The organism is Agromyces sp. NPDC058126 (assembly GCF_042884595.1).
Taxonomy (GTDB): Bacteria; Actinomycetota; Actinomycetes; order Actinomycetales; family Microbacteriaceae; genus Agromyces.
The window spans coordinates 1-53,285 of record NZ_JBHVTS010000005.1 but is presented as its reverse complement, the minus strand read 5'-3'; the positions used below and the strand labels follow the sequence as shown (position 1 = coordinate 53,285).

At 72.5% G+C, this 53,285-nt stretch carries 60 protein-coding genes, 1 tRNA gene and 1 pseudogene (1 of these 62 running past the window's edge); 21 read left to right on the top strand and 41 right to left on the bottom strand.

Annotated elements, in window-relative coordinates:
• From ACFVTR_RS15160 to rsmI, 8 genes are all read right to left on the bottom strand, one after another.
• Positions 1-1,561: the 5' portion of an ABC-F family ATP-binding cassette domain-containing protein gene (locus ACFVTR_RS15160; RefSeq protein WP_387038610.1), read on the bottom strand. Its footprint begins 317 nt before the window's first position; the window shows 1,561 of its 1,878 coding nt (coding positions 1-1,561); the start codon lies at positions 1,559-1,561; its stop codon lies off the left edge, out of view.
• Positions 1,562-1,611: 50 nt separating this feature from the next.
• Positions 1,612-2,544 (bottom strand): 4-(cytidine 5'-diphospho)-2-C-methyl-D-erythritol kinase, encoded by a 933-nt coding sequence (locus tag ACFVTR_RS15155; RefSeq protein WP_387038608.1) that lies wholly within the window; start codon positions 2,542-2,544, stop codon positions 1,612-1,614.
• A gap of 38 nt (positions 2,545-2,582) precedes the next feature.
• On the bottom strand, positions 2,583-3,131 hold the full coding sequence (locus tag ACFVTR_RS15150) for a DUF4287 domain-containing protein (protein ID WP_387038606.1): 549 nt from the start codon (positions 3,129-3,131) through the stop codon (positions 2,583-2,585).
• Positions 3,132-3,147: 16 nt separating this feature from the next.
• Positions 3,148-4,044 carry a 16S rRNA (adenine(1518)-N(6)/adenine(1519)-N(6))-dimethyltransferase RsmA gene (gene rsmA, locus ACFVTR_RS15145; RefSeq protein WP_387038603.1) on the bottom strand — a complete coding sequence of 299 codons (897 nt, stop codon included), beginning with the start codon at positions 4,042-4,044 and terminating at the stop codon, positions 3,148-3,150.
• Positions 4,041-4,934: a TatD family hydrolase gene (locus ACFVTR_RS15140; RefSeq protein WP_387038602.1), complete on the bottom strand. Its 894-nt coding sequence runs from the start codon at positions 4,932-4,934 to the stop codon at positions 4,041-4,043. Before ACFVTR_RS15140 ends, rsmA begins: the two co-directional genes overlap by 4 nt.
• A gap of 3 nt (positions 4,935-4,937) precedes the next feature.
• On the bottom strand, positions 4,938-6,497 hold the full coding sequence (gene metG / locus ACFVTR_RS15135) for a methionine--tRNA ligase (protein WP_387038600.1): 1,560 nt from the start codon (positions 6,495-6,497) through the stop codon (positions 4,938-4,940).
• A 54-nt stretch (positions 6,498-6,551) separates the two neighbouring features.
• Entirely contained in the window at positions 6,552-7,688 is a 1,137-nt protein-coding gene (locus tag ACFVTR_RS15130) for an NADP-dependent oxidoreductase (RefSeq protein WP_387038598.1), read from the bottom strand.
• 124 nt (positions 7,689-7,812) lie between these two features.
• The gene (gene rsmI, locus ACFVTR_RS15125) at positions 7,813-8,643 is read right to left on the bottom strand and encodes a 16S rRNA (cytidine(1402)-2'-O)-methyltransferase (protein WP_387038597.1); all 831 of its coding nucleotides are present in this window, start codon (positions 8,641-8,643) and stop codon (positions 7,813-7,815) included.
• A gap of 29 nt (positions 8,644-8,672) precedes the next feature.
• Here rsmI and ACFVTR_RS15120 point away from each other — a divergent pair, with 29 nt between their 5' ends.
• Positions 8,673-10,238: a dolichyl-phosphate-mannose--protein mannosyltransferase gene (locus tag ACFVTR_RS15120; protein WP_387038596.1), complete on the top strand. Its 1,566-nt coding sequence runs from the start codon at positions 8,673-8,675 to the stop codon at positions 10,236-10,238.
• A gap of 7 nt (positions 10,239-10,245) precedes the next feature.
• Here ACFVTR_RS15120 and ACFVTR_RS15115 read toward each other — a convergent pair whose 3' ends face one another.
• Entirely contained in the window at positions 10,246-10,914 is a 669-nt protein-coding gene (locus ACFVTR_RS15115; RefSeq protein ID WP_387038594.1) for a TetR/AcrR family transcriptional regulator, read from the bottom strand.
• 89 nt (positions 10,915-11,003) lie between these two features.
• Between ACFVTR_RS15115 and ACFVTR_RS15110 the strand changes: the two genes are divergently transcribed.
• Both ACFVTR_RS15110 and ACFVTR_RS15105 read left to right on the top strand, forming a co-directional pair.
• Positions 11,004-12,047, top strand: a complete 1,044-nt coding sequence (locus ACFVTR_RS15110; protein WP_387038593.1) for an NAD(P)-dependent alcohol dehydrogenase — start codon at positions 11,004-11,006, stop codon at positions 12,045-12,047.
• 2 nt (positions 12,048-12,049) lie between these two features.
• Positions 12,050-12,427 carry a hypothetical protein gene (locus tag ACFVTR_RS15105; RefSeq protein ID WP_387038591.1) on the top strand — a complete coding sequence of 126 codons (378 nt, stop codon included), beginning with the start codon at positions 12,050-12,052 and terminating at the stop codon, positions 12,425-12,427.
• 90 nt (positions 12,428-12,517) lie between these two features.
• On the opposite strand, the gene ACFVTR_RS15100 is transcribed toward ACFVTR_RS15105, so the two are convergent.
• The 6 genes from ACFVTR_RS15100 to ACFVTR_RS15075 all read right to left on the bottom strand — a co-directional run bounded on the left by ACFVTR_RS15100 (position 12,518) and on the right by ACFVTR_RS15075 (position 16,076).
• Positions 12,518-13,546: an NAD(P)-dependent alcohol dehydrogenase gene (locus ACFVTR_RS15100; RefSeq protein ID WP_387038589.1), complete on the bottom strand. Its 1,029-nt coding sequence runs from the start codon at positions 13,544-13,546 to the stop codon at positions 12,518-12,520.
• Positions 13,543-13,767 carry a helix-turn-helix transcriptional regulator gene (locus ACFVTR_RS15095; protein WP_387038587.1) on the bottom strand — a complete coding sequence of 75 codons (225 nt, stop codon included), beginning with the start codon at positions 13,765-13,767 and terminating at the stop codon, positions 13,543-13,545. Before ACFVTR_RS15095 ends, ACFVTR_RS15100 begins: the two co-directional genes overlap by 4 nt.
• A complete protein-coding gene (locus ACFVTR_RS15090) occupies positions 13,761-14,192 on the bottom strand; it encodes a hypothetical protein (RefSeq protein WP_387038585.1) in 432 nt (143 codons plus the stop codon). Before ACFVTR_RS15090 ends, ACFVTR_RS15095 begins: the two co-directional genes overlap by 7 nt.
• 92 nt (positions 14,193-14,284) lie before the next feature.
• Positions 14,285-14,614: a DMT family transporter gene (locus tag ACFVTR_RS15085; RefSeq protein WP_387038583.1), complete on the bottom strand. Its 330-nt coding sequence runs from the start codon at positions 14,612-14,614 to the stop codon at positions 14,285-14,287.
• A gap of 101 nt (positions 14,615-14,715) precedes the next feature.
• Positions 14,716-15,012, bottom strand: a complete 297-nt coding sequence (locus ACFVTR_RS15080; RefSeq protein ID WP_387038581.1) for an antibiotic biosynthesis monooxygenase family protein — start codon at positions 15,010-15,012, stop codon at positions 14,716-14,718.
• A complete protein-coding gene (locus ACFVTR_RS15075; protein ID WP_387038579.1) occupies positions 15,009-16,076 on the bottom strand; it encodes an AAA family ATPase in 1,068 nt (355 codons plus the stop codon). Before ACFVTR_RS15075 ends, ACFVTR_RS15080 begins: the two co-directional genes overlap by 4 nt.
• A gap of 203 nt (positions 16,077-16,279) precedes the next feature.
• On the opposite strand from ACFVTR_RS15075, the gene ACFVTR_RS15070 reads away from it, so the two are divergent.
• Positions 16,280-17,575 (top strand): O-acetylhomoserine aminocarboxypropyltransferase/cysteine synthase family protein, encoded by a 1,296-nt coding sequence (locus ACFVTR_RS15070; protein ID WP_387038577.1) that lies wholly within the window; start codon positions 16,280-16,282, stop codon positions 17,573-17,575.
• The gene (locus tag ACFVTR_RS15065) at positions 17,572-18,180 is read left to right on the top strand and encodes a CoA-binding protein (RefSeq protein ID WP_387038574.1); all 609 of its coding nucleotides are present in this window, start codon (positions 17,572-17,574) and stop codon (positions 18,178-18,180) included. The genes ACFVTR_RS15070 and ACFVTR_RS15065 overlap by 4 nt, the downstream gene beginning before the upstream one ends.
• Before the next feature lie 22 nt (positions 18,181-18,202).
• Here the strand turns inward: ACFVTR_RS15065 and ACFVTR_RS15060 are convergent, their stop codons facing one another.
• From ACFVTR_RS15060 to ACFVTR_RS15045, 4 genes are read right to left on the bottom strand one after another with little or no spacing between them, the layout of a single operon-like run.
• On the bottom strand, positions 18,203-19,045 hold the full coding sequence (locus ACFVTR_RS15060; protein WP_387038573.1) for an ABC transporter permease: 843 nt from the start codon (positions 19,043-19,045) through the stop codon (positions 18,203-18,205).
• Positions 19,042-19,983, bottom strand: a complete 942-nt coding sequence (locus ACFVTR_RS15055; RefSeq protein ID WP_387038571.1) for an ABC transporter ATP-binding protein — start codon at positions 19,981-19,983, stop codon at positions 19,042-19,044. Before ACFVTR_RS15055 ends, ACFVTR_RS15060 begins: the two co-directional genes overlap by 4 nt.
• Positions 19,984-19,985: 2 nt before the next feature.
• Positions 19,986-20,495, bottom strand: coding sequence for a Clp protease N-terminal domain-containing protein (locus ACFVTR_RS15050; RefSeq protein WP_387038569.1), 510 nt, complete (start codon positions 20,493-20,495; stop codon positions 19,986-19,988).
• Entirely contained in the window at positions 20,488-20,724 is a 237-nt protein-coding gene (locus tag ACFVTR_RS15045) for a helix-turn-helix domain-containing protein (RefSeq protein ID WP_387038567.1), read from the bottom strand. The genes ACFVTR_RS15050 and ACFVTR_RS15045 overlap by 8 nt, the downstream gene beginning before the upstream one ends.
• A 98-nt stretch (positions 20,725-20,822) precedes the next feature.
• On the opposite strand from ACFVTR_RS15045, the gene ACFVTR_RS15040 reads away from it, so the two are divergent.
• A complete protein-coding gene (locus ACFVTR_RS15040) occupies positions 20,823-21,254 on the top strand; it encodes a GNAT family N-acetyltransferase (RefSeq protein WP_387038566.1) in 432 nt (143 codons plus the stop codon).
• A gap of 3 nt (positions 21,255-21,257) precedes the next feature.
• On the opposite strand, the gene ACFVTR_RS15035 is transcribed toward ACFVTR_RS15040, so the two are convergent.
• Positions 21,258-22,304 (bottom strand): GNAT family N-acetyltransferase, encoded by a 1,047-nt coding sequence (locus tag ACFVTR_RS15035; protein ID WP_387038564.1) that lies wholly within the window; start codon positions 22,302-22,304, stop codon positions 21,258-21,260.
• A gap of 139 nt (positions 22,305-22,443) precedes the next feature.
• On the opposite strand from ACFVTR_RS15035, the gene ACFVTR_RS15030 reads away from it, so the two are divergent.
• The 3 genes from ACFVTR_RS15030 to ACFVTR_RS15020 all read left to right on the top strand — a co-directional run bounded on the left by ACFVTR_RS15030 (position 22,444) and on the right by ACFVTR_RS15020 (position 25,107).
• The gene (locus ACFVTR_RS15030) at positions 22,444-23,838 is read left to right on the top strand and encodes an L-serine ammonia-lyase (RefSeq protein WP_387038561.1); all 1,395 of its coding nucleotides are present in this window, start codon (positions 22,444-22,446) and stop codon (positions 23,836-23,838) included.
• A gap of 64 nt (positions 23,839-23,902) precedes the next feature.
• The gene (locus ACFVTR_RS15025) at positions 23,903-24,100 is read left to right on the top strand and encodes a hypothetical protein (RefSeq protein WP_387038559.1); all 198 of its coding nucleotides are present in this window, start codon (positions 23,903-23,905) and stop codon (positions 24,098-24,100) included.
• A 116-nt stretch (positions 24,101-24,216) separates the two neighbouring features.
• Complete coding sequence (locus ACFVTR_RS15020) at positions 24,217-25,107, top strand: sulfurtransferase (RefSeq protein WP_387038557.1); 891 nt, start codon at positions 24,217-24,219, stop codon at positions 25,105-25,107.
• Positions 25,108-25,168: 61 nt separating this feature from the next.
• Here ACFVTR_RS15020 and ACFVTR_RS15015 read toward each other — a convergent pair whose 3' ends face one another.
• The 3 genes from ACFVTR_RS15015 to ACFVTR_RS15005 form a co-directional block, all read right to left on the bottom strand.
• Complete coding sequence (locus ACFVTR_RS15015) at positions 25,169-25,702, bottom strand: rhodanese-like domain-containing protein (protein WP_387038554.1); 534 nt, start codon at positions 25,700-25,702, stop codon at positions 25,169-25,171.
• A 107-nt stretch (positions 25,703-25,809) separates the two neighbouring features.
• The gene (locus tag ACFVTR_RS15010; RefSeq protein ID WP_387038553.1) at positions 25,810-27,099 is read right to left on the bottom strand and encodes a M18 family aminopeptidase; all 1,290 of its coding nucleotides are present in this window, start codon (positions 27,097-27,099) and stop codon (positions 25,810-25,812) included.
• 64 nt (positions 27,100-27,163) lie between these two features.
• Entirely contained in the window at positions 27,164-28,093 is a 930-nt protein-coding gene (locus ACFVTR_RS15005) for a DnaJ domain-containing protein (protein WP_387038551.1), read from the bottom strand.
• A gap of 109 nt (positions 28,094-28,202) precedes the next feature.
• Here ACFVTR_RS15005 and ACFVTR_RS15000 point away from each other — a divergent pair, with 109 nt between their 5' ends.
• The gene (locus ACFVTR_RS15000; protein WP_376947811.1) at positions 28,203-28,631 is read left to right on the top strand and encodes a DUF1761 domain-containing protein; all 429 of its coding nucleotides are present in this window, start codon (positions 28,203-28,205) and stop codon (positions 28,629-28,631) included.
• A 39-nt stretch (positions 28,632-28,670) separates the two neighbouring features.
• Here the strand turns inward: ACFVTR_RS15000 and ACFVTR_RS14995 are convergent, their stop codons facing one another.
• The gene (locus tag ACFVTR_RS14995; protein ID WP_387038550.1) at positions 28,671-30,236 is read right to left on the bottom strand and encodes a methyltransferase; all 1,566 of its coding nucleotides are present in this window, start codon (positions 30,234-30,236) and stop codon (positions 28,671-28,673) included.
• 8 nt (positions 30,237-30,244) lie between these two features.
• Positions 30,245-30,886: an RBBP9/YdeN family alpha/beta hydrolase gene (locus ACFVTR_RS14990; protein WP_387038549.1), complete on the bottom strand. Its 642-nt coding sequence runs from the start codon at positions 30,884-30,886 to the stop codon at positions 30,245-30,247.
• A 191-nt stretch (positions 30,887-31,077) separates the two neighbouring features.
• Between ACFVTR_RS14990 and ACFVTR_RS14985 the strand changes: the two genes are divergently transcribed.
• On the top strand, positions 31,078-31,416 hold the full coding sequence (locus tag ACFVTR_RS14985; protein ID WP_387038547.1) for a hypothetical protein: 339 nt from the start codon (positions 31,078-31,080) through the stop codon (positions 31,414-31,416).
• A gap of 27 nt (positions 31,417-31,443) precedes the next feature.
• Here ACFVTR_RS14985 and pnuC read toward each other — a convergent pair whose 3' ends face one another.
• The 5 genes from pnuC to ACFVTR_RS14960 all read right to left on the bottom strand — a co-directional run bounded on the left by pnuC (position 31,444) and on the right by ACFVTR_RS14960 (position 35,351).
• The gene (gene pnuC / locus ACFVTR_RS14980; RefSeq protein WP_387038546.1) at positions 31,444-32,115 is read right to left on the bottom strand and encodes a nicotinamide riboside transporter PnuC; all 672 of its coding nucleotides are present in this window, start codon (positions 32,113-32,115) and stop codon (positions 31,444-31,446) included.
• Positions 32,112-32,573, bottom strand: a complete 462-nt coding sequence (locus ACFVTR_RS14975; protein ID WP_387038544.1) for a DUF3054 domain-containing protein — start codon at positions 32,571-32,573, stop codon at positions 32,112-32,114. Before ACFVTR_RS14975 ends, pnuC begins: the two co-directional genes overlap by 4 nt.
• Positions 32,574-32,644: 71 nt before the next feature.
• A complete protein-coding gene (locus tag ACFVTR_RS14970) occupies positions 32,645-33,421 on the bottom strand; it encodes an amino acid ABC transporter ATP-binding protein (protein WP_376947119.1) in 777 nt (258 codons plus the stop codon).
• Positions 33,418-34,419 carry an amino acid ABC transporter permease gene (locus ACFVTR_RS14965; RefSeq protein WP_387039152.1) on the bottom strand — a complete coding sequence of 334 codons (1,002 nt, stop codon included), beginning with the start codon at positions 34,417-34,419 and terminating at the stop codon, positions 33,418-33,420. The genes ACFVTR_RS14970 and ACFVTR_RS14965 overlap by 4 nt, the downstream gene beginning before the upstream one ends.
• Positions 34,420-34,448: 29 nt before the next feature.
• A complete protein-coding gene (locus ACFVTR_RS14960; protein ID WP_387038542.1) occupies positions 34,449-35,351 on the bottom strand; it encodes an ABC transporter substrate-binding protein in 903 nt (300 codons plus the stop codon).
• A 235-nt stretch (positions 35,352-35,586) separates the two neighbouring features.
• Between ACFVTR_RS14960 and ACFVTR_RS14955 the strand changes: the two genes are divergently transcribed.
• The 8 genes from ACFVTR_RS14955 (at position 35,587) to ACFVTR_RS14920 (ending at position 42,830) form a co-directional block, all read left to right on the top strand.
• Positions 35,587-36,795, top strand: coding sequence for an MFS transporter (locus ACFVTR_RS14955; protein ID WP_387038540.1), 1,209 nt, complete (start codon positions 35,587-35,589; stop codon positions 36,793-36,795).
• Between the two features lie 11 nt (positions 36,796-36,806).
• A complete protein-coding gene (locus ACFVTR_RS14950) occupies positions 36,807-37,640 on the top strand; it encodes an aldo/keto reductase (protein WP_387038538.1) in 834 nt (277 codons plus the stop codon).
• A 149-nt stretch (positions 37,641-37,789) separates the two neighbouring features.
• Positions 37,790-38,716 carry a DUF4349 domain-containing protein gene (locus ACFVTR_RS14945; RefSeq protein WP_387038536.1) on the top strand — a complete coding sequence of 309 codons (927 nt, stop codon included), beginning with the start codon at positions 37,790-37,792 and terminating at the stop codon, positions 38,714-38,716.
• A gap of 75 nt (positions 38,717-38,791) precedes the next feature.
• Positions 38,792-39,934: an acyl-CoA dehydrogenase family protein gene (locus ACFVTR_RS14940; protein WP_387039151.1), complete on the top strand. Its 1,143-nt coding sequence runs from the start codon at positions 38,792-38,794 to the stop codon at positions 39,932-39,934.
• 91 nt (positions 39,935-40,025) lie between these two features.
• Positions 40,026-40,172, top strand: coding sequence for a hypothetical protein (locus ACFVTR_RS14935; RefSeq protein WP_157424635.1), 147 nt, complete (start codon positions 40,026-40,028; stop codon positions 40,170-40,172).
• A 10-nt stretch (positions 40,173-40,182) separates the two neighbouring features.
• Complete coding sequence (locus tag ACFVTR_RS14930; RefSeq protein ID WP_387038534.1) at positions 40,183-41,058, top strand: metal-dependent hydrolase; 876 nt, start codon at positions 40,183-40,185, stop codon at positions 41,056-41,058.
• 76 nt (positions 41,059-41,134) lie between these two features.
• On the top strand, positions 41,135-41,629 hold the full coding sequence (locus ACFVTR_RS14925; protein WP_387038532.1) for a cation:proton antiporter regulatory subunit: 495 nt from the start codon (positions 41,135-41,137) through the stop codon (positions 41,627-41,629).
• A gap of 13 nt (positions 41,630-41,642) precedes the next feature.
• Positions 41,643-42,830, top strand: a complete 1,188-nt coding sequence (locus tag ACFVTR_RS14920) for a cation:proton antiporter (RefSeq protein ID WP_376947103.1) — start codon at positions 41,643-41,645, stop codon at positions 42,828-42,830.
• A 13-nt stretch (positions 42,831-42,843) separates the two neighbouring features.
• On the opposite strand, the gene ACFVTR_RS14915 is transcribed toward ACFVTR_RS14920, so the two are convergent.
• Positions 42,844-43,971 (bottom strand): LLM class flavin-dependent oxidoreductase, encoded by a 1,128-nt coding sequence (locus ACFVTR_RS14915; RefSeq protein WP_387038527.1) that lies wholly within the window; start codon positions 43,969-43,971, stop codon positions 42,844-42,846.
• A 191-nt stretch (positions 43,972-44,162) separates the two neighbouring features.
• On the opposite strand from ACFVTR_RS14915, the gene ACFVTR_RS14910 reads away from it, so the two are divergent.
• Complete coding sequence (locus ACFVTR_RS14910; protein WP_387038526.1) at positions 44,163-44,816, top strand: NADPH-dependent F420 reductase; 654 nt, start codon at positions 44,163-44,165, stop codon at positions 44,814-44,816.
• Between the two features lie 43 nt (positions 44,817-44,859).
• Positions 44,860-45,552 (top strand): DNA alkylation repair protein, encoded by a 693-nt coding sequence (locus ACFVTR_RS14905; protein WP_387038524.1) that lies wholly within the window; start codon positions 44,860-44,862, stop codon positions 45,550-45,552.
• 6 nt (positions 45,553-45,558) lie between these two features.
• On the opposite strand, the gene ACFVTR_RS14900 is transcribed toward ACFVTR_RS14905, so the two are convergent.
• The 10 genes and pseudogenes from ACFVTR_RS14900 to ACFVTR_RS14855 form a co-directional block, all read right to left on the bottom strand.
• Entirely contained in the window at positions 45,559-47,052 is a 1,494-nt protein-coding gene (locus ACFVTR_RS14900; protein WP_387038522.1) for an MFS transporter, read from the bottom strand.
• Between the two features lie 28 nt (positions 47,053-47,080).
• Positions 47,081-48,265 (bottom strand): hypothetical protein, encoded by a 1,185-nt coding sequence (locus ACFVTR_RS14895; protein WP_387038520.1) that lies wholly within the window; start codon positions 48,263-48,265, stop codon positions 47,081-47,083.
• Positions 48,238-48,840, bottom strand: coding sequence for a hypothetical protein (locus ACFVTR_RS14890; RefSeq protein ID WP_387038518.1), 603 nt, complete (start codon positions 48,838-48,840; stop codon positions 48,238-48,240). The genes ACFVTR_RS14895 and ACFVTR_RS14890 overlap by 28 nt, the downstream gene beginning before the upstream one ends.
• On the bottom strand, positions 48,837-49,403 hold the full coding sequence (locus tag ACFVTR_RS14885; RefSeq protein WP_387038516.1) for a hypothetical protein: 567 nt from the start codon (positions 49,401-49,403) through the stop codon (positions 48,837-48,839). Before ACFVTR_RS14885 ends, ACFVTR_RS14890 begins: the two co-directional genes overlap by 4 nt.
• Positions 49,404-49,432: 29 nt before the next feature.
• A complete protein-coding gene (locus tag ACFVTR_RS14880; protein ID WP_387038514.1) occupies positions 49,433-50,785 on the bottom strand; it encodes a hypothetical protein in 1,353 nt (450 codons plus the stop codon).
• A 2-nt stretch (positions 50,786-50,787) separates the two neighbouring features.
• Positions 50,788-51,120 (bottom strand): hypothetical protein, encoded by a 333-nt coding sequence (locus ACFVTR_RS14875; protein ID WP_387038512.1) that lies wholly within the window; start codon positions 51,118-51,120, stop codon positions 50,788-50,790.
• A gap of 166 nt (positions 51,121-51,286) precedes the next feature.
• Positions 51,287-51,359 (bottom strand) — tRNA-Ala (locus ACFVTR_RS14870).
• Between the two features lie 62 nt (positions 51,360-51,421).
• Complete coding sequence (locus ACFVTR_RS14865) at positions 51,422-52,423, bottom strand: hypothetical protein (RefSeq protein WP_387038510.1); 1,002 nt, start codon at positions 52,421-52,423, stop codon at positions 51,422-51,424.
• Positions 52,424-52,476: 53 nt separating this feature from the next.
• Positions 52,477-53,139, bottom strand: a complete 663-nt coding sequence (locus tag ACFVTR_RS14860) for a GNAT family N-acetyltransferase (RefSeq protein WP_376947081.1) — start codon at positions 53,137-53,139, stop codon at positions 52,477-52,479.
• Between the two features lie 2 nt (positions 53,140-53,141).
• Positions 53,142-53,285 (bottom strand): annotated as a pseudogene (locus ACFVTR_RS14855) (UTP--glucose-1-phosphate uridylyltransferase); the annotation flags it as partial.

Genomic DNA, 53,285 nt, shown 5'->3' with positions numbered 1-53,285 from the left:
CCGCACCGGCCTGCCGCGCGGCATCCACCCCCGCCCGCAGCTCGAGGTACTGCTCGATGCCGCGCGGGAGGTCGCGCAGGTGCCCGTCGATGATCGCGAGCTGCCGATCGGTGACCCGCTCGATGAGGTACCGGTCGTGCGAGACGACGAGGAGGGTGCCCGGCCACGAGTCGAGGAGGTCCTCGATCGCGGCGAGCATGTCGGTGTCGAGGTCGTTCGTCGGCTCGTCGAGGATGAGCACGTTCGGCTCCTGCAGCAGGATGAGCAGGAGCTGGAGGCGGCGCTTCTGGCCGCCCGAGAGGTTCTTCACCGGGGTCGACAGCTGCGCGCTCGTGAAGCCGAGCCGCTCGAGCAGCTGCCCGGGGGTGAGCTCGACGGCCTTCGAGCCGGCGCCGACCGTGTAGCTCGCCCGCTGCTCGGCGACGACGGCGGACACCCGCTCGTCGGCCCACTCGGCGAGCTCGGCGAGCTCCTGGCTGAGGGTGGCGATGCGCACCGTCTTGCCGCGCTTCACCCGGCCGGAGGTCGGTTCGACCGCGCCCGTGACGAGCCCCAGCAGCGTCGACTTTCCGGCGCCGTTCACCCCGAGGATGCCGGTGCGCTCCCCCGGGGCGATGCGCCACTCGAGTTCGTGCAGCACGGTCTTCGAGCCCGTGGGCGACTCGGCCGACGGGTACTCGACGCTCACGTCGAGGAGGTCGACGACGTCCTTGCCGAGCCGCGACACCGCGAGCTGCGACAGTTCGACCGCGTTGCGCACGGGCGGCTCGTCCTCGATGAGCTGGTTCGCCGCCTCGATGCGGAACTTCGGCTTCGAGGTGCGCGCGGGCGCGCCGCGCCGCAGCCACGCCAGCTCCTTGCGCATGAGGTTCTGCCGCTTCGCCTCGCTCGCGGCCGCCATGCGGTCGCGCTCGACGCGCTGCAGCACGTACGCGGCGTAGCCGCCCTCGAAGGGCTCGACGATGCCGTCGTGCACCTCCCACGTCGCGGTGCACACCTCGTCGAGGAACCACCGGTCGTGGGTCACGACGACGAGCGCGCCCTGGCCCTGCGCCCAGCGGCCCTTCAGATGGCCCGCGAGCCAGGCGATGCCCTCGACGTCGAGGTGGTTCGTCGGCTCGTCGAGGAAGAGCACGTCCCAGTCGCCGATGAGCAGTGCCGCGAGGCCCACCCGTCGGCGCTGCCCGCCGGAGAGGCTGCCGACCTGCGCCTGCCACGGGACATCCGCGAGCAGCCCGCCGATGACGTCGCGCACCTTCGCGTCGCCCGCCCAGACGTGCTCGTCGATGCCGCCGACGACGGCCTCGGCGACGGTCGTGCCCGGGTCGACGACGTCGGCCTGGTCGAGCATGCCGATGCGGATGCCACGACGCTGCGTGACCCGCCCGCCGTCGGGGTCGAGGCGGCCGGCGAGGAGCTTCATGAGGGTCGACTTGCCGTCGCCGTTGCGGCCGACCACGCCGACGCGGTCGCCCTCGTCGATGCCGAGGGTCACCTCGTCGAAGACGGTGCGCGTCGGGAACTCGAGATGCAGGCGCTCAGCGCCGAGGAGGTGTGCCATGACCTGACGAGCCTAGTCGCGCGACCCGTCGGCCGCCGCCGAGGGCCGGCTCAGGACCGCAGCAGCCGCGCCCCGTGCACCGCGCCGTGCACGTGCAGGGCGTTCAGGCGAGCGGCCGACAGGGCGACCTGCAGCTCGATCGCCGAGTCCGCGTCGTCGACGAGGAAGGCGACGGTCGGCCCCGACCCCGAGACGAGGCCGGCGAGCGCGCCGTTCGCCTCGCCGAGCTCGAGGATGCCGCCGAGCCCGGGTGCGAGCCCGAGCGCCGCAGCCTGGAGGTCGTTGTGGAGCGCCGCGGCGAGCATCCGCGCGTCGCCCGCGCGGAGCGCCTGCAGCACCTCGGTGTCGACCGCGGGGGTCGCCTCACCCGGATCGAGCTCGGGGTGCGCCTCGCGGCGGCGGTCGAGTTCGCGGTAGACGCCGGGCGTCGACAGCCCGAACTCGGCGACCGCGAGCACCCAGTGGAACGAGCCGGTCGCGAGCGCGGGGCTCAGCCGGTCGCCGCGACCGGTGCCGATGGCCGTGCCGCCGGTCAGCGCGAACGGCACGTCGGCGCCGAGCTTCGCGGCGAGCGCGTGCAGCTCCTCCTTCGAGAGGCCCGTGCCCCAGAGCGCGTCGCAGGCCACGAGGGTCGCCGCGGCATCCGCGGAGCCCCCGCCCATGCCGCCCGCGATGGGCACGTGCTTCTCGACCTCGAGGCGCACGCCGCCGGGGACCCCGGCCGTGCGGGCGAGCAGCTTCGCCGCCTTGATCGCGAGGTTCGAGCCGTCGGTCGGCAGGGCCGACACGTCGACGCTGCCGCCGAACGTGACGCTGAACTCGTCGTCGGGCCACGCCCGCACGTCTTCGTAGAGCGAGACCGCCTGGTACGCGGTCGCCACGTCGTGATAGCCGTCGGGCTGCACCGCGCCCACGCGCATGAAGAGGTTGATCTTGCCGGGCGCCCGAACATGCACTGCCTCGTCGGCCCAGGCGATCGTCATGCCACCACGCTACCCGACGGCTTCCCGGCCACGACGACTCACCCGACCTCGGCGAGCCATTCGCGCATGCGGGACTTCACTTCGGCGAGGCGTTCGTCGCCCGGCATGCGGCCCCACGTCAGTCCGATCGACGAGCGGCCGCCCGGCCGGTCGCTCGATGAGGCGAGCACGAACTCGCCGCCGTCGAGCGGGAACCTCGCGGTCGGATGCTTCGCCGTGAGGTTGAGGGCGAGCGGGGCCGTGCCGAGCGCCGCCTCGACGACGCCGGCGAGCGCGCGGAGCGCCGCCGTCTTCTCGAGGTCGACCGAACGGGTCACGCTCGCCTCGTAGCTGCCGTCCTGGCGCTGCCCCGGCCGGCGGATGCCCCGCGCCTGCTCGTACGCGACCGTCACGTTCTGCGCCCACCAGGGGTCGACCCCGTGCTCGGCGACGAGCCAGGTCGCGACGGCCTTGTGCGCCCAGCCGTCGCGCTGCGCCCCAGCCTCATCGAGGCGGGCGAACCACGCCTCGCGCGGCTGCCCGGTCGCGGCCTCGACGGCGTCGTCGCCGACCCCGTCGGTGTTCGATCCCACGGTCTCACTCGCCATGCGACCACGCTACCCGTCAGGGGGCGGACGAGGCCTGCGCCGCCCGCGCGATGCGGAGGAAGTCGCCGACGACGAGCTGCTCGCCGCGCGCCTGCGGATCGACGGCCGCGGCCTCGAGCACCGCCGCCGCTGCGGCCGAGCCGCCGCCGAGCACGCCCGAGAGCGACTGGCGCAGCATCTTGCGGCGCTGCTGGAAGGCGGCGTCCACGAGCGCGAACGTCGCGACGCGCTCCGCCTCCGAGCCCGGAGCCTCCGCGCGCTCGAAGCCGACGAGCACCGAGTCGACGTTCGGCACCGGCCAGAACACCATTCGCGAGACCTGCCCCGCGGTGCGCCAGTGCCCGTACCAGGCGGCCTTCACGCTCGGCGCGCCGTAGACCTTCGACCCCGGCTCGGCCGCGAGCCGGTACCCGACCTCGGCCTGCACCATGACGATGCCCGACTGCAGCGAGTCGAAGTACTCGAGCAGGTGCAGCAGCACCGGCACCGAGATGTTGTACGGGAGGTTCGCGACGAGCCTCACCGGTGCGCCCGGAAGCTCGGTGACGCGCATCGCGTCGTCGGTGACGACCGTCAGCGAGGTGCCCGGCTGCATGATGCCCGCAGTGTGGGGCAGCTGCGCGGCGAGCCGCTTGTCGATCTCGACGGCGATGACGTCGGCACCGGCTTCGAGGAGGCCGAGGGTCAGCGAGCCGAGCCCCGGCCCGATCTCGAGCACGGTCTCGCCGCGCTCGACGCCTGCGGTCTGCACGATGCGTCGCACCGTGTTGCCGTCGTGCACGAAGTTCTGGCCGAGCTTCTTCGTCGGCGTCACGCCGAGGAGCTCGGCGAGGTCGCGGATCTCGGCGGGTCCGAGCAGGCGCGGCTGGGCGCCGGGGCCGTCGCTCTCGGCCTCGTGGCGGTGCGCGTTCACGCCCCGTCGCCCCTCGTCGTCGCCCCCTGCACGGGGTCATCCTCCCATGAGCCGTACACGGCGAGCGTGTTCGACGCGAGCTCGGCGCAGAACTCGTCGAGCGGGGCCCCGAGCGTCTCGGCCATGAATCGAACGGTGTGGGGCACGAGGTACGGCGCGTTCGGCCGCCCGCGCAGCGGCACCGGGGTGAGGTACGGTGCGTCGGTCTCGACGAGGATGAGCTCGCGCGGCAGCACCCGGAGGGCCTCGCGGAGGTTCTCCGCGTTCTTGAACGTCACGTTGCCCGCGAGGGAGCAGTACCAGCCCTCGTCGGCGGCGATGCGCGCGAGCTCTTCGCCGCCCGAGAAGCAGTGGAACACGGTGCGCTCGGGCGCGCCGACCCGGCGCAGCGTCGCCACGACCTCGTCGTGCGCGTCGCGGTCGTGGATCTGCATGGCGACGCCGTGCCGCTTCGCGATGTCGATGTGCGACTCGAAGGCGAGGAACTGCGCGGGGCGCCCCTCCTCGTCGGTGCGGAAGAAGTCGAGCCCGGTCTCGCCGACCGCGCGCACGCGCGGCTGCGCGGCGAGCTCGTCGATCACGGCGATCGCGTCGTCGAGCGAACCGGATGCCGCGAGCTCGGGCGCCTCGTTGGGGTGCAGCGCGACCGCCGCGAGCAGCCGCGGCTCGCGCGCGGCGAGCTCGGCCGACCAGCGGCTGGTGGCGACGTCGGTGCCGACCTGCACGGCACCCGCGACCCCGACGGTGGCCGCCCGCTCGAGGTGCTCGTGCACGTCGAGGAGCGTGTCGGGGCGCCCGGGCGGGGCCTCGCCGGAGGGCTCGAGGTGGGTGTGGTTGTCGTAGACCGGGACGGGCAGCGCCTCGGGCAGCGGCGGGTACTCGGGCGTCACCCGCTACTCCGCGACCTCGACGCGCGGGAAGAGCGCCTCGAGGGGTGCGACCCGCTCGCCGAGCTCGGCCTCGTGCGCGCGGTCGATGCGCGCTTGCTGCACGGTGCCGGGCGCACCGAGCGCCGTCCACAGCTTCGCCGCCGCGACGGGCGTGACGGGCGAGAGCAGCACGGCGAGGGTGCCGAGGCCGCGGTAGGCGGTCGCCAGCACCGTCTCGAGCCGCTCGCGGTTGGCCGGGTCCTTCGCGAGCACCCAGGGCTCTTCGGCGGTGAGGTAGCCGTTCAGCGCGTCGACGAGCTCCCACGCGGCGCCGATCGCCTCGTGGATCGCGAGGCGGTCGATCGCCTGCCACGAGGCCTCCGTCGCCCGGCGCTCGACCGAGGCGATCTCGATGTCGGCGGGCTGCAGGGCGCCGGCGGTCGGCACGGCGCCGTCGCAGTAGCGCGTGATCATCGCCACGACGCGCGAGGCGAGGTTGCCGAAGCCGTTCGCGAGCTCGGCCTGGTAGCGGGCCGACAGGTCCTCCCACGAGAACGAGCCGTCCTGGCCGAACGCGATCGCCCGGAGGAAGTAGTAGCGGAACGCGTCGGAGCCGAACGTCGAGGTGATCTGCTCGGGCGCGATGCCCGTGAGCTTCGACTTCGACATCTTCTCGCCGCCGACGAGCAGCCAGCCGTGGCCGAACACGCCCTTCGGCACCTCGAGACCCGCGGCCATCAGCATGGCCGGCCAGATCACGGCGTGGAAGCGGAGGATGTCCTTGCCGACGATGTGCTGCGCCGGCCAGCGGCGGGCGAACTCCTCGTCGTCCTGGCCGTAGCCGACCGCGGTGATGTAGTTGAGCAGCGCGTCGAACCAGACGTAGACGACGTGGGTCTCGTCCCACGGCACCTTGACGCCCCAGTCGAAGGTCGACCGCGAGATCGAGAGGTCGGCCAGGCCCGAGCGCACCCAGCCGAGCACCTCATTGCGGGCGGACTCGGGCTGGACGAAGTCGGGGCGCTCCTCGTAGAGGGCGAGGAGGCGCTCGGCGAACGCCGAGGTGCGGAAGAAGTAGTTCTTCTCGTGCAGCAGTTCGACGGGCTTCGAGTGGATCGCGCAGACGAGCTGCCCCTCGTACTCGCCGGCGCCCGGCACGAGGTCGGACTCCTGCTTGTACTCCTCGCAGCCGACGCAGTAGTAGCCCTCGTACTCGCCCGTGTAGATGTGGCCGTCGTCGTAGAGCTTCTGCAGGAACTTCTGCACGTTCGCCTCGTGGCGCGCGTCGGTCGTGCGGATGAAGTCGTCGTTCGCGATGTCGACGGTCTCGAGCAGCGGGATCCAGGCGTCGGCGACGAGCTTGTCGGCCCACTCCTGCGGGGTGACGCCGTTGGCGGTCGCGGTGCGGAGGATCTTCTGGCCGTGCTCGTCCGTGCCCGTGAGCATCCACGTGTCGTCACCGGCCTGCCGGTGCCAGCGTGCGAGCACGTCGGCGGCGACCTCGGTGTAGGCGTGCCCGATGTGGGGCACGTCGTTGACGTAGAAAATGGGCGTGGTGATGTAGAACGAGGAGGCTTCGGCCATGCGCTCAATCTTATGGGCGCACGGATGCCACCGCGTTCGTGTTACCCGCGCCGGTCAGCCGCGCTGCGCCTCCTCCTCGGCCCGGCGCTCACGGCGCCGACGCCGCACGCTCCCATCGCCGATCGCGGGCGGCACCGCCTCGGCGACCTCCATGTGCTCGTGCGGGGTCGGCACGCCGAGCGTGACGTCCTGCTCCTTGATCGCGGGCTCGCGCACCCGCTGGCCCGGGTACTCGACGACGCGGAAGCCGAGCACGATCTTGCCCGGGGCGTCGCGTCGGTCGAGCGCCCGGTAGGCGTCGGCGACCTCGGCGAGCGGGAACACGTCAGCGATCGGGAGGCGCACGCGCCGGGCGGAGACGAGCGCGGCGACTCGACTGAGTGCGACGACGTCGCCCGCCCCGAGCTCGACGGCCTGACTCGCCTCGACGGCGCTCTGGTCGAGCACGGTGAGGATGCGCGAACGCGGCACCCCGAGCGCGAGCGCGGCGGCGGTCTCGCCGCCGAGGAAGTCGAGGAACGCCGTCACCGGTCGCGCGTGGTCGGTCGCCTCGACGATCGCGGTCGCGCGCTCGGCGAGCCCCGGCCCGTACCCCGTGGGGATCACGCCGAACTGGCGCAGGAAGTCGAAGCGCTCCTCGGCGGTGGTGCCGATGACGGTCGCCCCGCGGATCCTCGCGAACTGGGCGGCGAGGCAGCCGACCCCGCCCGCGGCCGCGGTGACGACGATCGTGTCGTTCGGTCCGAGTGCGAGGCCCTCGACCGCGTTCCACGCGGTCGTGCCGGCGAAGTGGAGCGAACCGGCGACCTCCCAAGAGAGTCCGGGCGGCTTCGGCAGCAGCTGCTGCTCGGGCACGACGACGTGGCTCGCCTGCGCGCCTCGGGCGACGAAGCCCATCACCTCGTCGCCGCGGGCGAATCGGGCGACGCCCGGTCCGGTCGCGATCACGACGCCCGCGAGATCACTGCCCTGACGGGCCGGGAACTCGACGGGCCAGCGGTCGGGGTGCTCGCCGCGCCTGGCGGCGCTGTCGGCGGGGTTCAGCCCCGCGGCGAAGACCTCGACGAGCACCTCGCCCGTCTGTGGTTCGGGCACCGGCACCTCGTCGACCCGCAGCACTTCGGGCCCGCCGTACTCGGCGAATCGGACGGCGTGCGCGCCGCCTCCGTGCGTTCCGCGCGTGGCATCCATCTCGCACCTCCAATGTCGGGCGATGCCCCCATTCTCCCCCCGTTCGGGGGTGAGCGACAGGGGTTGCGCCGAGCAACCCTCGTCGCCGAGGATGCCCGGGCGCGTGCGCGTACCGGCGTCGCGGCTACTCGACGGGCCGCTGGCGGTGCGCGAGCGCCGCCTCGTAGAGGTCGCGCTTGCCGAGTCCGGTCTCGGCGGCGACGAGCGCGGCCGCGTCCTTCAGGCGGGTTCCCGATGCGGCGAGCCCCAGCACGCGCTCGAGCGCGCCCTCGGGGTCGACCGCGGTCTCGCCCGCTCCGCCGACGACGATCACGATCTCGCCGCGCACGCCCGCGGCGGCCCAGTCCGCGAGCTCGCCGAGGGGGCCGCGGCGAACCTCCTCGTGGAGCTTCGTGAGCTCGCGGCACACCGCGGCCGGACGGTCGGCGCCGAACGCCTCGGCGAGCGCCTCCAGACTCGGTGCGAGTCGCGACGGGCCCTCGAAGAAGACGAGCGTGCGCCGGTCGCCCGCGAGCTCGGCGAGCCGGCGCGAGCGTTCGCCGGCCTTGCGCGGGAGGAACCCTTCGAAGGCGAACCGGTCGGTCGGCAGTCCCGACACGGCGAGCGCGGTCACGACCGCGGAGGGACCGGGGATCACCGTCACGAGGACCCCGGCGGCCGCCGCCGCGGCGACGAGCGGGAAGCCCGGGTCGGAGACGGTCGGCATGCCGGCGTCGCTCAGTACGAGGAGGTCGTGCTCGCGGGCGAGCTCGACGAGCTCGTCGGCCTTCTGCCGCTCGTTGTGCTCGTGCAGCGCGATGAGGCGGGGGCGGTTCGCGATGCCGAGCGCGGCGATGAGGCGCTGCGTCACGCGGGTGTCCTCCGAGGCGATCACCGTCGCGGCCTCGAGCGCCTCCCTGAGCCTCGTCGAGGCGTCCCCGAGATTGCCGATGGGCGTCGCCGCGAGGATGATCATGCCCTCAAGTCTGTCCTAGTGTTGGGCGCATGAGTGTCGACGCGTCGGTGGAGCCCACGGGTTCCCGACTCGACGACTGGTGGTCCCGGCAGATGTCGACGCCGGCCCGCCGCCGGCTCTGGTACTGGGGCGGCCCGATCCTCGTCACGCTCATCGCCGCCGTGCTGCGCTTCTGGAACCTCGGGCACCCGCAGCAGATCGTCTTCGACGAGACGTACTACGTGAAGGACGCGTGGACGCTCATCAACAACGGCTACGAGTCGCGGTGGCCCGAGGGCGCCGACACCGACTTCGCCGCGGGCGACACGAATCTCTACCTCGACGAGCCCTCGTACGTGGTGCACCCGCCGCTCGGCAAGTGGATGATCGGGCTCGGCATGGCCGCGTTCGGCGCGGGCGACGCGTTCTGGTGGCGCGCAACCACGGCGCTCGCCGGCACGATCGCCGTGTTCCTGCTCACGCTCGTCGGACGACGGCTGTTCTCCTCGACCGCGCTCGCGGTCACCGCGGGTCTCCTGTTCGCGGTCGACGGCAACGCGATCGTGATGTCGCGGGTCGCGCTCCTCGACAACTGGGTGATGCTCTTCGCCCTGCTCGGCTTCTGGTTCGTGCTGCTCGATCGCGCGCACGCCGAGCGGGCGCTCGACGCCCGTCTCGCCGAGGCGTGGGCGTCCGGCCGCGACCCCCACTACGGACCGGCGCTGTGGGCGCGGCCCTGGGTGATCGCCGCCGGCGCCGCGTTCGGCGCCGCGACCGCCGTCAAGTGGTCGGGGCTGTGGTTCCTCGCGGCGTTCGGCATCTACCTGGTCGTGGTCGACATCCTCGCCCGGCGACGCGCCCGGGTGCCGTTCTGGCTCACCGGCGGGCTGCTGAAGCAGGCGCCGGTGACGTTCGTCCTGCTCGTCCCCGTGGCGGCGGTCGTCTACCTCGCCTCGTGGACGGGCTGGCTGACGACGGACGGGGGTTACTACCGCCACTGGGCCGAGGAGGCCGGCAACGCGGCGACCGGCCTGTTCGCGTGGGTGCCGGGCTCGCTGCAGAGCCTCTGGCACTACCACGTCTCCGCGTACGACTACCACGTGGGCGTGCACAGCGAGCACCCGTGGCAGTCGAACCCGCTGACGTGGCTCCTCATGATCCGGCCGACGAACATGTACTACACCGACGACGCCTCGAGCGGGCTGGTCTCCTCGATCATCGGGGTCGGCAACCCGCTCATCTGGTGGGCGGCCGCCGCGGCATCCCTCTACCTCGTCTACCGCGTCGCGCGGTATCGCGAGTGGCAGGCCGGCGTGATCCTCGTGGGGCTCGCCGCGGGCTACCTGCCGTGGCTCGGCTACCTCGACCGCACCGTGTTCCAGTTCTACTCGATCGCCTTCGAGCCCTACCTCGTGCTCGCGCTCGTGTTCGTGCTCGGGATGATCGCGGGCCGGCCGGGCGACGAGCGGTGGACCCGGACGCGCGGGCTCGCGATCGTGGCGGTGTTCCTCGCGGTCGTGCTGCTCGTCTCGGCGTTCTACTACCCGATCTGGACGGGCGTCCCGATCTCCCCGACGCTGCGCCAGCTGCACTTCTGGCTGCCGAGCTGGGGCTGAGCGCGGCTCACGGGTGCAGCGCGGTTCGACCGGGCTGCGCGGCGAGCCGCACCTCGAGCTGGTCGAGCACGAGGTCGAGTCCGTAGCCGAACTCGTCGCCGAAGTCGTAGTCGTGCCCGAGGACCATCTGCTCGAGCATCTCTGCGAGGTGCGGGTAGTCGTCGGCGGGCAGCTCGAGACCTTCGGCGAAGGCGTCGGCGCCCACGTCGGGGGTGAACGGCAGGTTGAGCTCGGTGAGCACGAAGCCGTAGATGTAGGCGTCGAGCACCGAGTAGGCGTGGGCGGCGAGCGCGAGGTCGAAGCCGTCGCGCCGCAGCACGCCGAGCACGCGGTCGTGGTGCCGCATGACGGCCTGTCCGGGATTCGAGCGCGACTCGAGGAGGCCGAGCGCCCAGGAGTGCTCCTTGAGCACGGTGCGCATGGTGTCGGCGCGCGAGGTCATCGCGGCGCGCCACGGCGTGCCGATCTCGAGCAGCGGGATCTCGTCGAACGCCGCGTCGGCGAGGAGGTCGAGCAGTTCGTCTTTGCCCGAGACGTGGTGGTAGAGCGACATCGCCTCGGCGCCGAGCGCCTTGGCGACGCTGCGCATGCTGACGGCGGCGAGGCCGCCGTCGTCGGCGACCTGCATCGCGGCGGCGATGATGCGCTCGCGGCTGAGCGGGGTGCGCTGGACCATTCCGACTCCGTCCTCGACCGATGCTTGCGTCCTTACGACTGTAAGGCTATCGTGAACGCCACAGGGACTTACAGGTGTAAGGGAGCAGCATGCGTGCAGGAGTGGTCGATCGCTACGGGCCGCCGTCGGTCGTGCGGATCGAGACGGTGCCCGACCCGGTCGCGGGCCGCGGCGAGGCGCTCGTGCGCGTCATGGCGGCGACCGTCAACTCGGGCGACGCGCGCATCCGCGGCGCACGCTTCCCACGCGGCTTCGCATTGCCGGGCAAGCTCGCGCTCGGTCTGACCGGCCCCCGCGCCAGGGTGCTCGGCGTCGTCTTCGCGGGGGTCGTCGAGGCGATCGGTGCGGATGCCACGGGCGGCGCCCCGCATGCGGGCGGCACCGGCGCCGCGGCATCCGGGTTCGCCGTCGGCGACCGCGTCTGCGGCATGACGGGCGCGCGCATGGGCGCGCATGCCGAACTCGTCGCAGTACCCGCCTCGCGGCTCGCGCGCATCCCCGACGGGGTGTCGTTCGACGACGCGGCCGGGGTCCTGTTCGGCGGCGCAACGGCGCTGCACTACCTGCGCGACAAGGCCGAGATGCGGGCGGGCGAGCACGTGCTCGTCGTCGGCGCCTCGGGCGCGGTCGGCACGAACGCCGTGCAACTCGCGAAGCACTTCGGGGCGAGGGTCACGGCCGTCACGAGTGCACGGAATGCCGAACTCGTCACCGCACTCGGCGCCGACCGCGTCGTCGACTACCGCGAGACGCCGCTCGAGTCGCTCGAGTCACGCGGCGAACGCTTCGACGTCGTGTTCGACACGGTGGGCGCGCTGAGCCCGGCGACCGGGCGACCGCTCCTCGCCGGGGGCGGGCGGCTGCTGCTCGCCGTCGCGAGCCTCGGCGAGATCATCACCGCCCGCGGCCCGGTGAAGACGGGCACCTCCCCCGAGCGGGCCGAGGACTTCGCGACCCTGCTCGACCTCGTCGAGCAGGGCGTGCTGCGGGTCGTCATCGACGAGACGATGCCGCTCGACCGCCTCGCCGAGGCGCACGCGCGCGTCGACTCGGGCCGCAAGGTCGGCAACCTCGTGCTGCATCCGCAGGAGGCCGCGGGTGCGGGTGCCGGCTCGGCCGAGGAGGCGGCCTGAGCATGGACCCGACCCGCATCATCCTCGCCGGCGGCTGGATCTCGCTCATGCTCGTCTACCTGCTCGGCGACGTGCTGCGCATCTTCTCGGGCGATGCCGAGCCGGGCAAGATCGCCGACAAGGCGGCCGCGAGCTGGATGTGGTTGCTGGCCGCACTCATCATGCTCGTGCCGATCGTCATGATCACGGTCTCGCTCATGGTGCCGGCGACCCCGCTCAAGTGGATCACGGTCATCGTCTCGGCCGCGCTCGTGGTGTTCAACCTCGCGGGCCTGCCGTACAAGGGCCTCTACGACAACGTGCTCATCGTCGTGAGCTTCGGCTTCAACGCGCTCGTCATCTGGGTGGCGCTCGCCTGGGCCCCGGCCGCCGAGCAGTGAGGCGACGGCTCACCCCTCCGCTTCCTCGGGGTAGCCGAACACCTCGTCGAGGCCGATCCCGAACACCCGCGCGATCCGGAAGGGACGCCGTCAGCCGTCGCTGACGAGCACGACGGCCCCCGCCTTGCGCCCGCCGTCGACGCGCCGGTAGGCCTCCGCGACCTGGTCGAGCGGCAGCACCGAGTCGATCACGGGCCGGAACCGGCGCTCGGCGACGAGCCTGCCGAGGAGCTCGAGGTCCTCGCGCTTCGCCGCGGCCTTCCGGAGCCCGGTGAAGGCGATCGCGGCCCGGCGTCGGCGCAGCAGCGCAGTCGGGCCGGCGAGCAGCAGCACGACGGGGTCGGGCACGGTCGTGAGATAGACGCCCCGAGGGCCGAGCAGGGTCCGCGCCGAGCGGAATCCCCAAGCGCCGACCGCGTCGAACACGACGTCGTAGCCGGCAGCGCCGCTCCGGCCGCGTGCGGCAGCGGTCGGGGCTGCCGCCACCGCCGCGTCCTGCGGGCGACCCGCGGTGCGGTCGATGACGACGTCGGCGCCCAGGGAACGAACGAGCTCGAGATGCGACGTGCTCGTGACGGCGGTCACGCGGGCGCCGAAGGCGTGCGCGAGCTGCACGGCGGAGGACCCGACCGAGCCGGCGGCGCCGACGACGAGCACCTCGTCGCCATCGCCGACCCGGCCGAGGTCACGCAGGAACGGGAGGGCGGTGAGGAATCCGTCGACGATCGCGACCGCCTCGGCGTCATCGAGGCCGGGAGGGGTCGGCGCGACCGCGGCGTCCTCGGCGATCACGACGGACTCGGCGTTCGCTCCGGAGGCGGGCGCGAGCGTGCCGTGCACGCGGTCGCCCACCGCGAAGCGCGTCGCGCCGACGCCGAGCGCGTCGACCACGCCGGCGAAGTCTCCTCCGGGAACCGGATTGCGGGGGCGCCGGAACCCCGCCGCGAGCCTGACCACACGCGGTCGCCCCGACCGCATGGCGGCGTCGGCAGCGCCGACGACCGATGCGGCGACCCGCACCCGGACCTCGCCGGCGCCGGGCTCGGGCGTCGGCACCTCGGCGACACGGGCGACCTCGGGCGGACCGTATCGGTCCACGATGACGGTGCGCATGGTCATTCCCCCTCCTCGGGGTACCCGAACACCTCGTCGAGGCCGACCCCGAACACCCGCGCGATCTGGAACGCCAGTTCGAGCGACGGAGAGTAGCGGCCCTGCTCGATGGCGATGACGGTCTGGCGGGTCACCCCGATGCGCTTCGCGAGCTCGGCCTGGGTCATCTCGCCCTGCCGGAACCGGAGCGCGCGCACCTCGTTCGTGACCCGCGTCGGCTTCACCACGCGGGCACCCCCCTGCGGTAGGCGACGAGCCGTGTGACGCTCGACACGACCGCCGAGAGCACGAAGCACAGGTAGACGGCGTTCGCGATCCAGAACCATTCGGCCTCGAGCATCGCGAGCACGAGTGCGCCCAACGCCCCGGCGACCACGAACCAACTGCCCACCCGCTCGCCCAGGCGGTCGATGTCGCGGTCGCGCACGTCGCCCCTGGTGCTGTCGCTCGGCGCGAAGATCTCGACGACGATGCGCAGCACGATCGCGACGACGATCGCGCCGCCGATGGTCCAGAGCATGGCCGGCACGTAGTCGACGTCGCCGATCGCGACGCCCGCGGCGAGCTGGGGCACGATCAGCGACAGGTACACGGCGTAGCCGACGACGGCGATGACCAGGTACTGCCAGGTGCCCTTCTCCTCGTACGACATGGTCGGACCCCCTTGCCTTGGATGTCAAGAATGCTTGACATCCAGTGTCAACCGAAGCAGACACGATGTCAAGCATTCTTTACATGTTCGAGCTAGTGGCTCGCACCGCCGTCGACGAACTTCAGGCCGACGACGCAGCCGACGAGGCCCATGAGCAGGGCGATCTTCACCCACGAGACATCCGAATCGCCGGTGATCATCGACCAGATGACGGTGAGCGCCGCACCGATACCGACCCAGACCGCGTATGCGGTGCCGATCGAGATGTCGCGCATCGCCCAGGCGAGCCCGCCCATCGAGAGCACGATCGCGACGCCGAAGACGACCGACGGCCAGAGCTTCGTGAAGCCCTCGGACTTGCCGAGCGCGGTGGCCCAGACGGCCTCGAGCACGCCGGACGCGATGAGGATGACCCATGCCATGACTGTTCACTCCTTGAGCCAGTCGTCATGTCCGGGTACTGGGTGCCCTCGTCCGGTGGCCGTCTCTCACGACCTGTGGACAGGCTAGCAAGCGCGCCTGATCAGGCGCTGTGCACGAGGGTGAAGTGCTCGACCACCGGGAACGGCTCGTAGAACCCGTGGAGCAGCGCCCGCCAGCGCTCGTACTCGGGCGAGCCGCGGAACCCCTGCTCGTGCGCCTCGACGCTCTCCCAGTGCACGAGGAGCAGGTACTCGTTCGGCGTCTCGATCGAGCGCGACAGGGTCAGGTCGACGAAGCCCGGCATCGAGGAGATGATCTGCTTCGCCTCGGCGAACACGGTCTCGAACTCCGCCTCGCGGCCGGGCACGACGGGGAGGAGGGCATGCTCGAGGATCATGCGCCCACCGTAGCGTCCGGCGGCTCGACCGCGGGGCGTCCCTCGAGCGGCGCGGCGGACGCGAGGTGGTCGCGCAGCGCCGACTGGATCGCGGGCAGCGCCCGGGCGACCCGGTCCTCGACGTCGCCGTGCACCTCGAGCCAGGGCACGCCGCTCGCGGCGAGCGCGTCGCGGAAGCGCTGCTGCGCAGCGCGGCGCGATCCCCCGCCGTCGCCGGTGCCATCCACGAACGGGATCTCGTCGCCCGCGAGCACGTAGAGCACCGGCCGGTGCGCGGCGGCCCGGGCGACGAGGCGGGGCGCCTCGTGGCCGACATGCCATTCGTGCCGGATCGCCGTCGCGAGCACGTCGGTGTCGCAGACGAGCACCGGCACCGGCACCCGGCGCAGGGCCGTCTGCTCGAGCGCGAGCTGGCGGTCGACGATGAGGTCGAACTCGTCGCTGCGCCACGGCCCAGTCGGACCGCCCTCGCGCGTCGCGGAGTACTCGCGGCCGTACTCGGGCACCCAGTCGGTGCCGAGCGCCTCGGCGAGCGCCGCCGAGAGCGTCGTCGTGCCGGTCGACGCGGCGCCGACCACGACGACGCGCGCCGCGAGGTGCGCGCGGGCGGCCGGGGCGAGCTCATGCCAGAGCCCCCACGGGTCGGCGCGCACCGCGGTGCCCGAGACGGGGTTCAGCACCCGGCCGGGGTCGACCTGCACCCACTCGGCGCCGAGCCGGCCGGCGAGTTCGGCGCCGTACGGGTCGCTCGTGAAGACCGCGTCGACGGGGCCCGCCGCGAGCGTCGCGATGAGGGCGGTGTGCGCCTCCCACGAGGCATCCGAGTCGAAATCGACGGGAGCGTCGTCGACGGCGGCGACGACCCTCGCGGTCGGATGCTCCTCGCGCACCCACTCGGCGCGCGCGTCGAGGGGGATCGTCTCGCCGCTCGAGCCGAGCACCTCGACCGTGACCCGGTCGCAGGCGCGCAGCGCGCTCGTGATCAGGCTGGAGTGCCCGGCGTGCAACGGGTGGAACCTGCCGATGACGAGCCCGTGCGCGAACCGGTCCTCGCGCTCAGACACGCGCGGGTTCCCGTGCTGCGGGCGCCCCGATCGCGGAGCCGAGTGCCCGGGCCCACGGGGCGGAATGCCGATCGATCACCAGAAGAGCCTAGAGAACGCGAAGGCACCATGCGCACCGCGCGCGCGAAGGATCCGCGAACGTGCGTTGCCCCGCGTTACGAATCGCACCGGATCCACCCCGCCGCGCGCGTAGCGTTGCCCGCATGGCAGACCGCGAATACGGCTTCAAGACCCGCGCCATCCACGCGGGCAACATCCCCGACCAGGTGACGGGCGCCCGCGCGCTGCCGATCTACCAGACGAGCGCGTTCGTCTTCGACGACACCGCCGACGCGGCGGCCCGCTTCGCGCTGCAGAAGTACGGCAACATCTACTCGCGCCTCGCGAACCCGACGGTCGCGAGCTTCGAGGAGCGCGTCGCGAGCCTCGAGGGCGGCCTCGGCGCCGTCGCGACCGCGTCGGGCCTCTCGGCGCAGTACATCACCTTCGCCTCGCTCGCGGGCGCCGGCGACCACATCGTCGCCAGCGCGAACCTCTATGGCGGTTCGATCACCCAGCTGGATGTCACGCTCCGCCGCTTCGGCGTCGAGACGACGTTCGTGGCGAGCTCCGACGCGGCCGACTACGCGGCCGCCATCCAGGAGAACACGAAGGCGCTCTTCGTCGAGACCATCGCGAACCCCTCGGGCGAGATCGCCGACCTCGAGGCGCTCGCCGACGTCGCGCACGCGCACGGCATCCCCTTCATCGTCGACTCGACGATCGCGACCCCGTACCTCAACCGACCGATCGAGTGGGGCGCCGACCTCGTGACCCACTCGGCGACGAAGTTCCTCGGCGGCCACGGCACCACTCTCGGCGGCGTCGTCGTCGAGTCGGGCCGCTTCCACTGGCACTCCGAGAAGTTCCCGCTCTTCGGGCAGCCGGTGCCGAGCTACGGCGGCCTCGAGTGGTCGGGCAACTTCGGCGAGTACGCGTTCCTCACGCGCCTCCGCGCCGAGCAGCTGCGCGACATCGGCCCCTCGCTCGCGCCGCACTCCGCGTTCCTGCTCGCACAGGGCGTCGAGACGCTGCCGTACCGCATCCAGGCGCACATCGACAACGCCCGCGCCGTCGCGAACTGGCTCGCCGAGGACCCGCGCATCGAGCGGGTGCTGTGGGCGGGCCTCCCCGACCACCCGCACTTCGAGCGGGCGCAGAAGTACCTGCCGAAGGGGCCGGGCTCGGTGTTCAGCTTCGAGGTGAAGGGCGGGCGCGCCGTCGGCCAGGCGCTGATCGAGAACGTGAACCTCGCCTCGCACCTCGCGAACATCGGCGATGCGAAGACCCTCATCATCCACCCCGCCTCGACGACCCACGCGCAGCTCACCGAGCAGCAGCTCGTCGACGCGGGCGTCGCGCCCGGCGTGGTGCGGCTCTCGGTCGGCATCGAGGACGCCGACGACATCATCTACGATCTCGACCAGGCGCTCAGCGCCGCGACCGGAGGCACGCGATGACCGACACCCTCAGCACGGATGCCGCCGCGGAGAACGCGACCGACTCGCTCGAGACGGTCCGCTTCGCGAACGGCCTCTCCTGCGAGCTGCCCGCCTCCTCGCCCCTCGCGAAGCTCCTGCACTCGCAGCGCACCTGGGTCGGCCCCGACGCGAAGGCGCGCCTGCGCATCCTGAACGCGGCGAAGTCGGTCGCGATCGTCGGCGCCTCGCCGAAGCCGCAGCGCTCGAGCTACTTCGTGGGCACCTACCTGCAGCAGTCGAGCGACTACCGGCTCTACTTCGTGAACCCGATGGAGACGGAGATCCTCGGGCAGCCGGCGTACGCGAGCCTGAAGGACCTCCCCGAGGTGCCCGACATCGTCGTGGTGTTCCGCCGCGGCAGCGACATCCCGAGCGTCATCGACGACGTCGTCGCCGTCGGCGCGAAGACCATCTGGGTGCAGCTCGGCATCTGGAACCAGGAGGCCGCGTACTCGGGCGAGGAGCAGGGTCTGACCGTCGTCATGGACCGCTGCATCAAGGTCGAGCATGCCCGTTTCCACGGCGGGCTCCACCTGCTCGGCTTCGACACGGGCCAGATCACGAGCCGCAAGACGCTGCGCTAGGCGCGACGCGGGCGGGCCCGCCCTATCCGAGGCGCTGCAGGGCCCGCTCGCGACGCGCGGCGACGCGCGATCCCGACTCGCGCCGGGTCATCCGCCGGAGGACGATCGGCGCGAGGACGAGTCCCACGATGCTCCACGCTCCGAGCACCACGGCCGTCTCCACCGGTCGCCACGAGCCGTGGAGCTCGATCGCGGCCGCCGAGTCGGGCAGCAGGGCCGAGCGCATGCCGAGGCCGAGCCAGTACACGGGGAACGCCTGCGCGACCCACTGCAGCCACTCGGGCAACGCGGTGATCGGAGCGAAGATGCCCGAGATCGCGATGAGTCCGAGGACCGGCAGGGAGACGTAGCCTGCACCTCGCGAGGTCGAGACGAACGATCCGACGAAGACGCCGACGGCCTGGGTCGCGACGAGGCCCAACGCCAGGACCCACGTGAAGGTCAGCCACGAACCCGGCCGGCCGGTGTCGAGCCCGTCGACGAAGACGAGCCCCGGGAGGAGGATGATCGCGAGGTAGGCGAGGATCGTCGCCGAGATCTGCACGAGCTTGCCGATCAGGTAGGCGCGGATGCCGTTCGGGGTGACCTTCGCACGCAGCAGGGAGCCGTCCTCACGGTCGGCGGCGAGCTGCTGCACGACGAGCAGCATGCCGAGCGCCACGAACATGCCGAGCGCTCCCGGCAGGATGAAGGTGTCGAGCGTGTAGTCGGGGCCGATCGGAACGTCGCGGAGGAGGAAGACGGCGACGAGCGTGGCCACCGGCCAGAGCAGCTGGCCGACGAGCTCCGCGCCGCTGAACGCGAGCCGGAGCTCGATCATGCCGCGCGCGAACCCCGCGCGGACTCCTGCGATTCCGGTGCTCATCGCGCCGCCCCCTCCAACTCGGGCTCGTCCGCGGTCATCGCGGCGGCCTCGGCCTCGCGGACCAGTGCCAGATACGTGTCCTCCAGCGACGCGCGACGGATCTCGAGCGCGCTGACCGCCGTGCCGTGCTCGAGCAGCAGCTCGCGCGCGAACGCCGTCGAGTCGGCGACGAACCGGGTGCGACGGTCGCCGCCCTGCACCCAGCGCACCTCGTCGGCGCCCACGATCTCTCGCGCCAGCTCCTCGGCGGTGCCGTCGGCGATGATCCGGCCCTGCGTGAGGATGATGATGCGGTCGGCGAGCAGCTCGGCCTCGGCGAGATCGTGCGTGGTGATGAGCGCCGTCATGTCGAGTTCGCGCGAGACGCGACGGACCAGGTCGTGGAAGTCCCGGCGCGCCTGCGGGTCCAGGCCCGCGGTCGGCTCGTCGAAGTACACCAGTTCGGGTCGCCCGACGAGGCCGACCGCCACGTCGAGACGGCGCCGCTGGCCGCCCGAGAGCGAGGAGAGCCGCCGACCGGCGTTGTCCGAGAGGCCGACCGCCTCGAGCAGGTCGTCGACGTCCCATGGGCGGGGCATCCGTTCGGTGGCGTACCGGGCGTAGAGCGAGCCCTGATACGCGAGCAGCTCGCGGACCCGCCATTTCGCGTGGTCCCGCCAGGATTGCAGCACGATGCCCGTCCCGGCTCGCCAGCCTTCGGCGCCGCGGGCGGGGTCGACGCCGAGCACGTCGACTCGACCGGCCGAGCGTGCCCGCAGGCCCTCCAGGATCTCGATCGTGGTGGACTTGCCCGCCCCGTTCGGCCCGAGCAGGGCGACGACCTCGCCCCGGCGCACCTCGAAGGACACGCCCTTCAGCACGTCGACCGTGCCGTAGCGCATGCGCAGGTCGTCGACCTCGATCACGGGGCGCTCCGCCGACCTCGTCGGGCGCTCCATCGTCAGGACTCCCCCTCGGACGAGACCCTCTCGAGCTGCGCGACGAGCGCGACCCGGTCGACCCCTGCGTAGGCGAGCGCACGGGGCACGGTGCCGAGATCGGCGCGAAGGATGCCGACGAGCGCGTCGGCGACGGCCAGACGTTCGCGCTCGGCGCGGCGACGGCCGCGGTGCACCGAGAAGTCGGCACGCCGCAGCGCCTCGCGCACCGTCGCCCCCCAGCGCGGGCGCGACTGCCGGGTCGCGAGGAGCCGCTCCTCGGCGACGGGCTCGATGCCGGCGGCGCGGAGCGATCGCTCACGTTCGCCGCGGAGGGCCGCGTCGACACCGGCGCGGTCGAGGCCGAACGCGGCGAGCGTGCGCCCGGCGGCATCGTGGCCGGAGGCGATCGCGAGCAGCAGGTGCTCGGCCTCGACGCTCGGCGCACCGCGGCGGGTCGCCTCGTCGACCGCGCTGATGATGACCTGCTTCAGGGTCAGGTCGAGTGCCTCGTCGTTCAGGCGGTCAGGCATTTCGCCTCCTCAGTTCGATGCCGGCGAGCTCGAGTCGCCGGTGGTGCTTCTTGTGCACGGCCTGTCGGGTGACGCCCAGCGCCTCGGCCACCTGGCTCCAGCTCCAGCCGGTGCGCATGGCGCGTTCGACGGCGGCGTCTTCGAGGCGGTCGGCGAGCTCTCGCAGCGCCACGACGGCGGCGAGGTCGTCGGCCTCGGTTCCGGTCGGTTCTGGCGGCGTGGGGGTCATACAAGCAACTTAGGTTGCTTGTTCGTACTTTGTCAACCCGAGTTGCTCATTTCGAGGCCCCCCCTTCACCTCCGCGGCCGGGGATACGCTCGGGTCTTATGCCGCTCGAACTCGACTTCTCGACCGACCCCGAACGCCTCGACCGCTCGCTGGTGCACGCCTGGCTCTCCGAGCACGCCTATTGGGCCAAGGGCCGACCGCGGGCGACGCAGGACGCGGCGATCGACGGCTCGATGAACTTCGGCGCCTACGACCGTGCGAGCGGACGACAGCTCGGCTACGCCCGCGTCGTCACCGACGGCGTCACCTTCGCCTGGCTGTGCGACGTCATCGTCGACCCCGGCAGCCGGGGCGCGCGCATCGGCGTCTCCCTCATGGAGTTCGTGCTCGCCACGCTCGACCCGCTCGGGCTGAAGCGGGTGCTGCTCATCACGGGCGACGCCCACGGGCTCTACGAACGGTTCGGCTTCGAGCGGATCGACCGCCCCGACGACTGGATGTCGCGGGTCGGCCCGAATCCGACGGTGTAGGCGTCAGGCGGCGAGCCGGGCGTCGCGCCCGTAGGCCAGCATCTGGAAGCTCGACCCGTCGGGCCGCACGAAGGTGAACTCGCGCTCGTGCAGCCGACTGAACCCCAGCCGGGCGTAGAGCCGCTGCGCGGCGAGCATGTCGGGTCCGGTGTTGAGCACCACGCGATCGAGCCCCCGGATACGGGCGAGCAGCAGCACGTGCTGCACGAGCACCTCACCGATGCCGCGCCGCCTGACGCCCTGCGCGACACCGAGGAAGCGGAAGTCGAGTTCGCCGTCCCGCGCGACGGGCGACATGGTCTCGCCCGCCCGAGGCGTCGAGGCCGTGCCGAGGAGGTCGCCCGTCGTCGCGTCGACGGCGACCCACACCCGGTGGTCGCGCGCCCGCTCGCCGACCGCGACGATGTCGGCCCGGTACCCGGCGCTCAGCTCGAAGTCGGCGGCGTACGCGTGCTCGACGAGCGCGGCGACCGCGTCGGCCTCGTCGTCGCGCATCAGGCGGACCACGACGTCGTCGCGCCGCTGCAGCGGGAAGCGGTACACGACGGACTCGACGTCGGCGCCGACCACTGCGTCGCGGCCCGCGTCGCGCACGAAGCCGAGCCGCTCGTAGAGCGCCTGCGCGCGCGTGTTGCGGCTCCCGGTGTCGAGCACGAGCGCGGGGGCGCCCCAGTCGAGCGCCGCCTCGAGGCTCGCCCGCGTGAGCGCGGCGCCGAGCCCGGCACCCTGCGCCGAGGGATCGACCGAGATCAGTCGCACCTCGGCCTCGCCGGGCCGGGCGACGCGCGAGTAGCGGCTGCCCGCGCGCAGCACGCTCGCCGTGCCGACGACGACGCCGTCCGCATCGACGGCGACGAGCACGGCCCCGTCGGCGCCGCGTCCGGTCGTGTCGGCCTCGAACGCGGCACGCTCGGCGCTCTTCGGCAGGTGTCCATACGGACCGGCGGCGAACGCGCGCACGATCACGGCCGCCTCCGCGTCGGACTCGTCGGGGCGGATCGGTCGGATGGTCGTGCCGTCGACGAAGGTGCGGGCGGTGTCGTTCGTCATCGTGAACCAGCCTAGGCGGCCGGTCGGCGGGCCCGTCCGTCGCGGATGCTGCCGACGATGTGCGCGAGATCGGCCCGCGACGCACGAATCTGCGATGCCCCGAGGCATCCGTGCGCGTGAAGCGGCGTAGCCTTGAAGGGTGACAGCGTTCGTCTCTGCCCTCGATCTCTTCTCGATCGGGATCGGCCCCTCGAGTTCGCACACCGTCGGCCCCATGCGGGCGGCTCGAATGTTCGTCGAGGCGCTCGACGAACAGGGTGCGCTCGGTGCGGTGACCCGTGTCTCGTGCTCGCTCTACGGCTCGCTCGGCGCGACCGGGCTCGGCCACGGCACCCCCGACGCCGTCGTCGCGGGGCTCGCGGGCCTCGAGCCGCACGACTGCGACCCCGACGACGTGCGCGGTGCGTGGGCGCGGCTCGACGAGGCCGGCCCCGACGGCGCCGAGGTGCTCCTCTTCGGCCGACGGCCCATCCGGTTGCGGCAGAGCGACATCTCGCTCGAGCCCCGCACACGCCTCCCCGGCCACCCGAACGCGATGACCCTGCAGGCCTTCGGCGACGGTCCGCTCCCGATCGCCGAGGAGACCTACTATTCGGTCGGCGGCGGCTTCATCCGCCGCGAGGGCGACGCCCCGAGCGAGGCGGAGGCCCTCCGCCATCCGCTCCCCTATTCGAACGCCGCCGAACTCCTCTCCCTCTGCGAGGAGCACGGCGTCTCCTTCTGCGACATCGCCCGTCACAACGAGGTCGCGGTGCACGGCGAGGCCGGCATCGACGAGGGCCTCGACGCGATCTGGGCGGCGATGGCCGAGTGCGTCTCGCACGGCCTGGACACCGAGGGCACCCTGCCCGGCGGGCTCAAGGTGAAGCGCCGCGCCCCCGAGGTGCGCCGTCGCCTCGAGGCGTACGACCACGACGAGATCGAGGCCGTGCACCAGCGCGACACCTCGACCGAGTGGCTGCACGCCTTCGCCCTCGCCGTCAACGAGGAGAACGCCTCGGGCGGGCGGGTCGTCACCGCGCCGACGAACGGCGCGGCCGGCATCATCCCCGCGGTCGGCCACTACTACCTGCGCTTCGTCCCCGGTGCGGATGCCGCGGGCATCCGCCGCTTCCTGCTCACCGCCTCGGCCATCGCGAGCCTCGTGAAGAAGAACGCCTCGATCTCGGGCGCCGAGGGCGGCTGCCAGGCCGAGGTCGGCTCCGCCTGCGCGATGGCCGCGGGCGGGCTGTGCGCCGTGCTCGGCGGAACGCCGGGTCAGATCGAGAACGCCGCCGAGATCGCGATGGAGCACCACCTCGGACTCACCTGCGACCCCGTCGCGGGGCTCGTGCAGGTGCCGTGCATCGAACGCAACGCGATCGCGGCGTCGACGGCCGTCTCGGCCGCACGTCTCGCGCTGCACGGCGACGGCACCCACCTCGTGTCGCTCGACACCGTGATCGAGACGATGCGCCAGACCGGCATCGACATGATGACGAAGTACAAGGAGACGAGCGAGGGCGGCCTCGCGGTGAACGTCATCGAGTGCTGACGGGCCGCGTGTCCCCCGGAGGGGGACTCTCCCGGCGACGCGACGCTTCTGTCAAAGTTTCTGCATGGAAAGCGACCCGACGCTCGACCCGTCCTTCTTCTACGGAGCCGGCCTCATCGGCCTCGTCATCGGCCTGGTGATCTACCTCGCCGTCCTCGCGCTGATGCTGTGGATCGGTTACCTGATCATCAAGGCCGCCGTGCGCAACGGCCTGCGCGAGCACACCATGTGGCTGGAGAGCCGCAGGGGCCCGCTGCGCTGACCCCGTTCCGCCGTCTGACACCGTCAGCGTGACCTGACGTGACGTGATGCTGCGCCCCGTGACGGCTCGTGTCACGGCCCGTCGACGCCGCACGGCTCCGCGGATACCGTGACGGCATGACGACGCCCGAACCTCGCACGCCCCTCGATCTTCCCGACGACCTCGTCACCACCGCGTGGCTCGCCGACCACCTGCACGACGAGCGGCTCGTCGTGGTCGACGCCACCGTGCTCGGGGTCGAGACCCCCGGTGGGTTCCGCTGGGTGAGCGGCCTCGACGACCACCTCATCGAGGGCCACGTGCCCGGCGCCGTCTTCGCCGACCTCATCGACGAGCTCTCCGAGCCGGGCCCGCACACCTTCACCCGTCCCGGCCTCGAGCGCCTCGCCCGGGCGGCGCGAGCGCTCGGCATCGACGACGGGACGGCGGTCGTCGTCTACGACACCTCGATCGGGCACTGGGCCGCGCGGTTCTGGTGGCTGCTGCGCTCGGCCGGCTTCGCGAACGTCGCCGTGCTCGACGGCGGGCTCACGGCGTGGCGCGCCGAGGGCCGCGAGCTCGAGACTGGGTTCCGTACACCGCGGACGGCGGGCGAGCTACGGCTCGACGCCCGCGCCGGGTTCTGGGCCGACCGCGACGAGGTGCGTCGCGTCGTCGTGGGAGAGACCGAGGGCGTCCTCGTCTGCGCGCTGCCGCCCGCCGACTTCCGCGGCGAGACGGGGCGCCGTCCGCGGCCCGGGCACATCCCCGGCAGCGTGAACGTGCCCGTCGGCTCCGTCGTGGCGCCCGAGACCCGCCGGGCCCTCGCCGGCGACGAGCTCGCCGAGCGACTCGTCCCGGCCACCGGTGGCGGTGCCGCCCCGATCATCGTCTACTGCGGCGCGGGCATCGCGGCCGCGGGCACGGCGTTCGCGCTGCGTCGCGCCGGCCACCCCGCGGCGGTGTACGACGGCTCGCTCGAGGAGTGGCTCGCCGACCCCGAGGCGCCGCTCGTCACCCTCGCCTGAGCGCGAAGTCCCGGTCGGGCCCGGTGAGGGTGACGAGTGGTCTGTGCGGTTTCGGCGGCGGTCAGCAGTCGCAGCTGATGCCCCCGGCACCGGCGACCGGCGATCCGCCGAGTCCGGCGCGGCCGACGTTCGTGAGCGGGTCGGGCGCGAGCTGCGCGAACCCCTCGGCCGTCTCGTAGGCGAAGCCCTCGCGCACCCAGTACTCGAAGCCGCCGATCATCTCCTTCACGGGGTGACCGAGTCGGGCGAACTCGAGCGCCGCGCGCGTTGCCCCGTTGCATCCCGGACCCCAGCAGTAGACGACCACCGCCGTGCCCGGCCCGACGAGCGCGCTGCCCTCCTCGGCGATCCTGCGGCGGGGCAGGTGCACGGCCCCGGGCACGTGACCCTGCGCCCACGCCTCGTCGCTGCGCGTGTCGACGAGCACGAACCCGGAGCCGCCGTCGGCGAGCGCCGCGGCGACGTCCGAGACGTCCGCCTCGACCGCGAGGCGGGCCGCGAAGTGCGCGATCGCCGTCTCGGGCGAGGCGACGGTGTCGAACAGCGCGGTGGCGACGGGAGCGGCCGGGGCGACGGAGGCGGTGAGTTCGGTCATGCGCCCAGACTGCCAGCCCCCGTGCCACGGACTGCGGGAAAATCGCGCCATTCCGCCGCAAGATCCGGCCAGTGCGGCGGGACGGCGCCGAGCGCGCCCGACAGAGCTCAGGCGGGCGCGAAGAACGCCGTCACGGCGGCCCCGAGCGCGGCGAGGTCGTCGACGTGCGCGAGCTCGCGGGCCGAGTGCATCGAGAGCAGCGGCACCCCGACGTCGACCGTGCGGATGCCGAGCCGGGTCGCGGCGAGCGGACCGATCGTCGAGCCGCAGGGAATCGCGTTGTTCGACACGAACGGCTGGGTCGGCACGCCCGCCTGTCGGCAGACGCCCGACCACAGCGCGGAGCCGACGGCGTCGCTCGCGTAGCGCTGGTTCGCGTTGAGCTTCAGCAGGGGCCCGCCGCCCAGCACCGGACGGTTCGCGGGATCGTGCCGCTCAGGGTAGTTGGGGTGCACGGCGTGGCCGGCGTCGGAGGAGAGGATCCACGACGCGGCGAACGCGCGGCGGCGCTCGTCGTCGCCGGCACCGAGGCCCGCGGCGATGCGCACGAGCACGTCCTCGAGCATCGGGCCGCTCGCCCCCGAGCGCGACTCCGAGCCGAGCTCCTCGTGGTCGAAGGCTGCCAGCACACTGACATGCCCACCGTCGACCGGGGCGGCGAGCAGCGCCACCAGGCCGGCGTAGACCGAGCTGAGGTTGTCCATGCGGCCGGAGGCGAACAGCTCGCCCGAACGCCCGAAGCGCGCGGGCGCCTGGGTGTCGGCGACGAGCACGTCGTGCCCGACGATCGTCGCGCCGGGCACGCCCGCGAACCGGGCGAGCTCCGCGAGGAGGTCGGCGTCCTCGCCGCCGACGACGCCCCAGACGGGCTGCGTGTGGCGCTGCTTGTCGAGGGTGAGGCCCTTGTTCACCTCGCGGTCGAGGTGGATCGCGAGCTGCGGGATGCGCAGCATCGGCCCGGTGCGCACGAGGTGCAGCTCGCCGTCGTCGGTGGCGATGCGCCCCGCGAGTTCGAGTTCGCGGTCGAGCCACGAGTTGAGCAGCGGCCCGCCGTAGACCTCGACCCCCGCCTGCAGCACGCCGTCGCCCGTGGTGGAGGGGTTCGGCTTGAGCTTGAACGACGGCGAGTCGGTGTGCGCGCCGAGGACGCGGAACGGCGTCACCGGGCCGGCGCCCTCGGGGTGCACCCACGCGATCACGGCACCGTCGCGCACAACGACCCGGCGGCCCGGGGCCGCGGGCCACTCCGCGGTCTCGTCGAGGCGGTCGAATCCGGCGGCCTCGAGGCGCCTGGCGACCTCGGCGGCCGCGTGGTACGACGAGGGCGAGGCCTGCACGAAAGCGGCGAAGTCCTCGATGTAGGCGTCGGTCGGGGTCACGGTCGTGGCAGCAGGCATGCCTCCATCCAACACCGCCGACCCCCGCGACGACGAACCGGGCAGTGCCCGGCACAGTGCGGGATCAGGCGAAGCGCACGACGGCCTGGAGCCGCGATCGGACCTCCATCACCTCGGTGCCGCCGAGGTGCGCCGAACCCGGCAGCCCCTCGCGCACCGCGCTCGCGAGGCGCGAGCTGCGCACGAGCGCGACGACCGCGCCGCGATTCGTTCCGCCGAACTCGATCGGCTCCGCCGCGAACTGGTCGGGCACGACGACGACGAGCGCCGTCGGCCTGACCTTCGCGGCCTTGCCGATGGCCTTCGCCCGTGCGGCCAGCGCCCGGATCGGCCGTTCGCCCGCGAGCGCTTCGCCCACGAGCTCGCCGCGCTTCAGCGCCACCGGGCCGCCCCAGTCCTCGGACTGGATCGCGAAGAGCCCCGTCGGGCCGAGCACGAGGTGGTCGAGCTTCGGCGGGAGCCCGGGGCCCGCGGCGTTCGTCGCGAGGTCGTGCCAGATCGTGTACGCGATGCCGAGCGTCGAGAGCGAGCGCGCGGTCGCCTCCTCGGCGAGCGCGTCGGCGAGCACATGCCGGATGTCGCGGGGGGCGCTGCGCACGAGCGCGGGGTCGTACGGGTCTGTCAGCGGCACGCCGCGGCCCACCCATTCGCGGATCAGCGCGAGGTACCGCTCGCGGGAGAGCCCGCCGGGGTGGCCGTACGAGCGGGCGAGCGGGCGCGAGTCGTGCCGCGGCCGAGGCGGGGCGGGCGCCCACGTCGCACGGGTGGGCGCCGCGACGCCGCCCGAACCCCGGTCGAACGCCGCGCGCGCGGCGGGCGTGCCGACGAGCGCCCAGGCGCGCTGCACCGCGTGGAAGCGGGCCGGGTCGCCGCCGGTGTCGGGGTGGGCCACGCGCAGCGCACGCCGATACGCCGCACGGAGCTCCGTGGCATCCGCGTCGGAGGCGACGCCGAGCACCTCGTACGGTGAGTCGGAGAGCGGGGAGTCGGGCATGGGCTCGCTTTCGATCTGCGACCACGACAATACCCCGCTGCGCCGCCCCTCGGGTCTAGACTGCGGAGCATTCCGGCCCGCCGGGCCGCACAAGCGCCGGGAGGCCGCGATGCTCGTGGAGGTCAACTACTGGGCGGTCGTCATCGCGACGCTCTCGACGATGCTCGTCGGCTCGGTCTGGTACACCCCGAAGGTCTTCGGCAACTATTGGATGCGGGTCGCGAAGGTCGACGACTCGGGTGACCGCGGGGCCGTCGGCCCGATCCTCACGACGCTCATCGTGAGCTTCATCTCGGCGTGGGTGCTCGCGATCGCGGCGCAGATCGCGTGGACGGCGCTCGGGGGCAATTACCTCGGCATCACGATGATGACGGGCCTCATGCTCTGGGCGGGGTTCACCGCGGCGCGCTTCATCACGCACGACGCCTTCGAGGGTCGCCCGCCCGGCCTCACCATCCTGAACATCGCGCACGAACTCGTGACGGTCATCGTGATGGCGCTCATCATCGGCGTCTGGCCGCCCGCAGGCACCGTCTGATCAGGCCTCCGGGGTCGCGGGCGGCTGCTCCGTGCCCGATCACGAGTCGGGCAGCAGCAGCATCCCGTCGTCGATGAGCTCGCGCACGGCGGGCAGCAGTTCTGCGGCGAGCGCCGACTCGTCGACCTCGAGCAGCTGGGCGAGCGCGGCGACGATCGCCCCGACCGCGAGCTCGCCGTCGCAGGCGCCGACGAGGGCGGCGAGGCCCGTGCCGGGCGAGACCGTGCGACCGAAGCCGCCGCCCTGCCGCAGCAGCATCGCAGTGGGGTCCTCGTCGCCCGGCCAGTAGTGCCGCTCCTCGGTGACGTCGCCGGCGACGCGCAACCGCAGCAGTCCGAGCTCGACATCGCTCACCCGCGCCTGGCGGTCGTGCGCGGCGAGGACGGCCGCGAGGTGCCCGCCGAGGGCGGCCGCATCGGTGCCGAGCGGGCCGTGGCGGCGCTCGGCCCGCGCGAGCGGCGCGGTCGGCGCGGCATCCCCCTGCACGTCGGGTCGGCGCAGCAGCACGTAGCCGAATCCGACGTGCTCGACGCCGCGCGCCTCGAAGTCGTCGAGCCAGGCGTCGTAGAGCCGGTCGAACGCCGGCGTGCCGGGGCGGGTGCCGCCGTCGCGGATCCAGGTCTCGGCGTACTCGGCGACCGACTGCACCTCGCGCTCGACGATCCAGTGCTCGAGGCCGTCGGTCCAGGCGACCGCGCGGGCCAGGCCGTCGGCGTCTTCGCCGTCGCCGGCCCGGTACTCCCAGTTCGCGAGGAGCTGCGCGATGCCGCCCGGCTCGAGGTGCTCGGCCGCGCCCCGCACCACCGCCTCGACGAGGGCGTCGCCCACCATCCCGCCGTCGCGGTAGTCGTACTCGGGCACGCCCTCGGTGCGCGGGGTGATCACGAACGGCGGGTTCGACACGATGCGGTCGAAGCGCTCCCCCGCGACCGGATCGAACAGGCTGCCGAGGCGCAGCTCGACGCCCTCGATACCGTTGAGCAGCAGGTTCATGCGGGCGAGCGCGAGCGCCCGCTCGGAGATGTCGGTCGCGACGACCCCATCGGCGAACCGCGAGGCGTGCATGGCCTGGATCCCGCAGCCGGTGCCGAGGTCGAGCACGCGCTTCGCCCGAGTCGGCAGCATGAGGCCCGAGAGCGTCGTCGAGGCGCCGCCGACGCCGAGCACGTGGTGCTCGCCGAGAGCGTGACCGAGTGCGAGCTCGCCGAGGTCCGAGAGGATCCACCACAGGGCCGATCCGCGCTCGTCGGCGAAGGCGTAGGGGCGCAGGTCGAGGGCCGCGGCGACCTGCCCACCCGACTCCCGCACGAGCCCGAGCTCGACGGCGCCGTCGACACCGAGGGTCGCGAGCGCCTCCGCCGCCTCGGCGGCGGGCACCGGGAGCCCGAGCACGAAGAGCTCGGCGAGCGCCGCGAGCGGTGCGGATGCCCCGTGCTCGCCCCGGCGGGCGTCGAGCACACGCCGTGCGGGAACACGCTCGCCCCGGTGCAGGGCGGCGGCCGCGTCGTCGCCCCAGAGCGCGTCGAGGGCGTCGACGGTGTAGTCGGCGCGACGGAGGTCGGCGGCGAGCCGGGCGAGGAGTTCGGGGCTGGGTGCGGGTTCCACCCGACCATTCAAGCGCAGCGCGCGGGAGCGTGCGGAGGCCGGCGCACGGCGCCGGTCGCCTCGACGAGGTCGAGGACGAGCGGGAACGGTCCGAAGCCGTCGTCGATCGTGAGGTGGCCGCCGCCCTCGACGACGATCCGTTCGAGGCCGAATCGGGCCGCGAGCCCCTCGGCATCCACCGGCGAGTACTCGTCGACGTCGCCCGAGACCACGACGGGGGGCTCCTCGCTCGCCGCAGCCAGCGCGGCGATCACCTCGAGCGCGGCCTGCTCGTCGGCCGCACCGCTCGTCGTCGCGAACGACGCGAGCTCGGGGATCGCCGTCACGACCGCGTCGGAGGGCGGCGCGACGAGCAGCACCCGCCGCGCGACGACGTCGCCGAGGCCCGCAGCGGCCCGCGCCCGGGCGTGCGCGACCCAGAGCAGGCAGCCGAGGCTGTGGGCCACGATCGTGAGCTGCTCGGGGTCGGCGCCGCGCAGTTCGGCGTCGAGCGCGGCGAGCCAGTCCGCGCGATCGGGAGCGTCTGGGTCGGGCAGTTGCGGGTACCGCACCTCGTGGCCGAGCCCGCGCAGCTCGTCGGCCAGCCAGCGCTGCCAGTGCCCTTCGGGCCGACGGTTCTGCCAGCCGTGCAGGATGAGCACCTCGGCCATGGCGTGCCTCCGTTCACCGCGGACGCCGATCGCCCGCGACGCCCATTCAAACCCGGCGCGGCATGCCGACGCACGACGCACGTCACACAGGCGTCATCTGCGCGACATCCTGGATTGCGCCCCGTAACCCGAGCGTCACACGCTGCGCGTAGCGTGGGCGTACGATCGTGGCAGCGAGGGGAGGTCGCACAATGGCAGAGACACCGGCACCGGCGCTCGAACGCCTGCGTCGAGACGCGCGCGACGAACTCGCCGCGCTCATCGAACTGCGCTGCCGGCTCGGCGAAGACCCGTGGGAGTTCCTGCCCGAACTTCCCTCGGTCGACGAACAGGTCGTCGCGACCCTTCGCGAAGACCGCCTCCGCTCGGAGGAGTGGGGTCCGGCGCGTTCGCGCGCCTACCACCCCGCCGCGCGTCAGGGCGAGGCCGCCCGCTTCGAGTTCGACCTCCTGCGCGGCATCGCGCTGGACCATCCCGAGCTCAGCGCCGCCGTCTGGTCGGTGCTCGACCGGGTGCCCGCCGCCTGGTGAGGTTCGCGCCCCCGACCGACCGCGCCCTCAGGCCGGGTCGGCGAGCGACTCGGCGCGACGCCGTTGCACGCGCATCCAGGTGAAGAAGCCGAGCAGCGTGAACGCGCCGTAGAACAGGTACATCAGGGCCGAGGCGTAGTACCCGGCCGAGACGAGCAGCGGCACGCCGACGATGTCGACGGCGACCCAGATGAGCCAGAACTCCGTCCACCCCTTCGCCATGCCCCAGGTCGCGAGGAGCGACCCCATGAAGATCCAGGCGTCGGCCCATACCGGCTCGAACGAGCCGAGCGCGCGGAAGATCGGGGTGAGCACGAGCGTGCCGCCGATGAGGAGCCCCACGAGCAGCAGCCGCTCACGGCCGCTCGCCCATCGCGGATCGACCGCCGACGCGCCCTCCGCCGCGTTGCGGTGACGGGACCACTGCACCCAGCCGTAGATCGAGACGCAGATGAACATCAGCTGCCGTCCGGCCTGCCCGAGCAGGTTGACCGGGTTGGGGGTGTCGAAGACGGCGCCCATGAAGACCGTGAAGAGCAGCGCGTTGCCGACGATGCCGACCGGCCACGCCCACACCTTGCGCCGCAGGCCGCCGAGGGCGCTCGCGAGCCCGAACAGGTTGCCGACGATCTCGCGCCAGAGGATCACCTGGTCGCCGATGACGAGCTGGGCGTCGAAGAGCCACTCGATCGGGTTCACGGTGCGGCCGATGCGCCGTTCGCCTCGGCCTCCGCCGCCGCGCGCGCAGCACGCCGACGGGCGCGCAGCCCCTCGATCGCGCGCCAGCCGAGCAGGAAGACCGCGAGCGTCACCGTGGCGACCACGATGAAGGCGGGGTCGGTGCCCCGGCCGGAGGCGGCACGGAGCGCCATGCCGCCGGCGACGGTCACGGCCCAGACGACGACGCCCGTCGGCCAGAGCGCGAGCGGTCGGCGCCAGGCGAGCGAGACGAGCCATCCCACGGCGAGCGCCGCGAGGAACGGCCACCCGGTCTGCCAGATGCCCGCGAGGTCGACGCCTTCGGCGTGGCTGCGGCGGCCGATCATCACGAACAGGACGACGAGCACGGCGTCGACGAGGAAGGCGGCCACTGCGCCGGCCGTGGTCGGCGGGGCCGACGACGGGCCGGCGGGCGACGGGACGCTCTGTCGATTCACCCCTCAATCGTAGAGCCCGGTGGGGCGGGCGCGATCGCCTGCTCCACCGGGCTCGTCCGATCCTGCTCGGGTCAGAGCACCTTCGAGAGGAAGGCGCGGGTGCGCTGGTGCTGCGGGTTCGACAGCACCTCGCGCGGGTCGCCCGACTCGACGACGACGCCGCCGTCCATGAAGACGAGCGTGTCGGCGACCTCGCGGGCGAAGCCCATCTCGTGCGTCACGACGATCATCGTCATGCCGCTCTTCGCCAGCTCCTTCATGACCTCGAGCACCTCGCCCACGAGCTCGGGGTCGAGCGCCGAGGTCGGCTCGTCGAAGAGCATGAGCTTCGGCTCCATCGCGAGCGCCCGGGCGATCGCGACACGCTGCTGCTGGCCGCCCGACAGCTGCGACGGGTAGTAGTCGCTGCGCTCGGCGAGGCCCACGCGTGCGAGCAGTTCGAGCGCACGCGCCTTCAGCTGCGCCTTCGGCAGTTTCTTCTTCAGCAGTGTCGGCGCGAGCATCACGTTCTCGACCGCCGTCATGTGCGGGAAGAGGTTGAAGCGCTGGAACACCATGCCGATGTCGCGACGCTGCTTCGCGGCGTCCTTCGGGTGCAGCTCGTAGATCTTGTCGCCGTGCTGGCGATAGCCCACGAGCTGGCCGTCGACCGACAGGCGGCCGGCGCTCACCGTCTCGAGGTGGTTGATGCAGCGCAGGAAGGTCGACTTGCCGGAGCCTGACGGACCGACGAGGCAGAGCACCTCGCCCCGCTTCACCTCGAGCGAGATCGACCGCAGCACGGTGTTCGAGCCGTAGGCCTTCGACACCGCCTCGGCCTTCACCATGGGGGTCTCCGCGGCGTTCATGCGCCTCCTCCCGGGCGGTTCTTGGGCGGCACCGCGCCCAGATCGACGCCCGCGTCGACCGCGGCGACCGCACTGGTCTCGACGGTCGGCTTCTGCGGGGCGGGGCGCTGGTCGACGCCCTTCGCGTAGTGCTTCTCGAGGTAGTACTGGCCGACCATGAGCACCGAGGTGATCGCGAGGTACCAGATTGAGGCGACGATCAGCATCGGCACCGGCTGGTAGGTCTTCGCCGCGATGTCCTGCGTGCGCGTGAACAGCTCGAGCGTGAACGGCACCGCGATGACGAGCGAGGTCGTCTTCAGCATCGAGATGACCTCGTTGCCGGTCGGCGGGATGATCACGCGCATGGCCTGCGGCAGGATGACCCGGCTCATGGTGTGCCACCAGCCGAGGCCGAGCGCCGTGGCCGCCTCCTCCTGGCCGCGGTCGACCGCGAGCAGGCCCGCGCGCACGATCTCCGCCATGTAGGCGGCCTCGTTGAGCGCGAGGCCGATGATCGCGAGTGCGAAGTAGCTCAGCAGGTCGCTCGTCGTGAGCGAGAACCACGGCTCGGAGAACGGGATGCCGACGTCGATCGTCTTGTAGATGACGCCGACGAGGCCCCAGAACACGAGCTGCACGTAGACCGGGGTTCCGCGGAAGAGCCACAGGTACACCCAGGCCACGGACTTCACGACGGGGTTCGGCGAGAGCCGCATGACGGCGAGGACCACGCCGAGCACGATGGCGATGACCATCGAGTAGACGGTCAGCTGGAGGGTGTACCCCGCGGCTTCGACGACGCGCGTGTCGAAGAGGTACTTGCCGACCTCGGGCCAGTTGTACACCGGCCGGTTGACGGCGGCGTCGACCACGAAGAGGACGACGATCAGGACGAGCACGACGGCGAGGACGATGCGCCACGGGTGTCGCAGCTTGATGGCCTTGATCGCCTCGGGCGGCGTGTCGCTTCCGGTGCCGGCCGGCGGGGTCTGGGACCCCGCCGACCGGGACTGCATGTCGGACATGACTGCGGTCGTTTCCCGGATCAGTTGGTGGCGCCGTTGATGACGGCCTCGTCGACGGCCCCCGACTCGATGCCCGCGGCGGTCAGGATCTCGAGGTAGGTGCCGTCGTCGATGAGCGACTGCAGCGCGGCCTGCACGGCCTTCGTCATCTCGCCGCCCTTCTGGGTGGCGAAGCCGTACGGTGCGGCGTCGAACATCTCGCCCACGGCCTCGAGCTGGCCGTCGAGCTTGGCGACCGCGTCGCCCGTGACGGGCAGGTCGGCCGAGAAGGCGTCGGCCTTGCCGTTGACGACGGCGTTGGTCACCTCGGGCTGGCCCTCGAACGGCAGGATCTCGATGGCGGGCTTGCCCGCGTCGACGCACTCCTGGCTGCGGGCGGGCAGCTCGTCGGTGTGCTGGATGGTGCCCGACTGCACGGCGACGGTCTTGCCGCACGCGTCGTCGGGGTCGATGTCGCTGCCGGCGGGAGCGGCCCACAGGCTGCCCGCGTTGAGGAAGTCGACGAAGTCGACCGACGCCTGGCGCTCGACCGTGTCGGTGAACGACGACGAGCCCATGTCCAGCGCGCCCTCCTGGATGCGCGGGATGATGCTGTCGAAGCTCAGGATCTCCCACTCGGGCTCGAGGCCGAGCTTGGCGGAGACCGCCTCGGCGAGGGTGACGCCCCAGCCGGTCGGGTTGCCCGCGTCGTCCTTGAACTCGTTGGGCGGGTACTCGGCGTCGGTGCCGATGCGCAGCACGCCCGAGTCCTTGACCTCGGCGGGCAGCAGCGCGACCGCGGCGTCGTCGGCCGTGATCGAGGCGGCGGGGGCGTCGCTCCCGGTCGAGCCGCCCTCGCTCTCGGCGTTGTTGACGCAGCCAGTGAAGAGCAGGGCCGCGGCGGATGCGACGGCGGCCGGCAGGAGAAGTCGGCGGATGTTCATGTTGGTACCTCTGTCGTCACGCGATCATTTTGGGACAAGACGGCTGAGCGCAATCGCAGGGCTCCGTCGCCGTACGGAGAGAGCCTAGACCACGGCGAGCACCACGCATGCATCTCTGCGGATCACGATTCGGCGGCGATTGGAATCGCGCGTTCTGCGCCGATGAGACGCAAGATTCCGTACTTTCAGCGCGCGTCCTCGCACAGCGCCGAGCGATCGATAGGCTGGGCGCACTGTGGGAAGCTACTCCGAACTGCTGAAGACCTCGGGCGTCGCACGCATCATCGCCGCCCAGCTGACGGCGCGCTTCCCGTTCGGGATGCTCTCGCTCGCCTTCCTCCTCCACGTCGAGCAGCAGACGGGCTCGTACGGCGCGGCCGGCCTCGTCCTCGCGGCGACGTCGATCGGCCAGGCCATCGCCGGCCCCTTCACGAGCCGCCTGATGGGCCGCTTCGGCATGCGCCCCGTGCTCATCATCACCCTCGTCGTCTGCGTGACGGGGGTGGTCGCGATCGCCGTGCTGCCGCTCACCGTGCCCCTCTACATGGCGGTCGGATTCGTGGCCGGGCTCGCGACCCCGCCCGTGCAGCCCGCCGTGCGCACCATCTATCCGAAGATGGTGAACTCGCGCCAGCTCACGCCGCTGTTCTCGCTCGACGCCTCCGCGCAGGAGATCATCTGGGTGGTGGGCCCCGTCGTCACCACCTTCGTCTCGACGCAGATCGGCACTGTCTGGGGCATCCTGCTCGCCGCCGCGATCATGGTCGTCGGCGGCGCCTGGTTCATCTCCTCCCCCGAGCTCGGGCGCGTGCGCATCCCGCGCTCGAAGCGGAAGCTCGGCGTCGTGCTGACCCGGCCGCCCGTCCTGCTCGCGACGGTGGTTGGCTTCCTCCTCATCGGGGCGTGCGCCGCGATCGAGGCCGGCGTCGTGGCGGTGTTCGGGCACGACGGCGCCGAGGCGGGCATCGTGCTCGCGATCTTCTCGGTCGGCTCGCTCGCGGGCGGGCTCTTCCTCGGCCATGTGCCGATCGGCCCGTGGTCGACGGCCCGCCGCATGTTCATCGTGTTCGTGGGCACGGCCCTCGCCGCGTTCGTCATGGACTTCTGGTGGCTCTCGATCACCCTGTTCATCGCCGGCATCGGCATCGCCCCCGCGCTCGCGGTGCTCTTCGCCATCGTCTCGGCGAGCGTGAAGTTCTCCGACACGGCCGAGGCCTACGGCTGGGTCGGCACGGGCCAGCTCATCGGCGCGGCGCTCGGCTCGGCGCTCGCGGGCTTCCTCATCGACGGCTACGGCGCCCAGGGGGCGTTCTGGGCGGCGACGGGGCTCGCGTTCCTCGGCTTCCTCGTGCCGGCGCTCGCCCGGCGATGGCACCCCGATCTCCGCGGCCGCGATGCGAGCCCGATCCCCGACACCGAACCGGTGCCGCTGCAACCGAGTTAGAAACCGGCAGGATGTCACGAAACCTCGATCCCGCTCCGCTGCTGCCGCTCGCCGACGGCGCGGCCATCCCCCAGCTCGGCTACGGCCTCTACAAGGTGCCGGCCGCCGACGCGACGCGACTCAGCCTCGAGGCGATCGACGCCGGGTACCGCCACCTCGACACCGCAGCCTTCTACGGCAACGAGCGGGAGGTCGGCGAGGCGGTGCGCGCGGCGCCGGTGCCGCGCGAGGAGCTCTTCGTCACGAGCAAGGTCTGGAAGGACGACAACGGCTACGACGAGGCCCTGCGCGCGTTCGACGCATCGATGGCGCGCCTCGGTCTCGAGCGGCTCGACCTCCTCCTCATCCACTGGCCGGTGCCGTCGACCGACCGCTACGTCGACACGTGGCGCGCGCTCGTCCGGCTCCGCGACGAGGGCCGGGTGCGTTCCATCGGCGTCGCGAACTTCCACGCCCACCACATCGAGCGGATCATCGGCGAGACCGGCGTCGCCCCCGTCGTCAACCAGGTCGAGCTGCACCCGTGGCTGCCCCAGACCGAGCTGCGCGCGTTCGACCTCGCCCACGGCATCCTCACCGAGGCGTGGTCGCCGCTCGCGCGCGGACGGGTGCTCGAGGACCCGGTGCTGGCCGGGCTCGCGGCCAGGCACGGTCGCACCCCGGCGCAGATCGTGCTCCGCTGGCACGTGCAGCTGGGCAACGTGGTCATCCCGAAGGCGTCCTCGCCCGAGCGCATCCGCGAGAACCTCGACGTCTTCGACTTCGAGCTGCGTCTCGGCGACCTCGCCGAGATCGCCGCGCTCGAGAGCGGCGAGCGCACCGGTCGCGACCCCGACGACGACTGATCGCGCCCGCTCCGTCGCGGCCCGGTCACGCCTGGGTCACGGCGTGATCACGGCCCGGTAACAGGCTGGTCACGGCCGCAATCCGATCGTGACCCGACTCCCAGCGGGCGTCCAGACATCGGCTCCGACGCCGGTCGTAGCCTGACCGCATGAGACGACTCCTCCCCGCGGCCGCGGCCGCCGCGCTCACCGTTCTGCTCTTCGCCGGGTGCTCGATGGGCTCGGGCAGCGAGAACTCCGGCGTCCCCGAACCGGCGATGCCGATGCCCGCGGAGGGCGGCGAATCCGGGCAGTCCGCCGACGAGGCCGCCGGCGACGGCGACGAGGGCGCGACGGCGTCCCAGAGCGTCATCACGACGGGTCGCATGTCGATCACCGTCGACGACCCGCTCGCCGCGGCCGAGGAGGCGGCGGAGCTCGCCGGCGACGCGGGCGGGCGGGTCGAGAGCCGCACCGAGCAGCCCGGCTCGGGCTCGTCCTCGCCGCGGGCCGAGCTCGTCCTCCGCGTGCCGGCCGACGAGCTCGACGCGGTCGTCGACGAGCTCCGCGGCTTCGGCGACGTCAACGGGGTCACGATGAACGAATCGGATGTCACCGCGCAGCGGAAGGACCTGGACGCGCGCATCGAGGCCCTCGGCGCCTCCGTCGACCGCCTCGAGCAGTTGCTCGCGCAGGCCGAGACGATCACGGATCTCATCGCGATCGAGTCGGAGCTGACGACCCGGCAGGCCGAGCTCGACAGCCTCACGCAGCAGCGCGACTGGCTCGTCGACCAGGTCGACTACTCGACGCTCACGGTCGAGCTGATCACGGTCGAGACGGCCCCCGACACTGCGCCCGACGACTTCTGGAGCGGGCTGGCGGCGGGATGGGCGGCCCTCGTCGGGTTCGCCTCGGCACTCGGCGTCGCGATCGGCGTGCTGCTGCCGTGGATCGCCGTGCTGCTCGTGCTGGCGGCGATCGTCGTGCTCGTGGTGGTGCTCGCGACCCGCGGTCGCCGTCGGGCGACGTCCGCGTCGCCCCCGGCCGATCCGCAGGCCCCCGCGCCCTCCCCCGACGACGAGCGCCGGGCGTAGTCTGGCGACGTGAGCGCGACGACCGAGAACCCGACGCCAGAGTCCACGACGACGAACTCCCCGACGCCAGAGTCCCTGCTCGGCGACGAGCTGCTGGAGCGGTTCCGGGCGAGGGCCGCGGAGTCCGATCGCGACAACACGTTCTTCGACGACGACCTCGCCGAACTGCGCGCCGCGGGCTACCTCACCGCGCTCGTGCCGGTCGAGTTCGGCGGCCTCGGCTGGTCGACGCTCGACGTGGTGCGTGCGCAGCAGCGACTCGCGGGTGCCGCGCCGGCGACGGCCCTCGCGGTGAACATGCACCTCGTGTGGACGGGCGTCGCGAAGGTGCTCCGCGACCGCGGCGACGACTCGCTCGAGTTCGTCCTTCGCGAGGCCGGGGCGGGCGAGATCTTCGGCTTCGGCATCAGCGAAGCCGGCAACGACCTCATGCTCTTCGGCTCGCGCTCGACGGCCGAACCGCAACCCGACGGCGGCTACCGCTACTCGGGTCGCAAGATCTTCACCTCGCTCTCGCCGGCCTGGACGAGGCTCGGCACGATGGGCCTCGACAGCGTCTCGCCCGACGCCCCGAAGCTCGTCTACGGCTTCATCGACCGCGAGGACCCCGACGTCCGGATCCTCGACGACTGGAACACGATGGGCATGCGGGCCAGCCAGAGCCGCACGACGGTGCTCGACGGCGCATACGCCCCCGCCGACCGCATCGTGCGCCGCCTCGACCCCGGCCCGAACGCCGACCTCCTCGTCTTCGGCATCTTCGCGAACTTCGAACTGCTCCTCGCGTCGGTGTACACGGGCATCGGTGCGCGGGCCCTCGAGCTCGCGGTCGCCGCGGCGCACCGGCGCACCTCGATGAAGTACGACGGGCGCCCGCTCGCGCACGACCCCGACGTCCGCTGGCGGGTCGCCGACGCCGCACTGGCCTACGACGCCGTGCCGCCGCAGCTCGAGGCCGTCGCGCGCGACCTCGACGGACTCGTCGACCACGGCGCCGCCTGGTTCCCGAAGCTCGTCGGGGTGAAGGTGCGCGCCACCGAGACTGCGAAGCACGTCGTCGACCAGGCGGTGCGGGTGGCGGGCGGGTCGAGCTACTTCGCCGGTTCGGAGCTCGGCCGGCTCTACCGCGACGTGCTCGCGGGCATCTTCCATCCCTCCGACGACGAGTCGGCGCACGCCACGGTCGCGAACGCGTGGCTCGGCCCCGTCCCCGACTGACCGCGGCGCGTTTGGCTAGACTTGCGAGGGCGGCGAACGTCGCCAACGCACACTGGAGGTCGTTGTGAACGTCGTCGCCACCATCATCGCCATGGCATTTTTCGTCTTCGGCATGTGGGTCATGAGCATCGCCCCCGAGGTGGCCGGCTTCGAGGCGGCGACCTTCTTCTCCGGCATCATCGCCGTGGCGCTCGCGCTCGCGATCCCGTTCCACGTGCTCGGCCGCGCCGACGACTGAGCGCACCCCGATGACCCTTCCGGTGCACGACACCCGCGTCACCTATCCCGCGGGCGCCCTCGTCGAGCGCGCGCGGGTGCTGCACGTCGAATCCGCGGGCGACGGCCTCGTCGCCGTCGTCACCGACGTCACGGCCTTCCACCCCGTCGACGCAGCCTGGCCCGACCAGCCGGCCGACGTGGGAACGATCACCCTCGCCGACGGCGCGCAGGCGCCGGTACGCGATGCGGTCGTCGCCGCGAGCGACGGCGAGGCACTGCACCTCGGCGCCGACATCCCGGTGCGCAAGGGCACCGAGGGCTGGGCGTTCCTCGTCGCGCACCTCGTCGACGAGGGGTCGGCCGTCGCCGAGAGCGACGAGGTCGAGATCACGGCGGAGGCCACGGCGCGCGGCGCCCTCTCCGCCGGGCACACGGCCTGCCACGCGGCATCCCTCGCCCTGAACCTCGCGCTCGAGGGCCGCTGGTCGAAGCCGGCGCGCACCGACGCGCTCGGCCGCCCCGACTTCGACGGCATCGCGATCGCCTCGAGCAGGATCGAGCCGAACGGCTCGCTCGACCGGTACCGGCTGAACAAGTCGCTGCGGCGGGCGGGGTTCGACGTCGCCGGGCTCGCCGAGGAGCTCGACGCCCTCGGCCGGGCGGTCTCGGCGACCGTCGGCGAGTGGGTCGCGGCGGGCTCCACCGTGCGCATCGATCGCGACGGCGACGGCCTCACCGACCGCAGGTACTGGGTCGCCGAGCTGCCGGGCGGCACGGCGTCGATCGCCTGCGGCGGCACCCACGTCGGCTCGCTGGCCGAGCTCGGCCGGGTCGACATCGCCCTCGAGCTCGTCGACGACACCGGCACGCCGGTGCTCGAGATGCGCACGCGCACCGGCGCCTGAACGACCCGCCCCGGGGCATCCAGCACACCGACGCCGAACGGCCGCGCCACCGCCGAACGGGGTTACGATTACCGACGTGGGTATTCGCATCGAAAAGGTCGATCTGCCTGGGATCGGCGTGCGTCACGACCTCGTGACCGAAGCCGGGCGCCGCATCAGCGTGGTCTCGCATCGTGACGGCGAGCGCGATCTCGGCGTCTTCGACATCGACGACCCCGACGCGTGCCGCGATTCCGTCGCGCTGAACGACGACGAGGCGGCGGCGCTCGCCGACGTCCTCGGCGCCTCGGTCATGCTGAGCCGCCTCACGAGCCTCTCCGACGAGACCGCCGGCCTCTTCACCGAGCAGATCGCGCTGCCCACCGACTCGCCCTACCTCAACGCCACGCTGGGCGACACGAAGGCCCGCACCCGCACGCACGCCTCGATCGTGGCGATCGTGCGCGACGGCGCGGTGATCCCCTCCCCGACGCCTTCCGAGTCCCTGCGCGCGGGCGACGTCATCGTCGTCGTCGGCACCCGCGAGGGGCTCGACGGCGTCTCGCGCCTGCTCGCCAACGGACCCGACTGACGCCGGGCCCGGTATGCATGAGACGACGCTCCTCCTCATCGAAGTCGGCGCGCTGCTTCTCGGCATGAGCCTGCTGGGGCGTCTCGCCCTCCTGATCGGCCTGTCGCCGATCCCGTTCTACCTCCTGCTCGGCCTCGCCTTCGGCGACGGCGGCATCTTCCCGTTCGACGCGAGCATCGAGTTCCTGCAGACCGGCTCCGAGATCGGCGTCATCCTGCTGCTCGCGCTCCTCGGCCTCGAGTACACGGCGACCGAGCTCTTCGACAGCCTGAAGTCGGCTCGCAAGCCGGGCATCCTCGACGGGCTGCTGAACGCACTGCCCGGCGCGGGGCTCGCACTCCTCCTCGGCTGGGGCCCCGTCGCCGCGGTGGCGCTCGCCGGCGTCACGTGGGTGTCGTCGTCGGGCGTGATCGCGAAGCTGCTGCGCGACCTCGGGCGCCTCTCGAACCGCGAGACGCCCGCCGTGCTCGGCGTGCTCGTCATCGAGGACCTCGCGATGGCCTTCTACCTGCCGGTGCTCTCGGCGATCGTCGTCGGCGTGAGCCTCTGGCAGGGCGCGATCGCCGTCGCGGTCGCCGTCGCGGTCGTCGCGGTGATCCTCTACATCGCGCTCCGGCACGGTCATCTCGTGTCGCGGCTCTTCCCCGCCGACCACGCCGAACCGCTGCTGCTCGGGGTGCTCGGGCTCACGATGCTCGTCGCCGGCCTCGCCCAGGAGGTCTCCGTGTCGGCGGCCGTCGGCGCGTTCCTCGTCGGCATCGCGCTCTCGGGGCGGGTGGCGGCGAACGCGAGCCAGGTGCTGACCCCGCTCCGCGACCTCTTCGCGGCGACCTTCTTCGTCTTCTTCGGGCTCACGACCGACTCGTCGGGGCTCATGTCGATGCTGCTGCCCGCGCTCCTGCTCGCCGCGATCACCATCGTGACCAAGCTCATCACGGGCGCCTATGCGGCCAGGCGGGCGGGGGTCGGCACGCTCGGCCAGTGGCGCGCCGGCTTCTCGCTCGCCCCCCGCGGCGAGTTCTCGATCGTCATCGCCGGCCTCGCGGTGAGTGCGGGCGTCGAGCCCGCGATCGCGCCGCTCGCCACGGCCTACGTGCTCATCACGATCATCGCGGGCACCTTCCTGACCCGGCTGCCCGATGCCACGTGGTTCCGGGCGGCCGTGCGCGCCCGGCAGCAGCGCGCACGGCTGTCGTCGTGAGGGGCGTCGCGGCCTACTCCCCCGGGCGGGCGTTCGCCGCGGCGTCGGCGCGATCGGCCCGCGCGAGCGCCGCGGCGGCGTCGAGCTCGGCGTCGGCGGCGTCGGCGGCGGCGAGCAGCTCGCGCACGCGCGGCACGACCTCGCTGCCGTAGCGCTCGATGCTCCCCATCATCGCCTCGTGCGGCAGGGTGCCGTTCGAGTACTTGAGGTCGAAGCGCACGGCGCCGATGGTGCGCATCGCGTTCGCGATCTTGCGCGCGACGGTCTCGGGCGAGCCGGCGTAGAGCGCACCGTGCTCCGAGGCCTCGGATTCGAAGTGCTCGCGGGTGACCGCACCCCAGCCGCGCTCACGGCCGATGCGGTCGATGATCACCTGGTAGTGGGGCCACAGCGTGTCGAGCGCGGCCTCGTCGGTGTCGGCGATGAATCCCGGCGAGTGGATGGCCACCGGCTGCACCGGCTTGCCGAACTGCGCGAGCGCCTTGCGGTAGAGCTCGGCGAGCGGCGCGAAGCGCGCCGGGCTGCCGCCGATGATCGCCAGCACGAGCGGCAGTCCGTAGTGCGCGGCGCGCACGACCGACTCGGGGCTGCCGCCGACGCCGACCCAGGTCTTCAGGTGCCCGTGCTCGACCGGGGGGAAGACGAGCTGGTTCTCGAGCGGCGGGCGGAGCTCGCCGGTCCACGTCACCGGCTCCTGTTCGAGCAGCGCGGCGAAGAGGTTCAGCTTCTCCTCGAAGAGCTCCTGGTACTGGCTGAGCTCGAAGCCGAAGAGCGGGAACGACTCGATGAACGAGCCTCGCCCGAGGATGACCTCCGCGCGCCCTCCGGAGAGGCCGTCGAGCGTCGCGAACCGCTGGAACACGCGCACGGGGTCGTCGGAGCTCAGCACCGTCACGGCCGAGCCGAGGTGGATGCGCTCGGTGCGCCCGGCGATCGCGCCGAGCACAACCTCGGGCGCCGAGACGGCGAACTCGTGCCGGTGGTGCTCGCCGATGCCGAAGAAGTCGAGGCCGAGCCGGTCGGCGAGCACCGCCTCCTCGACGACGTTCCGCAGCACCTGGGCGTGCGGCAGCGCGGTGCCGTCGGGGCCCGCCGTGACATCCCCGAAGGTGTCGAGTCCGAATTCGTAGCGCTCGGTCATGCCGGCCCTTCTCTCCGCGTCTGCATGCGTATGCATGCTTCTTGGCGAAACCCGTGACGCCACGAGACTATTCCCCCGCTCGCCCCGGCGACCAGCACCCGAACGGGAATGCCCGCCCTGCCGCCGGCGTTGGCATTCCATGTCGACGCATCAATCTCGTGGTCGCGCGTCGGGAATGGGAGCATGGAACGGTGACGGAACGTCCGGTGATCGGCATCTTCGGAGCGGGCAAGGTGGGCACCGCCCTCGCCCGGCTGCTCGTCGACGCCGGCTACCGCGTGCTCATGTCGGGTTCGCCCCGGCAGACCGCACTCGAGCTCCTCGTCGGCGTCGTCGCCCCCGGCGCCGAGGTCGTCGCGCCCGACGTGCTCGCCGCCGAGGCGCGCATCATCATCGTCGCCGTGCCGTTCGGCAAGGCCGGCACCGTGCCGTGGCCCGCGTTCGACGGCCGCATCGTCGTCGACGCCATGAACTACTGGCCCCCGGTCGACGGCAACATCGCCGAGGTCGACGACGACCCCCGCACGACGAGCGAGCAGAACGCCGCCCGCAACCCGCGCGCTCGTGTCGTGAAGTCGCTCAACCACCTCGGGTACCACGAGATGGAGGACGACAGCCTGCCCGCCGGCGACCCGCTGCGCCGTGCGCTCGCGGTCGTGGGCGACGACGGCGAGGCGCGGACCGAAGTCGCCGCACTCATCGACGCGATCGGCTTCGACCCCGTCGACGGCGGTGCACTCGCGCACGGCGTCGCCCTCGAACCCGGCCACCCGGCCTTCGGCCGCGAGCTCTCCGCCGCCGAACTCGCCGCACTGCTCACGCCCATCGCCCACCTGGCGGCCTGATCCCCCTACGCTGTTCCCCGACGGCACGAACCGGGGGGCGAGCATGGACGCGGCGGAGCTGATCGGCCGACTCGAGGCGATGGCGAGCGAGACCGAGCGGGTGAAGTACCGGCGGTACTTCCCCGACGACGACGCCGCGCCGTTCATCGGCGTGCGCATGGGCGCCGTCTTCGACCTCGCGAAGACCGCGCTCGACCTGCCCGAGCGCGAAATCGAACTCCTGCTCGAGGAGCCGACGCACGAGGTGCGCGCCCTCGCCTGCAGCATCATGGGCAAGTCCGCCGTGCATCGGACGAGCGACGAGAACCGCCGCACCGCGCTGTACGAGCTCTATCTCCGCCGCCACGACCGCATCGACCAGTGGGATCTCGTCGACCTCGCCGCCCGCGACGTCATCGGGGCGCACCTCCTCGAACGCGATCGCTCGCCGCTCGACCGGCTCGCGGCATCCGAATTCTGGCCCGAGCGGCGCACCGCGCTCGTCGCGACCTTCGCGTTCCTGAAGCGCGGGCAGGCCGACGACGCCTTCGCCCTCGGCGAGCGCCTCGCGCTCGACGAGGCGCCGTTCGTCCAGAAGGCGGTCGGCTGGGTGCTGCGCGCGGCCGGCGACCTCGATGAGGCCCGCCTCGTCGCGCTCGTCGAGCGCCACGCGGCGCGGATGCCCCGGGTCGCCCTCCGCGCCGCGATCGAGCACCTGCCGAAGGAGGAGCGGACGCGCGTGCTCGCGATCCGCTGAGCGCGCTCAGCCCTCGTCGGATGCCTCGACGCCGAGCGGACGGCGCTCCCGACGCCGAGCACCGAGATCGGCGACGCCGATCGCGAACGCGATCGCGACGAACACGGCGACCGCGAGCATTCCGACCGCGTACGCGTCGTGGTAGACGACGAGATCGGGATCGCCGTCGGCCTCGCGGAAGATCGTCGAGTAGAAGAGGGAGAGCGTCACCGCCGTGCCGATCGCGGTGCCGATGCGCTGGCCGAGCTGACCGACCGACCCCGCGAGACCGCCCTGCTTCACCGGGATGTCCATGAGTGTGAGCGTCTGGTTCGGCGAGACGACGAGCCCGCCGCCCGCGCCGCCGATGATCATCGCCCCCGCCATCGCCCACGGCGTCAGCTCGGGCGGGGTCACGAGTGCGACGAGCACGAGCAGTCCGATGCCGACGAGCAGGAGCACGAGCCCCCAGACGACGAGCGGCCGGCCGATGCGGTTCACGAGGTTGCCGCCGACCCAGGAACCGACGGCGCTCATGAGCGCGAACCCGATGCCCACCATGCCCGCGTAGACCGCCTCGAGGCCGAGACCGTGCTGCAGGTAGAGCGTCGTCAGCAGGAACATCGACGGCATCGCCGCGAAGTAGACGGCGGCGAGCGCGGTGCCGTTGCGGAAGGAGCTCACGGCGAAGAGGCTCAGCGGCACGAGGGGGTGACGCCCCGAGGCCGCGTAGTGACGCTCCCAGGCGATGAACGCCGTCGCGGCGAACACGAACACCACGAGCACCCACCAGCGCGCCGGATCGTCGTCGGGCGAGCCGGTCGTGAAGAGGAACGGCCACATCAGCGAGATCACCGTGACCGCGAAGAGGCCGAGTCCGACGGGGTCGAGCGAGAGCGGCTTGCCGGACGGATGCCTCGTCTGCGGCAGCAGCCAGACGGCCAGCGCGATGGCGGCCAGCGCCAGCGGGACGTTGATCCAGAAGATGCCGCGCCAGCCGTCCTCGGGGCCGCCGATCGCGATCATGAGGCCGCCGAGCGTCGGCCCGAACGCGGTCGCGAGCCCGATCGTGGCGCCGAACAGGCCGAAGGCCTTGCCCCGTTCCTTGCCGTGGAAGAGCTCCTGGATGATGCCGAGCACCTGCGGCATCTGGATGCCCGCGGCGACGCCCTGGAGGAGTCGGGCGACGAGCAGGACCGTGGCGTTCGGCGCAAGGGCCGCGACGAGGCTCGTGAGCGTGAACAGGCTGAGGCCGATCACGAACAGGGTCTTGCGCGATCGCTGGTCGCCGATGCGCCCCGCGGGCACGAGCGTGAGGCCGAACGTCAGGACGTAGCCCGCGACGATGAGCTGCAGCTCGGTCGATCCGGCGTCGAACGCGTCCTCGATGGCGGGCAGGCCGACGTTGACCTTCGAGAGGTCGAGGATGGTGAGCGCCGCGACAGCGACGCAGACCCAGTACGCACGCCAGCGGTGCTGCTCCGAAAGCGGGATGGAACGGGTGACGGGAGGCACTGACATCCGTTCCAGCCTATGCCCGGGGGCGCGATCACCCGCGCAGCGGGCCGCCTCGCTCCTGTCGACGAGCGATCGGCGGCAGGGTCGCGAGCGCGATCACCGCGATCGACTGGACCGCGAGGGCGGGGCGCAGGATCGTCCAGAGCTCGCCGGGATCGCTGAGGATCACCACGAGCTGCACCACCGGCGTCAGTGCGGCGACCAGCACGACCCACCAGAGCGCGCGGGAGCCGAGCACCCCGCGGCACGAGGGAGCCAGGCCGTCTGCGCGCCCCGCGGAGAGCCCGAGGATGAGCGCGCCGGCCACGATCGACCCGCTCGCGAGCCAGGCGCTCGCGGCCGGGGCGACCGCCGCGGCGAGGCCCGCCGCCGCGACGAACGGGGCGAGCGCGATGAGCGCGGTGCCGGCGAACGCGCCGAGGTCGGGCCGCACGGGATCTCCGCGCTCGATCCGCGGGTCGGCCGAGCGTCCGCCCCGCGCCCGCCAGTCCTGGGCGCGGGCGATCTCGGAGAACGCGACGAGGCCGAGCACCATCATGCACTGCACCCCGAAGAACCAGCCGACGTACTCCGACGCGGCGCCGGGGTCGGCGAACGCGATCGCGAGCAGGAGCACGGGCGAGAGGGCGCCGAGGGCTGCGGTCCAGCGCAGGGCGACGGGGCTCAGCCGGCCGATGCGGCGGGGCGCGTTCGCGACGCCACGGCCCGCCGTGACCGCGAGCACGAGCTCGCCCGCGAGCAGGAGGCCGGTCGAGACGGTGTCGCCGACGGCGCGGTCGAGCCCGACGAGTGCGGGGACGACGACGGTGACGGGGGCGAGCGCCACCAGCGCGACGCCGGCCACCGCCCCCGGATCGGCCGGCCGGTCCTCGACGACGCGCGTCGGCAGGGCCGTCGGACGCGCGCTGCCGCGCGGGCGCGGCACCGTTGCAGCGGCCTCGCCCACGGGCGCCGCCGCGGCGGCGTCGGCGAGCTGCGCGGTGAGCACGCCGCGACGCACGAGCACGTCGAGCGCGGTGCGGCGATCATCGGCGGCGGTGTCCATCGTGCCCACGGCCGGAGCACGGCCCCCGCGCCCGGCCCTCCCGGCGCTCGGTGCCGCGTCGCGCTGGATCGCGTCGAGTTCGACGAGGATGTCTCGCGGGTCGCGCCCGCCGGGCGTCTGCTTCGCCCACCGCTGCAGGTCGATCACGGCGTTCGCCCGCCCGGTGCCCACGCGAACGTGCTCACGATCGCATCGCTCAGGACGAGGCACGACTCGAGCAGTTCTTCGTCGACGGGCTCGGTGCCGTCGCGCAGCACGGCCGTCGAGATGAGCACCGCCTCCCGACGCGACGTACCCGGCACCGGAACGAGGTAGTTGACCTGCTCGTTGACCGCACCCTCGAACCCCTCGAGCTTGGCGATCGTGCGACGCCAGCGCACGATCGTGCGGTCGTCGCCGAGGAAGTCGGCCTCGTGGTTCCGGAACAGGTCGGCGACGCGGCCGTCGAGCGAGGCACCGCTCGGCTCGGTGAAGCGCGTCGCCGTGATCGACATGGGGACGAGCGTGGTGCCCTCGGCGCCGCTCGGCAGGTAGATCGCGATGCCCGAGCGCTCGCGCAGCTCGCGGAACGCGGACTTGACCGTCATGGTGAGCTCGAACTCGAGGTCGGGGCGCGCGTACGCGCGCATCTTCGCCCGCATCTGGTCGAGGAGTTCGCGCTCGGACTCGGTCGACGGATCGTGCCGCACCCATCCCGGTGGGAAGAGCATGCGGAACGACGGGACGACCGGGGTGAGGGGGCTCATGCGCGCTCCAGGACGATCGAGTCGACGAGCGCCCACAGCTCGGGCGCCATCAGCCCGATCGAGTCGGCGTCGCCGCTGCGGGCGACGACCGCGACGCGGGCCCCCGGCGGGGTGAACACGTAGCCGAGCTCGGCGACCGTCGGACCGTTCTCGTCGTCGCCGACGATGCGGGAGTACCCCACGCCCGCGCCGAGGCCCGCGGCGCGCACCTCGAGCGGGCGCACCGCGACGAAGCTCGGCAGGGCCGCGATCTCCTCAGCTGGGCTGAGCAGGTCGTCGTCGGCGCGCTCGGTGATGAAGAGCTGTGCGACGCCCGCGGCCGGCAGGCCGTACGGGCAGTACCACAGCGCACCGGAGCGCCCCGGGTCGAGACCGTAGACCTGCGCCGCGAGCAGTTCTGGCAGCTGCGTCGCGAGCGGCGAGTCGACCCAGGCGGCCGAGATGTTCGACGTGGCCGCGGTGCTCCGCGCCCACTCCTCGAGACCGAGTCCCTCGGGCGTCGGGAACGCCGCCGGCACCGGCAGCCACCACTTGCTTTCGTAGTCGAGCGAGTAGGTCAGCACCGCTCCAGCATACGGATGCCCCGCGCCGGTCACCGGCCGGACCGTGCCAGCTCGCCGGCCCAGCGATCGGCGTCGGCCGCGTCGCCGGCATCGCCGATCATGCCGTCGATGTCGTTGTACGCGCCGTAGCCCGGCTTCGGCACGCTGTCGATGACGTTGAGCGCGATGTCGACCGCGCCGTTGCCGTGCTGCGCGCCGTCGAGCACCGTGCCCGCGAGCGCGCCGTTGACGCGATTGGTGACCGCGGGACCGGCGCCCGAGAAGACGTCGGTCAGGACGTTCGAGATCGGCGCCGCCGAGCCGCCGGTGATGCGCGACCAGCCTGCGAGGCCCGTGTACGAGATGCCGTCGACCGAGTTGCGCACCGCGGCGATCTGGTCGAGGATGCCGCGGCTCTGGGTCAGGTTGCCCGCCGAGTTGGTGACCGGCCCGTGCAGGAAGTTCTGCAGCCCGCGCAGGGCCCGCAGTTCGCGGAAGGCCGAGATGCCCACGAGGTCGCTGCCGAACCCCTTCGCGAAGGTGCCGAAGCGCGACGCGAACGTGCCGGCGCCCTTGAAGAGCGTGCCGAGCTTCGCGAGCCTCCCGAACGGGAACACCCCGATCGCGGCGATGAGGATGTCCTGCCACCCGCCTCGCCCGGCCGCCACCTTCCAGACGGTGAGCGCGAGCGCGGCGAGGCCGACGATCGCGGCGGCGAGCAGGATGAACGGCCCGCCGATCACGATCGCGGCGATCGCGAGGGCGACGCCGACGAAGGTGAGCACGGTGAGGATCACCTCGATCGCCGGAAGCGCGTTGTCCCAGAAGCTGTCCTCCACGCCGCGGTCGTTGGCGTCCTCGAGCCCGTTGAGGGCCCGGTCGTACGCCTCGTCCCAGGTGTCGTAGGGATCGTCGTACTTGCGCGCCTCCGCCTCCCAGGCGTCGTACGCCGCGTCGCGCGAGCCCCGCAGTTCGTCGAGCTCCTGCTCGCGCCGGCTCGTCTGCGTCGCCGTCTCGTCGGCCGGGGGCACCTGCGTGCTGGCGTCGCCGAACGAGCCGTTCGCCGACTCGTAGGCGCTCCAGAGCTCGACGCAGTTGTCGACGATGGTGTCGATCCGCGACTGGACGCTGGACATCGCCTCGCCGTACTGGCGGATCACCCGGCCGCTCGGCTCGTAGCGCTCGCCGGCCTTCGCGAGGTCGGCGTGCACCTCTCCGGCGGTCTCCTTCAGGCTGTCGATCGAGTAGCCCTTGCCCTTCGCGCCGTCGACGATGGCCCGGAGCAGCGCGGCGGACTCGCGCATCTGCAGGCCGAGCGACTCCATCTCGCTGCCGCGCCTGGTGATGGTGCCGCCGTCGCCGGCGATCTTGCGGATCTCGTGTCCTCGGGGGGAGTTGTGCATGCTCACGCCTTCCTCGGCAGGTTCTTCGCCTCGTCCTGATCGACCGAGAGCGAGAGTGCGGCCTCCTGGTCCCAGTCCTTCCACCCCTTGCCGACGTCCTCGACGTGCTGCTGGAGTTCCGCGATGTCCTGCTTGAGGGTCTCGCGCTTGTCGTTCCAGGCGCCTTCGAACCGGTCGACCTGGTCGCGGAGCGCCCCGCGGCCGAGCGGGCGGTCGATGGCCGACTCGAGCGAGTTCGTGCGCGAGCCCGCCTTGTCGAACTCGACGATGATCTGCTTCAACGACCCGTTGAGCTCGTTGAGCACCTCGTACGGGATCTCGACGTCGGCACTCATACCACTCCTTCTCGCAGGTCCACTGGCCCAGCCCTCGGGCTCGCTTCAGACTAGAGGCCTCGCACGCGCCGCCGGAATGGGGAGAACTCACCATGTCGCGGACAGCCCGTGCCGACGGCTGGAGATGCACGAAGGGCTCCCGCGATGCGGGAGCCCTTCGACTCGGTGGACCCAGGGGGATTCGAACCCCCGACCTTCTCATTGCGAACGAGACGCGCTACCAACTGCGCCATGGGCCCGAGCGAGAAAGAGCCTATCACCCTTCACGGGGTGGTTCTGACCACTGCCGCCCCGTGGGGCGTCAGCCCGCAGCCCGGCGGCGGCGGAGCACCGCGTCGAGGTCCTCGAAGCCCGGACGCGAGTCGTCGACGATGCCCATGCTCGCGTACGGGCTCGCCGCGGACGGCCGGTCGGCCCGACGCGTGTCGGGTGCGGCTGCGGATGCCGCGGGGGTGATCGACGGCACCGCAGGAGCGAGCCGCTCGGCGCGCCGCGCCACGGCGGCCTCCGACTCGGCGCGCTTGAGTTCGGCGGCGGCCTCGATCGACGCCATCGCGGTCGCGGCGATGGTGCCGCGCGAGAGGTGCAACGGGCGGGGCAGCGGCTGCGGCGTCCATCCGGCGGGCTCGGCGACGGTGTCGGGAAGATCGATGGGCTCGAACTCGGGCGCGGTCCGCACCGGCTGCGCGACGCTCGACGCCGGGCGGGGCGGGCGAACGCGCGCGAGCGCGACGAGCCCGCCGAACGAGGCGAGGAAGACGATGCCCGCGACGCCGGCGATGAGGAGCGACGCGCCGAAGGCGGCCGCGACGAGTCCGCCGATGACGGTGAGCAGGGCCGCGAACGCCGTCAGCGAGCAGGCGGCGCGCTTGCGGCGCAGCGCGAGCCGGGTGGCGCGCCCTGCGGAGTCGGGCGCGCTCGTGGGCAGCGTGATGGGCTCGGTGACGGGGGCGCGAGCGGCCAGCGCGGCGTCGGCGCGTGCGCGCGCGGCATCCGCGACCTCTTCGGCTTCGCGCCGCTCGGCGATCGCGATCTGCTCTGCCGCCTCTGCGGCGAGCCTCGCGGTCTCCTCGTGTTCGTGCAGGATGCGCTGCTGGGTGGCGACCTCGCGGGCCGTCGCCTCGACCACGACCGGCTCGGGTGTCTCGGCGGTCTCGGCGAGGATGCGCAGCGTCTGCTGGAGGCGGACGGCGTTCCGCTCGGTCGCGAGGTACTGCCTGCGACGCAGCCAGTTCGGCAGCAGGTACGCGATCCACAGGGCGGCGGCCACCGCCACCAGGACTCCCCCGCCGATCACATCCATGGCGACAACATTAAGTCACCGGGCGTCCCTGCCCCGACCAGACTCGGGCGTGTTCAGCGATCTGTCAGGGGAAGTGGTCGCTCACTCGCGGCCAGATCCGCCGCGGCGACCCGTGCGGCCCCGCTCGGCACCCGCCCGTCGCGCCATCTCCGGAGCACACCGCCGGGCACTTCCTCCGCGACGAGGGCGAACGAGAAGTGGTCGCGCCAGTGCCCGTCGATGTGGATGAATCGACGCCGGAGCCCTTCGTAGCGGAAGCCGAGCTTCTCGACCACCCGCAGGGACGGACCGTTCTCCGGGCGGATGCAGATCTCCATGCGGTGCAGGCGCAGCACCCCGAAGCAGTAGTCGGTCGCGAGCGCGACGGCCGTGGGCGTGATGCCGCGTCCGGCGACCTCCTCGGAGACCCAGTAGCCGATCGTCGCCGAGGAGAGCGAGCCGTAGCTGATCGACGAGACGTTCAGCTGGCCGACGAGCTGCCCGTCGACCTCGACCACGAACGGCAGCCCGTGCCCGCTGCGCGCGTGCGCGAGGAGATTGCGGATCGACGCTCGCGCATCGATGAACGAGCCGCCGCCCGGATAGGTCGCCTCCCACTGGCGCAGCCAGCTGCGGTTGGCGAGCAGCACGCGCTCGAGCGCCTTCGCATCGCGGACGCGGATGGGCCGGAGCGTGACCTCGCCGTCACGGAGCGTGGGCAGGGCGACCGCGGCCATCGTCAGTCGGTTTCGAGGGTGGCGCTGTAGTCGATGAGCCAGGACCGGAGATCGGCGCCGAGGTCGTCACGATCGACCGCGAGCTGGATCACGGCCTTGATGTAGTCCAGCTTGTCGCCCGTGTCGTACCGGCGACCACGGAACAC

Bases quoted from the DNA above. Each gene is read 5' to 3' on its own strand.
- ACFVTR_RS14875 (WP_387038512.1), bottom strand. From the start codon at position 51,120: ATGAGTGCCGACGTCGAGATCCCGTACGAGGTGCTCAACGAGCTCAAC.
- ACFVTR_RS14960 (WP_387038542.1), bottom strand. From the start codon at position 35,351: ATGAACATCCGCCGACTTCTCCTGCCGGCCGCCGTCGCATCCGCCGCG.
- ACFVTR_RS15000 (WP_376947811.1), top strand. From the start codon at position 28,203: ATGCTCGTGGAGGTCAACTACTGGGCGGTCGTCATCGCGACGCTCTCG.
- ACFVTR_RS14950 (WP_387038538.1), top strand. From the start codon at position 36,807: ATGTCACGAAACCTCGATCCCGCTCCGCTGCTGCCGCTCGCCGACGGC.
- ACFVTR_RS14930 (WP_387038534.1), top strand. From the start codon at position 40,183: ATGACCCTTCCGGTGCACGACACCCGCGTCACCTATCCCGCGGGCGCC.
- ACFVTR_RS15130 (WP_387038598.1), bottom strand. From the start codon at position 7,688: ATGGATGCCACGCGCGGAACGCACGGAGGCGGCGCGCACGCCGTCCGA.
- ACFVTR_RS14860 (WP_376947081.1), bottom strand. From the start codon at position 53,139: ATGGCCGCGGTCGCCCTGCCCACGCTCCGTGACGGCGAGGTCACGCTC.
- ACFVTR_RS15015 (WP_387038554.1), bottom strand. From the start codon at position 25,702: ATGACCGAACTCACCGCCTCCGTCGCCCCGGCCGCTCCCGTCGCCACC.
- ACFVTR_RS15115 (WP_387038594.1), bottom strand. From the start codon at position 10,914: ATGGTCCAGCGCACCCCGCTCAGCCGCGAGCGCATCATCGCCGCCGCG.
- ACFVTR_RS14985 (WP_387038547.1), top strand. From the start codon at position 31,078: ATGGCAGAGACACCGGCACCGGCGCTCGAACGCCTGCGTCGAGACGCG.
- ACFVTR_RS14900 (WP_387038522.1), bottom strand. From the start codon at position 47,052: ATGTCAGTGCCTCCCGTCACCCGTTCCATCCCGCTTTCGGAGCAGCAC.
- ACFVTR_RS14890 (WP_387038518.1), bottom strand. From the start codon at position 48,840: ATGAGCCCCCTCACCCCGGTCGTCCCGTCGTTCCGCATGCTCTTCCCA.
- ACFVTR_RS14990 (WP_387038549.1), bottom strand. From the start codon at position 30,886: ATGGCCGAGGTGCTCATCCTGCACGGCTGGCAGAACCGTCGGCCCGAA.
- ACFVTR_RS15055 (WP_387038571.1), bottom strand. From the start codon at position 19,983: ATGGAGCGCCCGACGAGGTCGGCGGAGCGCCCCGTGATCGAGGTCGAC.
- ACFVTR_RS15070 (WP_387038577.1), top strand. From the start codon at position 16,280: ATGGCAGACCGCGAATACGGCTTCAAGACCCGCGCCATCCACGCGGGC.
- ACFVTR_RS14920 (WP_376947103.1), top strand. From the start codon at position 41,643: ATGCATGAGACGACGCTCCTCCTCATCGAAGTCGGCGCGCTGCTTCTC.
- ACFVTR_RS14905 (WP_387038524.1), top strand. From the start codon at position 44,860: ATGGACGCGGCGGAGCTGATCGGCCGACTCGAGGCGATGGCGAGCGAG.
- metG (WP_387038600.1), bottom strand. From the start codon at position 6,497: ATGGCCGAAGCCTCCTCGTTCTACATCACCACGCCCATTTTCTACGTC.
- ACFVTR_RS15080 (WP_387038581.1), bottom strand. From the start codon at position 15,012: ATGATCCTCGAGCATGCCCTCCTCCCCGTCGTGCCCGGCCGCGAGGCG.
- ACFVTR_RS14965 (WP_387039152.1), bottom strand. From the start codon at position 34,419: ATGCAGTCCCGGTCGGCGGGGTCCCAGACCCCGCCGGCCGGCACCGGA.
- ACFVTR_RS15155 (WP_387038608.1), bottom strand. From the start codon at position 2,544: ATGACGATCGCCTGGGCCGACGAGGCAGTGCATGTTCGGGCGCCCGGC.
- ACFVTR_RS15150 (WP_387038606.1), bottom strand. From the start codon at position 3,131: ATGGCGAGTGAGACCGTGGGATCGAACACCGACGGGGTCGGCGACGAC.
- ACFVTR_RS15085 (WP_387038583.1), bottom strand. From the start codon at position 14,614: ATGGCATGGGTCATCCTCATCGCGTCCGGCGTGCTCGAGGCCGTCTGG.
- ACFVTR_RS15100 (WP_387038589.1), bottom strand. From the start codon at position 13,546: ATGACCATGCGCACCGTCATCGTGGACCGATACGGTCCGCCCGAGGTC.
- ACFVTR_RS15105 (WP_387038591.1), top strand. From the start codon at position 12,050: ATGGACCCGACCCGCATCATCCTCGCCGGCGGCTGGATCTCGCTCATG.
- ACFVTR_RS15025 (WP_387038559.1), top strand. From the start codon at position 23,903: ATGGAAAGCGACCCGACGCTCGACCCGTCCTTCTTCTACGGAGCCGGC.
- ACFVTR_RS15045 (WP_387038567.1), bottom strand. From the start codon at position 20,724: ATGACCCCCACGCCGCCAGAACCGACCGGAACCGAGGCCGACGACCTC.
- ACFVTR_RS15010 (WP_387038553.1), bottom strand. From the start codon at position 27,099: ATGCCTGCTGCCACGACCGTGACCCCGACCGACGCCTACATCGAGGAC.
- rsmI (WP_387038597.1), bottom strand. From the start codon at position 8,643: ATGATCATCCTCGCGGCGACGCCCATCGGCAATCTCGGGGACGCCTCG.
- ACFVTR_RS15090 (WP_387038585.1), bottom strand. From the start codon at position 14,192: ATGTCGTACGAGGAGAAGGGCACCTGGCAGTACCTGGTCATCGCCGTC.
- ACFVTR_RS15110 (WP_387038593.1), top strand. From the start codon at position 11,004: ATGCGTGCAGGAGTGGTCGATCGCTACGGGCCGCCGTCGGTCGTGCGG.
- ACFVTR_RS15120 (WP_387038596.1), top strand. From the start codon at position 8,673: ATGAGTGTCGACGCGTCGGTGGAGCCCACGGGTTCCCGACTCGACGAC.
- ACFVTR_RS14970 (WP_376947119.1), bottom strand. From the start codon at position 33,421: ATGAACGCCGCGGAGACCCCCATGGTGAAGGCCGAGGCGGTGTCGAAG.
- ACFVTR_RS15040 (WP_387038566.1), top strand. From the start codon at position 20,823: ATGCCGCTCGAACTCGACTTCTCGACCGACCCCGAACGCCTCGACCGC.
- ACFVTR_RS14945 (WP_387038536.1), top strand. From the start codon at position 37,790: ATGAGACGACTCCTCCCCGCGGCCGCGGCCGCCGCGCTCACCGTTCTG.
- ACFVTR_RS14915 (WP_387038527.1), bottom strand. From the start codon at position 43,971: ATGACCGAGCGCTACGAATTCGGACTCGACACCTTCGGGGATGTCACG.
- ACFVTR_RS15020 (WP_387038557.1), top strand. From the start codon at position 24,217: ATGACGACGCCCGAACCTCGCACGCCCCTCGATCTTCCCGACGACCTC.
- ACFVTR_RS15050 (WP_387038569.1), bottom strand. From the start codon at position 20,495: ATGCCTGACCGCCTGAACGACGAGGCACTCGACCTGACCCTGAAGCAG.
- ACFVTR_RS14865 (WP_387038510.1), bottom strand. From the start codon at position 52,423: ATGGATGTGATCGGCGGGGGAGTCCTGGTGGCGGTGGCCGCCGCCCTG.
- ACFVTR_RS15035 (WP_387038564.1), bottom strand. From the start codon at position 22,304: ATGACGAACGACACCGCCCGCACCTTCGTCGACGGCACGACCATCCGA.
- ACFVTR_RS14880 (WP_387038514.1), bottom strand. From the start codon at position 50,785: ATGCACAACTCCCCCCGAGGACACGAGATCCGCAAGATCGCCGGCGAC.
- ACFVTR_RS15065 (WP_387038574.1), top strand. From the start codon at position 17,572: ATGACCGACACCCTCAGCACGGATGCCGCCGCGGAGAACGCGACCGAC.
- ACFVTR_RS15060 (WP_387038573.1), bottom strand. From the start codon at position 19,045: ATGAGCACCGGAATCGCAGGAGTCCGCGCGGGGTTCGCGCGCGGCATG.
- ACFVTR_RS15005 (WP_387038551.1), bottom strand. From the start codon at position 28,093: ATGCCCGACTCCCCGCTCTCCGACTCACCGTACGAGGTGCTCGGCGTC.
- ACFVTR_RS14935 (WP_157424635.1), top strand. From the start codon at position 40,026: ATGGCATTTTTCGTCTTCGGCATGTGGGTCATGAGCATCGCCCCCGAG.